This window comes from Methermicoccus shengliensis DSM 18856 (assembly GCF_000711905.1).
GTDB classification, from domain to species: Archaea; Halobacteriota; Methanosarcinia; order DSM-18856; family Methermicoccaceae; genus Methermicoccus; species Methermicoccus shengliensis.
Genome location: NZ_JONQ01000011.1, coordinates 114,254 through 161,594, shown reverse-complemented (window position 1 = coordinate 161,594; position 47,341 = coordinate 114,254). Strand labels below are relative to the sequence as shown.

At 50.4% G+C, this 47,341-nt stretch carries 54 protein-coding genes and 2 tRNA genes (1 of these 56 only partly in view); 40 read left to right on the top strand and 16 right to left on the bottom strand.

The window, feature by feature from the left end; genetic code table 11:
- Window positions 1-61: 61 nt before the first annotated feature.
- Window positions 62-316 (top strand): antitoxin VapB family protein, encoded by a 255-nt coding sequence (locus tag BP07_RS04725; RefSeq protein ID WP_042686331.1) that lies wholly within the window; start codon window positions 62-64, stop codon window positions 314-316.
- On the top strand, window positions 297-698 hold the full coding sequence (locus tag BP07_RS08375; RefSeq protein ID WP_052353252.1) for a type II toxin-antitoxin system VapC family toxin: 402 nt from the start codon (window positions 297-299) through the stop codon (window positions 696-698). The genes BP07_RS04725 and BP07_RS08375 overlap by 20 nt, the downstream gene beginning before the upstream one ends.
- A 114-nt stretch (window positions 699-812) precedes the next feature.
- Here the strand turns inward: BP07_RS08375 and BP07_RS04715 are convergent, their stop codons facing one another.
- The 3 genes from BP07_RS04715 to BP07_RS04705 are packed head-to-tail and all read right to left on the bottom strand — an operon-like array spanning window position 813 to window position 7,307.
- Entirely contained in the window at window positions 813-1,751 is a 939-nt protein-coding gene (locus tag BP07_RS04715) for a nucleoside recognition domain-containing protein (protein ID WP_042686329.1), read from the bottom strand.
- Between the two features lies 1 nt (window position 1,752).
- Window positions 1,753-5,328 (bottom strand): cobaltochelatase subunit CobN, encoded by a 3,576-nt coding sequence (locus tag BP07_RS04710; protein ID WP_042686327.1) that lies wholly within the window; start codon window positions 5,326-5,328, stop codon window positions 1,753-1,755.
- Complete coding sequence (locus BP07_RS04705) at window positions 5,325-7,307, bottom strand: putative cobaltochelatase (RefSeq protein WP_042686408.1); 1,983 nt, start codon at window positions 7,305-7,307, stop codon at window positions 5,325-5,327. Before BP07_RS04705 ends, BP07_RS04710 begins: the two co-directional genes overlap by 4 nt.
- 50 nt (window positions 7,308-7,357) lie before the next feature.
- Between BP07_RS04705 and BP07_RS04700 the strand changes: the two genes are divergently transcribed.
- Genes BP07_RS04700 through BP07_RS08370 form a run of 4 tightly spaced genes read left to right on the top strand, consistent with a single transcriptional unit; the run spans window position 7,358 to window position 11,667 of the window.
- Window positions 7,358-8,503 (top strand): radical SAM protein, encoded by a 1,146-nt coding sequence (locus BP07_RS04700; RefSeq protein ID WP_084174114.1) that lies wholly within the window; start codon window positions 7,358-7,360, stop codon window positions 8,501-8,503.
- The gene (locus BP07_RS04695; protein WP_042686322.1) at window positions 8,496-9,545 is read left to right on the top strand and encodes a hypothetical protein; all 1,050 of its coding nucleotides are present in this window, start codon (window positions 8,496-8,498) and stop codon (window positions 9,543-9,545) included. The genes BP07_RS04700 and BP07_RS04695 overlap by 8 nt, the downstream gene beginning before the upstream one ends.
- A 2-nt stretch (window positions 9,546-9,547) precedes the next feature.
- The gene (locus BP07_RS04690; protein ID WP_042686317.1) at window positions 9,548-10,339 is read left to right on the top strand and encodes a hypothetical protein; all 792 of its coding nucleotides are present in this window, start codon (window positions 9,548-9,550) and stop codon (window positions 10,337-10,339) included.
- Window positions 10,340-10,350: 11 nt separating this feature from the next.
- Window positions 10,351-11,667: a PD40 domain-containing protein gene (locus tag BP07_RS08370; RefSeq protein WP_052353251.1), complete on the top strand. Its 1,317-nt coding sequence runs from the start codon at window positions 10,351-10,353 to the stop codon at window positions 11,665-11,667.
- 38 nt (window positions 11,668-11,705) lie between these two features.
- Here BP07_RS08370 and BP07_RS08590 read toward each other — a convergent pair whose 3' ends face one another.
- Both BP07_RS08590 and BP07_RS04675 read right to left on the bottom strand, forming a co-directional pair.
- Entirely contained in the window at window positions 11,706-12,170 is a 465-nt protein-coding gene (locus BP07_RS08590) for a PIN domain-containing protein (RefSeq protein ID WP_084174113.1), read from the bottom strand.
- Complete coding sequence (locus tag BP07_RS04675) at window positions 12,158-12,361, bottom strand: antitoxin family protein (RefSeq protein ID WP_042686314.1); 204 nt, start codon at window positions 12,359-12,361, stop codon at window positions 12,158-12,160. The genes BP07_RS08590 and BP07_RS04675 overlap by 13 nt, the downstream gene beginning before the upstream one ends.
- A 155-nt stretch (window positions 12,362-12,516) precedes the next feature.
- Between BP07_RS04675 and BP07_RS08365 the strand changes: the two genes are divergently transcribed.
- The 7 genes from BP07_RS08365 to BP07_RS04640 are packed head-to-tail and all read left to right on the top strand — an operon-like array spanning window position 12,517 to window position 18,719.
- Entirely contained in the window at window positions 12,517-13,530 is a 1,014-nt protein-coding gene (locus BP07_RS08365) for a PGF-pre-PGF domain-containing protein (RefSeq protein WP_052353250.1), read from the top strand.
- A gap of 6 nt (window positions 13,531-13,536) precedes the next feature.
- Entirely contained in the window at window positions 13,537-14,730 is a 1,194-nt protein-coding gene (locus BP07_RS04665; protein ID WP_042686311.1) for an ABC transporter substrate-binding protein, read from the top strand.
- Between the two features lie 3 nt (window positions 14,731-14,733).
- Window positions 14,734-15,018, top strand: a complete 285-nt coding sequence (locus BP07_RS04660; protein WP_042686308.1) for a hypothetical protein — start codon at window positions 14,734-14,736, stop codon at window positions 15,016-15,018.
- The gene (locus BP07_RS04655; protein ID WP_042686304.1) at window positions 14,999-15,733 is read left to right on the top strand and encodes an ABC transporter substrate-binding protein; all 735 of its coding nucleotides are present in this window, start codon (window positions 14,999-15,001) and stop codon (window positions 15,731-15,733) included. Before BP07_RS04660 ends, BP07_RS04655 begins: the two co-directional genes overlap by 20 nt.
- A 15-nt stretch (window positions 15,734-15,748) precedes the next feature.
- Entirely contained in the window at window positions 15,749-16,804 is a 1,056-nt protein-coding gene (locus BP07_RS04650; protein ID WP_157203082.1) for a radical SAM protein, read from the top strand.
- Window positions 16,805-16,833: 29 nt separating this feature from the next.
- Window positions 16,834-17,955 (top strand): FecCD family ABC transporter permease, encoded by a 1,122-nt coding sequence (locus BP07_RS04645; RefSeq protein ID WP_042686298.1) that lies wholly within the window; start codon window positions 16,834-16,836, stop codon window positions 17,953-17,955.
- Window positions 17,952-18,719: an ABC transporter ATP-binding protein gene (locus BP07_RS04640; protein ID WP_042686296.1), complete on the top strand. Its 768-nt coding sequence runs from the start codon at window positions 17,952-17,954 to the stop codon at window positions 18,717-18,719. The genes BP07_RS04645 and BP07_RS04640 overlap by 4 nt, the downstream gene beginning before the upstream one ends.
- A gap of 78 nt (window positions 18,720-18,797) precedes the next feature.
- On the opposite strand, the gene BP07_RS04635 is transcribed toward BP07_RS04640, so the two are convergent.
- Both BP07_RS04635 and BP07_RS04630 read right to left on the bottom strand, forming a co-directional pair.
- Window positions 18,798-19,184, bottom strand: coding sequence for a type II toxin-antitoxin system VapC family toxin (locus tag BP07_RS04635; RefSeq protein ID WP_042686294.1), 387 nt, complete (start codon window positions 19,182-19,184; stop codon window positions 18,798-18,800).
- Window positions 19,181-19,411, bottom strand: a complete 231-nt coding sequence (locus BP07_RS04630; protein WP_042686292.1) for a hypothetical protein — start codon at window positions 19,409-19,411, stop codon at window positions 19,181-19,183. Before BP07_RS04630 ends, BP07_RS04635 begins: the two co-directional genes overlap by 4 nt.
- Before the next feature lie 278 nt (window positions 19,412-19,689).
- Here BP07_RS04630 and BP07_RS08775 point away from each other — a divergent pair, with 278 nt between their 5' ends.
- From BP07_RS08775 to BP07_RS04600, 7 genes are all read left to right on the top strand, one after another.
- Window positions 19,690-19,851, top strand: coding sequence for a hypothetical protein (locus tag BP07_RS08775; protein WP_157203081.1), 162 nt, complete (start codon window positions 19,690-19,692; stop codon window positions 19,849-19,851).
- On the top strand, window positions 19,848-20,069 hold the full coding sequence (locus BP07_RS04625; RefSeq protein ID WP_042686289.1) for a DUF2283 domain-containing protein: 222 nt from the start codon (window positions 19,848-19,850) through the stop codon (window positions 20,067-20,069). Before BP07_RS08775 ends, BP07_RS04625 begins: the two co-directional genes overlap by 4 nt.
- Before the next feature lie 267 nt (window positions 20,070-20,336).
- Complete coding sequence (locus BP07_RS04620) at window positions 20,337-20,582, top strand: FeoA family protein (RefSeq protein ID WP_245597047.1); 246 nt, start codon at window positions 20,337-20,339, stop codon at window positions 20,580-20,582.
- On the top strand, window positions 20,579-20,866 hold the full coding sequence (locus tag BP07_RS04615) for a FeoA family protein (protein ID WP_052353249.1): 288 nt from the start codon (window positions 20,579-20,581) through the stop codon (window positions 20,864-20,866). Before BP07_RS04620 ends, BP07_RS04615 begins: the two co-directional genes overlap by 4 nt.
- On the top strand, window positions 20,863-22,662 hold the full coding sequence (gene feoB / locus BP07_RS04610) for a ferrous iron transport protein B (protein WP_042686284.1): 1,800 nt from the start codon (window positions 20,863-20,865) through the stop codon (window positions 22,660-22,662). The genes BP07_RS04615 and feoB overlap by 4 nt, the downstream gene beginning before the upstream one ends.
- A gap of 9 nt (window positions 22,663-22,671) precedes the next feature.
- The gene (locus tag BP07_RS04605; protein WP_042686281.1) at window positions 22,672-23,076 is read left to right on the top strand and encodes a hypothetical protein; all 405 of its coding nucleotides are present in this window, start codon (window positions 22,672-22,674) and stop codon (window positions 23,074-23,076) included.
- A gap of 49 nt (window positions 23,077-23,125) precedes the next feature.
- Window positions 23,126-23,413 (top strand): DUF134 domain-containing protein, encoded by a 288-nt coding sequence (locus tag BP07_RS04600; RefSeq protein WP_042686396.1) that lies wholly within the window; start codon window positions 23,126-23,128, stop codon window positions 23,411-23,413.
- Between the two features lies 1 nt (window position 23,414).
- On the opposite strand, the gene BP07_RS04595 is transcribed toward BP07_RS04600, so the two are convergent.
- From BP07_RS04595 to BP07_RS04575, 5 genes are read right to left on the bottom strand one after another with little or no spacing between them, the layout of a single operon-like run.
- Window positions 23,415-23,765: a NifB/NifX family molybdenum-iron cluster-binding protein gene (locus BP07_RS04595; RefSeq protein ID WP_042686278.1), complete on the bottom strand. Its 351-nt coding sequence runs from the start codon at window positions 23,763-23,765 to the stop codon at window positions 23,415-23,417.
- 4 nt (window positions 23,766-23,769) lie between these two features.
- The gene (locus BP07_RS04590; RefSeq protein WP_042686275.1) at window positions 23,770-24,621 is read right to left on the bottom strand and encodes an ATP-binding protein; all 852 of its coding nucleotides are present in this window, start codon (window positions 24,619-24,621) and stop codon (window positions 23,770-23,772) included.
- Window positions 24,618-25,481 carry a nucleotide-binding protein gene (locus BP07_RS04585; protein WP_042686273.1) on the bottom strand — a complete coding sequence of 288 codons (864 nt, stop codon included), beginning with the start codon at window positions 25,479-25,481 and terminating at the stop codon, window positions 24,618-24,620. Before BP07_RS04585 ends, BP07_RS04590 begins: the two co-directional genes overlap by 4 nt.
- Before the next feature lie 19 nt (window positions 25,482-25,500).
- Window positions 25,501-25,821: a DUF5320 domain-containing protein gene (locus BP07_RS09010; protein ID WP_157203080.1), complete on the bottom strand. Its 321-nt coding sequence runs from the start codon at window positions 25,819-25,821 to the stop codon at window positions 25,501-25,503.
- Window positions 25,822-25,827: 6 nt separating this feature from the next.
- Window positions 25,828-26,163, bottom strand: coding sequence for a NifB/NifX family molybdenum-iron cluster-binding protein (locus BP07_RS04575; RefSeq protein WP_157203079.1), 336 nt, complete (start codon window positions 26,161-26,163; stop codon window positions 25,828-25,830).
- Window positions 26,164-26,241: 78 nt separating this feature from the next.
- Between BP07_RS04575 and BP07_RS04570 the strand changes: the two genes are divergently transcribed.
- Together BP07_RS04570 and BP07_RS04565 are read left to right on the top strand one after the other, a co-directional pair.
- On the top strand, window positions 26,242-26,970 hold the full coding sequence (locus BP07_RS04570) for a Rossmann-like domain-containing protein (RefSeq protein WP_042686268.1): 729 nt from the start codon (window positions 26,242-26,244) through the stop codon (window positions 26,968-26,970).
- A 244-nt stretch (window positions 26,971-27,214) separates the two neighbouring features.
- Window positions 27,215-28,333, top strand: coding sequence for a citrate/2-methylcitrate synthase (locus tag BP07_RS04565; protein WP_042686265.1), 1,119 nt, complete (start codon window positions 27,215-27,217; stop codon window positions 28,331-28,333).
- On the opposite strand, the gene acnA is transcribed toward BP07_RS04565, so the two are convergent.
- From acnA to BP07_RS04550, 3 genes are all read right to left on the bottom strand, one after another.
- Window positions 28,334-31,018 carry an aconitate hydratase AcnA gene (gene acnA, locus BP07_RS04560; RefSeq protein ID WP_042686263.1) on the bottom strand — a complete coding sequence of 895 codons (2,685 nt, stop codon included), beginning with the start codon at window positions 31,016-31,018 and terminating at the stop codon, window positions 28,334-28,336. It lies immediately after the preceding gene.
- 80 nt (window positions 31,019-31,098) lie between these two features.
- Window positions 31,099-32,055: a hydantoinase/oxoprolinase family protein gene (locus BP07_RS04555; protein ID WP_169736244.1), complete on the bottom strand. Its 957-nt coding sequence runs from the start codon at window positions 32,053-32,055 to the stop codon at window positions 31,099-31,101.
- Between the two features lie 16 nt (window positions 32,056-32,071).
- Window positions 32,072-32,143 (bottom strand) — tRNA-Arg (locus BP07_RS04550).
- 82 nt (window positions 32,144-32,225) lie between these two features.
- Between BP07_RS04550 and BP07_RS04545 the strand changes: the two genes are divergently transcribed.
- The 18 genes from BP07_RS04545 to BP07_RS04465 all read left to right on the top strand — a co-directional run bounded on the left by BP07_RS04545 (window position 32,226) and on the right by BP07_RS04465 (window position 46,605).
- Complete coding sequence (locus BP07_RS04545; protein ID WP_084174110.1) at window positions 32,226-33,005, top strand: sugar phosphate isomerase/epimerase family protein; 780 nt, start codon at window positions 32,226-32,228, stop codon at window positions 33,003-33,005.
- Window position 33,006: 1 nt separating this feature from the next.
- Complete coding sequence (ahbB, locus tag BP07_RS04540) at window positions 33,007-33,465, top strand: siroheme decarboxylase subunit beta (RefSeq protein WP_042686258.1); 459 nt, start codon at window positions 33,007-33,009, stop codon at window positions 33,463-33,465.
- Window positions 33,462-34,139 (top strand): precorrin-2 dehydrogenase/sirohydrochlorin ferrochelatase family protein, encoded by a 678-nt coding sequence (locus tag BP07_RS04535; RefSeq protein ID WP_042686256.1) that lies wholly within the window; start codon window positions 33,462-33,464, stop codon window positions 34,137-34,139. The genes ahbB and BP07_RS04535 overlap by 4 nt, the downstream gene beginning before the upstream one ends.
- Window positions 34,132-35,406 (top strand): glutamyl-tRNA reductase, encoded by a 1,275-nt coding sequence (hemA, locus tag BP07_RS04530; RefSeq protein WP_042686255.1) that lies wholly within the window; start codon window positions 34,132-34,134, stop codon window positions 35,404-35,406. Before BP07_RS04535 ends, hemA begins: the two co-directional genes overlap by 8 nt.
- 28 nt (window positions 35,407-35,434) lie before the next feature.
- Window positions 35,435-35,509 (top strand) — tRNA-Pro (locus BP07_RS04525).
- A gap of 220 nt (window positions 35,510-35,729) precedes the next feature.
- Entirely contained in the window at window positions 35,730-38,207 is a 2,478-nt protein-coding gene (locus tag BP07_RS08585; protein ID WP_084174109.1) for a DNA methyltransferase, read from the top strand.
- A complete protein-coding gene (locus BP07_RS04510; RefSeq protein WP_042686250.1) occupies window positions 38,204-38,527 on the top strand; it encodes a nucleotidyltransferase domain-containing protein in 324 nt (107 codons plus the stop codon). Before BP07_RS08585 ends, BP07_RS04510 begins: the two co-directional genes overlap by 4 nt.
- Window positions 38,524-38,949, top strand: a complete 426-nt coding sequence (locus tag BP07_RS04505) for a HEPN domain-containing protein (protein ID WP_042686248.1) — start codon at window positions 38,524-38,526, stop codon at window positions 38,947-38,949. The genes BP07_RS04510 and BP07_RS04505 overlap by 4 nt, the downstream gene beginning before the upstream one ends.
- The gene (locus tag BP07_RS04500) at window positions 38,939-39,754 is read left to right on the top strand and encodes a hypothetical protein (protein ID WP_042686246.1); all 816 of its coding nucleotides are present in this window, start codon (window positions 38,939-38,941) and stop codon (window positions 39,752-39,754) included. Before BP07_RS04505 ends, BP07_RS04500 begins: the two co-directional genes overlap by 11 nt.
- Entirely contained in the window at window positions 39,751-40,257 is a 507-nt protein-coding gene (locus tag BP07_RS08360; protein ID WP_052353247.1) for an AAA family ATPase, read from the top strand. Before BP07_RS04500 ends, BP07_RS08360 begins: the two co-directional genes overlap by 4 nt.
- Window positions 40,248-40,955: a hypothetical protein gene (locus tag BP07_RS08355; RefSeq protein ID WP_052353246.1), complete on the top strand. Its 708-nt coding sequence runs from the start codon at window positions 40,248-40,250 to the stop codon at window positions 40,953-40,955. Before BP07_RS08360 ends, BP07_RS08355 begins: the two co-directional genes overlap by 10 nt.
- 6 nt (window positions 40,956-40,961) lie before the next feature.
- Entirely contained in the window at window positions 40,962-43,538 is a 2,577-nt protein-coding gene (locus BP07_RS04490; protein ID WP_042686242.1) for a DEAD/DEAH box helicase, read from the top strand.
- 226 nt (window positions 43,539-43,764) lie between these two features.
- Window positions 43,765-44,040: a hypothetical protein gene (locus BP07_RS08770; protein ID WP_157203078.1), complete on the top strand. Its 276-nt coding sequence runs from the start codon at window positions 43,765-43,767 to the stop codon at window positions 44,038-44,040.
- 196 nt (window positions 44,041-44,236) lie between these two features.
- A complete protein-coding gene (locus tag BP07_RS04485) occupies window positions 44,237-44,449 on the top strand; it encodes a DUF2281 domain-containing protein (RefSeq protein WP_042686240.1) in 213 nt (70 codons plus the stop codon).
- On the top strand, window positions 44,449-44,826 hold the full coding sequence (locus BP07_RS04480) for a type II toxin-antitoxin system VapC family toxin (RefSeq protein WP_042686237.1): 378 nt from the start codon (window positions 44,449-44,451) through the stop codon (window positions 44,824-44,826). The genes BP07_RS04485 and BP07_RS04480 overlap by 1 nt, the downstream gene beginning before the upstream one ends.
- A 429-nt stretch (window positions 44,827-45,255) precedes the next feature.
- Window positions 45,256-45,669, top strand: a complete 414-nt coding sequence (locus BP07_RS04475; protein WP_157203077.1) for a hypothetical protein — start codon at window positions 45,256-45,258, stop codon at window positions 45,667-45,669.
- Window positions 45,670-45,671: 2 nt separating this feature from the next.
- Window positions 45,672-46,103 (top strand): RDD family protein, encoded by a 432-nt coding sequence (locus BP07_RS08350; protein WP_052353245.1) that lies wholly within the window; start codon window positions 45,672-45,674, stop codon window positions 46,101-46,103.
- Between the two features lie 193 nt (window positions 46,104-46,296).
- Window positions 46,297-46,605 (top strand): nucleotidyltransferase family protein, encoded by a 309-nt coding sequence (locus BP07_RS04465; RefSeq protein WP_042686232.1) that lies wholly within the window; start codon window positions 46,297-46,299, stop codon window positions 46,603-46,605.
- A 313-nt stretch (window positions 46,606-46,918) separates the two neighbouring features.
- Here BP07_RS04465 and hisD read toward each other — a convergent pair whose 3' ends face one another.
- Window positions 46,919-47,341: the 3' portion of a histidinol dehydrogenase gene (hisD, locus tag BP07_RS04460; protein ID WP_052353244.1), read on the bottom strand. The gene runs 864 nt beyond the window's last position; the window shows 423 of its 1,287 coding nt (coding positions 865-1,287); its start codon lies off the right edge, out of view; the stop codon is at window positions 46,919-46,921.

The window sequence follows — 47,341 nt, the reverse complement described above, 5'->3', positions numbered from 1 at the left end:
AAGGGTTAATCTAATGCACACACCAAAACCCTAAAATACATACACACACAGATACGCCCCCATGGCAACAAAGACCATCAGCCTCTCAGAGGATGCCTACGAGATTCTGAAGGCTAAAAAGAGAGAGGGTGAAAGCTTTTCAGACGTCATCAGGCGAGAGCTGGGCGGAAAGAGGAGCACCAAGGCAAGGGAGGTTATAGACTTAGTGCTGAGCTATCCCTTGGAAGTTAGAGAGAGCCTTGCAGAGAGTGTGGAGGAGGGAAGAAGGCTCAGAGAAAACGCAAGACCGAGGACTGATGGCAATGGCGTGCTTTGATACCACCTTCCTCATCGACCTCTCAAGGTTGAAAAAGCAGCATTCTGACTTTTTTGATACGTTGATGGATGAGCACACACTAAAGACCAGTGCCATCTCTGTGGCTGAACTCCTGTGGGGTGCATACAACAAGGGTAGCGCTGAAGAGATTGAGTTTACAAAGAGCCTCCTAAGCAAGTTTGAGATTCTCCCCTTTGATGCCAGAGCAGCGGACATCTATGCCAGCATCTCCACGTCTCTAAGGCAGAAGGGCATCTCACTCAAGGCTTTTGATGAGCTGATTGCTGCCACAGCCATACGCTTCAATGAGCCGCTCATCACCCGTGATAGGGAATTTAAGAGGGTGCCAGGGCTTGAGGTGATAGAGTATGAGCTAAAATGAGCTGTTGATTCTGTTCTGTTAATCTTCTCAAAAATGAGAAAGGATAAATAGCTCTGACACCCATTAACCCTCATGTGCTGGGGGACGAGATAGTTTGAAAGGACTGCGAACAGCCTACAGCAGCACAAGCACCAGCAGTATGCACACCACCTTCGCACCCATGCTGCACGCATAGTTCACTGCAGTGAGCTTCAGCCCAAGCCTTCCAAAAAGAGATACGTTGAATGGCATTGAGTATCGGATGTTGATCATCGTGATTACCACCATGCTCCCGAAAAGAAGCGTCAGGATTGCCTGCCTGTCCGTGATGACACCGCCCGAGAGCAGCGAGGCAACAACGCCGTAGCCAGCAGAAAAGTGCAGGAACTGGGCGACCACTGCCGCCACACACTCTCCTGGAAGCTGCAGTGCCGACATCACCGGAGAGAACAGAATCCCCACCCGGTCCATGGCGCCAACCACATCGAGCGCTCTCACGAGCACGAGGGTGATGATGAGGATGGGAAGCACAGACCTCAGCACGGGGAGTGACCTCCTGATTCCCAGGGCCACCACCTTATGGGGGTCGGAGACGGGCTCTGATAAAGGGAGTGGGCAATCAAAAGCTATACCATGTGTGGCTTTCTGGGTGAGGCACACCCTCGCATAAAACAGTGCTCCGAGGCTCTGAAGGAGGGCGGCAAACAGGTTGAGCGCGATGTATATTGCCCCAACGGGGCCCAGCAGAACGATGGCAACTGGTGCCTGCACACGAAGGAAGGACTCACCAGCCACCACGGGAAAGGTGCTCATCACCACACTGCATATCACCTGCCCGTCTGTGAGCCTGCCATTCCTGTACAGGGCAGAGAGTGCGGACTTTCCAGCCGTCGAGCTGATGGTCGTGGTGATGATGGCGAGCACCGCCTCCGCGGGCAGCCGAGACGCCCTGCACAGTGGGGCGGTGATGAACGTAAGACGGGAGAGCACGTTGGTCGCCAGGAGTACGTTGGCGAGCACGACCCCGGCCACCACGAGCAGAATCGTCCTTACAAGAAACAGCACATAGTCCATGCTACTTCCACGCTATGTCTCTCACCTTCTCCTTCCATGCGCCCACGTCGTCCCTGGTGAGGATGGTGATGTTCCCTCCCTGATAGTCTCCCCCGGGCCCCAGCCTTTCTTCCATTATGCCCTCCATGGATAGGTAAAGCTCTCTCAACCGCTCCAGCGTGTCCTCATCTGCACTCCACAGTCCCCTCTCTGCGGCCTCTATCAGCCTTCTCTCCATCTCCTCGAGGGCGAAGGGGTTGGTCTGTTCGAACCACTCCCTCATGGGCTCGGATGCCACGAACGTTTTGAATATCTCGTCGTACACCCACTTCTCCACGATGCCAGCGGTGGCGCTCCATCCATACACGTGCGTTATTCGCTTGGAGATGTCCTGTGCTCCCTTGTATCCATGCCTCTTCATCGACTCTATCCACGCGGGGTTGAGCAGCCTCGTCCTGACCACCCGCTCAAGCTCCTCCTTCATGGTGCGAACCCTTGGCTGATTGGGGTCTCTCGTGTCCCCGAACATGGGAACTGCGCTCTTGCCAGATACCCGCTTGGCTGCGGCAGTGAAGCCTCCGGCGTACGAGAAGTTGCAGCAGCAGTCGAGGATGTCGAACTCGTCGGACTCCTTCTTGAGATATGTGACGTCCACGCTCTTCAGCAGAGATGCGAGCTGTGCGTGGCTCGGCTTGCCCTGTGCCTCTTTCCCGTAGGCGTATCCGCTCCAGTCTATGAACACCTCCCCAAGCTCCTCCTCCTTTCTCCATGCGGAGGAGTACACTGCATAGTTCACCCCAGCGCCGTATGCACCAGCCTTGGTGCCAAACACCCTGCAGGAGGCGTCCTCCATCGGGCACCCCTCCTCCACGAGGGAGAGGGTGTGCTTTCTCACGTAGTTCCTCTCCGGGTCCTCATCGAGCATTGCCACCCTGCGAGCGGCCTCGTCCAGCAGCTCCACGATGTGCCTGCACGAGTCCCTCAGGATGCCACTGATTCTCACGGTGCAGTCCACTCTCGGTCTTTTTAGCTCTTCGAGGGGTATCACCTCGATGCCCTTCACCTTTCCGTTTGCATCCCACACCGGCATGCACCCCATCGTGTAGAGGATCTGGCACACCTCCTCACCGTCTGCCCTGTACACGTCCGTGCTCCAGAGCACGAACCCCACGTTCTCCGGATACCTTCCGTGCTCCTCCATATAGCGCTGTATGAGCCTCTCTGCGAGCGATTTTCCCACGAGCCATGCGGCCCTCGTGGGAACCCTCGTCACGTCCACCCCGTAGAGGTTTCTCCCGGTCGGAAGCACATCAAAGCACCCCCTCGTGAGCGAGCCCGCAAGACCGGGCTCTATGTACCTTCCAGAGAGCCCATCCAGAATGCCGCTCACCTCCCTCTCGGTGCTCTCCTCGATACGGAGGCCAAGGAAGCTGGCGAACTCGAGCACGCCCTTTACATCCGAGCCCTCTGCTATTCTCTCTGCTGGCTCTCCACCGAGAACCCTCTCAATGGCATCGAGCGCCCTCGATTCTGCGTCTCCTGCATCGCCGCCTCCGCCTGCAACGCACCGGTGGATGGAGGGGACGGAGGTATCGTATCTCAGCATCGAGCATATCATGTGTGCCATCTGCTCTCCTGTGAGGGGTTCACCAATCACGTGCAACCCCTCCCTCACCTGTGTCTCCTCCATGAGGGTGAGCACATCGTGGAGGTGCTCTATCAGCCCCTCCTCTCTGTACAGCCCGAGCCGCTTTGCGATCTCCACTATCTGATGGTGGAGCGTGTGTGCCCTTGCCCCCTCCCGCAGCTCCGTCGCCCTCTTATATTCCGTGAGAAGCTGCTCGAGCTTTTCGTAGTCGTCGTACAGCTCACATTTTGCGAGGACGGGGGGGAGGTGGTCGATGGTGGTGGAGTATCCCCTTCTCTTTGCGATTGTGCCCTCCATGGGGTTTATCGCCGTGTATATGTAGAGGTTGGGAAGGGTGCCGATTGCGATCTGTGGATAGCACTCAGGGGAGAGCCCAACGCCCTTGCCCGGCAGAAACTCGAGAGAGCCGTGTGTTCCGACGTGAATCACGGCATCTGCTCCAAATTCCCTCTCCAGCCACCGATAAAATGCGAGGTACTGGTGTGGTGGAGGGCACGATGGGTCGTGCAGTATCTTGCACACACTTCCGTCGCACCTCGCCCCCATACAGCCCCTCTTTGGCTGAACGCACACCACCACATTGCCAAACCTCAACCCGGGAATCACGATTTTGTCATCGTGCAGGCACAGCCCCTCCCTCCTCACGGGGTCGCCCCACACATCGAGCATCTCCTGCTGCACCTTGTGGGGCAGTTCCTTGAACCATCTCTCGTACGTCCTCATGTCCAGAAGCGCAACTGCTCCCCCACCCCTCACGATTTCCGAGGCAGTTGTCCATCTGAACTCCGACACTGCCCTCCTCTGCATTATCATCTGGGCGAGAGCCTCTCCGTTCTCTGGTACACCCTCCACACAGTATCCCTCTCGCTTCATCCTGTGGAGAACGTTGACCACGCTCTGAAAGCTGTCGAGACCGGCGGCAGCACCCACAGTTGCCTCCGCCCCCTTGCAGGGCGCGTTGTGGAGAACGATTGCGATTTTCTTCTCTGAATTGGGCTTTCTTGCGAGCTCGACCCATTTCTCGCACCGTGCTGCCAGGTATTCCACTTGCTCTCGAACTGGTGTGTGTTTATTGTACACTCCACCCGTGGCGCTGCTCTGTGGGCGCACGCCCGCAATGAATACTGGCTCGATGGTTCCACTCACCTCTGGAAGGGCGACCGACACCGTGATACTCATCGGCTCGATGCCATCTCCCTTTCTCCACTCCTCTTCGGTGAGGGCATACGACCTTATGGCCTGAAGCACGGGAAACTGGGTGGAGGGCTTGCTGTCAAAGAGGAAGTAGGACTGGCAGTTGATGAGCACGTCCACATCAGCGAAGTATTGTTCGATGATGCTTGTGGAGGAGGCATCCATCATGCTGGCCCCTATGAAGCCGTAGGAGTAGACGGCAACCACTCCCAGGCCCCTTCTCTCCAGCGCCTCTATAAGGGCATCGTACACCTCGGTGTCGCCGTCGAGGTATGCACTTCGATAGAACAGAACGCCCACCTTACCTTTCTCACCCGTGGAGCGATGATATACGCCGTCCCATGGCATTTCCGTTGGGGGTGGCACCTCTATATCGAGCGCCCCCACGTGGGAGACGATGAATAGCAGCAGGTTCTTGATGTTCTCGTAGCCACCGTACAGGTAGTATTCCCTTGCCCTTTCCACGAACCCTCTCTCCACGTTGGAGAGGTCTGCCTCCTGGTCAATGGAGAACACGGGCACCTTTAGCCCTCTGACGAGGGACTCGATCAGCTCATAGTTTTTGTGTCTTGGCGAGACGTACAGGAACACGGCATCTGCGTTCTTGAGGTGGTGGGCAACATCGTCCGGCTGGGTGTCGGGGAGATAGCTCGCCCACACGGTGAGGTCGATACCGTTCGACCTGATCTCCTCCAGCGCCCTTTCAACGACACTGATGACCGTTCCGTTGTAGCCCACGAGAAACGCGACCTTCATCTCTCGAGCCCCCACGTGTCCACGTACTTAGAGACGATTTCGTACAGGGCATCTGCAGAGAGGTCATCCAGCCGGTAGTACTGCCCTCCCGAGTGCTCGGCTATGTCCATGCAGTATCCGAGCCCAAAGGAGCCGCACTCGGTATCTATCACGAGCGTGTGGATCCCCGTCTCGCAGAGGTGCTCAGCGAGGGCGGCTATCTCCTCCCTTGTGTTTCCACCCATGGACACGTTTGCCCTCCCGTCCGAGATCAGCACGAGCAGGGGAACTGCATCCCTGTCTTTGCGCCGGACAGCCTCGAGTACCCTCACGCCGGTCTCGAGTCCAGATGCGAGAGGAGTCTTTCCACCCGTCGGAAGCTCCTTCAGGCAGCTCAGCGCGAGCTCTACGCTGGACGTCATGGGGAGCAGCACCTCTGCCCCATTTCCTCTGAATGCCACCATAGCTACCCTGTCCCTTCTGACGTACGCGTCCGTGAGCATGGAGAGCACCGCTCCTTTCACGCTCTCCATTCTCCTCATCGCACCCATGGAACCAGAAGCGTCCACCACAAAGCAACACGCCACGGACGTGTTCTTCCTCCTTATCTTCCGTCTGATGTCCTCCTCTTTTATCACGATGGCAAGGCTGGAGCCGTGCCTCGACCTCTGATGAACCGCCGCTTCCCGGATGGTGGCGTCGAGGGCAACGTCCCTCCACCCCTTCGAGACCTCGTAGCCCGCGTACCTTCCTCTCTTCTCTGAGAGGGTCTGCGTGCTTCTTCCCGCCCTCTCCCTGCGCACTCCATCCCTCTTCCTCTCTATGTGCACGCGTTTCGTCTGCGCCCTCTCTCCCACGTCGAACACCACCTCGCCCGTGCCCTCACCTCCTGCGGTGCCATCCCTCTGCTCTGGGGAGTGGTCGGAAGGGGGATGCTCCTCCTGGTGCTCCTCTCTTTGGTGCTCTCCTTCACTCATCTTTGAGAGCGCATCCTCTATCTTCTCCTCTCCGAGGCTGGGGGGCTCGAATGGCTTCCTCCGCATCCTGTGGGGCAGTGCGAGGGACATTGCCTCCTTTACGTCCTCATACTCCACCTCGCGCCTCCCATCGAGGGCTGCAATTGCCTTTGCACACCTCATCACGGTTATCTCAGCCCGGTGGGAGACTATGCCGAGCTCCACACATACACTGGCCACCAGTCCCACGAGCTCGTCCGAGATCGTGACCCCTGGGAGAAGCTGGCGACCCCTCACGATTTTTTCTCTGATTTCCTCCTGCTTTCCCCTGAATTTTCTCGAGAACGTTTCTGGGTCGTTCTCGAACTCTTCCACCACCCGCACAATCTCTGCCCTCGTGTTTACATCGTCAATGCCCGATACCTCCACCTGCAGCCCAAACCTGTCCAGAAGCTGTGGTCTGAGCTCCCCCTCTTCCGGGTTCATCGTTCCAACGAGAATAAAGCGGGAGGGATGGGAGACCGAGATGCCCTCGCGCTCCACGATGTTCACCCCCATGGCTGCCGCATCCAGCAGCACATCTGCCACGTGGTCGTCCAGGAGGTTCACTTCATCCACGTAGAGTATGTTTCTGTTCGCCTCCGCGAGAATTCCGGGTTCGAGAGCCCTGATGCCCTCTTTAATTGCTCGTTCGATGTTCAGCGTGCCCACCACTCTGTCCTCAGTGGCACCGAGCGGAAGACTCACGACCCTCATCCTCCTCCGAACGCTCTCCAGCACCTCCCCCCTCTCCACCTTCGAGTGACACACATCACACATGAGCGAGGGATCGTGCGGGTCGCACCCAAAGGGACAGCCCTTCACGACCTCTATCTCTGGCAGGAGCTCGGCGAGGGCTCGCACAGCCGTCGACTTTGCAGTCCCCTTTTCCCCTCTTATGAGCACCCCACCGATCGAGGGGTTTACAGCGTTCAGCACCAGCGCCCGCTTCATCCTTTCCTGCCCTACGATTGCCGTGAAGGGCAGGATATTTCTTGGAGGCATGGGAGGGAATGCGAAGCCTGCGGTTATAAATGTTATCATCTCAATATTAAATAGCACTTGTTGCTACGAATACCAAAAACTTTATTACAAGTGAAAGAGAAACTTGCAGAGAGGGCGGTATAATACCAGAGAACTTCCTTGACCTACATATTGTAGATTTCTGCCAATTGAATTGTGGACATTGCTATCTGAAGAAGGGAGACAGTGTTATGCCCCTTGACATGATAAAAAATATATGTATCGATTTTCTCAAAACAAGATTGCCTTTGCATAGGACTGAAATAGTTCTTAGTGGGGGAGACCCATTACTACATCCAAACTTTGCAGAAATCTGTGAACTTGTGAGGAAGTTAAATGGCAATATTAGATTAAGCACCAACGGAATTTTGATTCCAAAGTATATTCATGTTTTCAGAAAACAGGATGGTGTTCAGGTCAGTGTTGATGGAAACGAAGAAGTCCACGATTATATTCGTGGAGAAGGAAGCTATCAAAAAACAGTCAAAGCTTTGCATTTGCTGGATGAAAATGGAATAAATCACAGCATTGGATTCACTTTAAATAGACTAAATTTAGAATGCATTGACCACATTATAGATTTGTGCATTGAGACTGGATGTCGAATGCTTAACCTGAATTTATACCAGCCAATACGCAATAGTCTTAAGCTTGAACCTGTCACCTTCAAAAAATGGCTGAAAGTTAGGGAATATGCAATAAAAAAGGCTGAAAAAGAAGGAATATACATTCCAAAGCTTTGTATAGAGAGAGGTTGTATTGCCGGAGTTTTGGGATTATCTGTATTACCAAGTCAGACGATTAAATTTGAAATACAGAAGGAACTACTGAATATGGAAAATAATTGGGATGCATATTGGATAATCCATACTTGGATGCCTACTATCAATAGCCCCCCTTCACCAGAGGGAATGACAGGGACTGAGAGGGAGGAATATGGTATAGAAGAAATTCCAGCAAATAAGATAAAAGAGCGTGCTGCTGAACTCGGTCTATCACCTGCAAGGGTTAAAGAACTACTGGAATTAGGAGAACCACTATACGTTGCCAATGGAGGTGTAATAATCAAGAAACATCCTATTAGAGTATTCAGAACAGATCTTGCATCCTTTAAAGATGTGAGTCCTGGAATCCGGCGAGCCCTTCGTGAGATAAATAAGAGGGTAAGAAATGAATAGCAAATTTCTAACTCTCATACTTGCTATATTTTTCGTTTCAGTAGTTGTTTGCTTCGTCGAAGAAAAAGAACTGGGACATCCACAGGAAAACACGGTTGAGATCGAGAGCCCAGAAAATCAGTTAAAACACTTGAAAAACATCCAAATGGAAGCTGATATGGTGATTGTGGGGGATGAGAAGGTACGAGAATTGGTTAATGGAAAAGAGCATTTAAAGATGCTTGAGATAATCTACAATGATAGCTATGTAGAGGACTTTTACCGGGTAGGATTTCAGTATACAGAGGTGGAAGGATGCGAAGGATATAAAATTTTGGGGGGCAAAATTTACAAATTCAGTGTAGACTTGAGCAATAAAACGGTGCTGTCGGTTGAAGAAGTGGAAAATCAAACCCTGAAAATTAGGGATGAAAGATTTGGAGAGGGTGCAACCGTACATTCCTTAGTGTCAATGAATACTCCCTCTGGCACCTGGCATTCTCTATCAAATCTGTGGATGTACGACTTTAGTATTGAGGGAAAAGGGGATATAAGAGCCGAATCAGGTTCATCCATAAAGCAAGAGTGTCTTAAGCACAGTATAGTGGTTAGAGAAGTTTACAATAAAGATAACTTCGGGTTTATGATCTTTCTCGGCCCTGAAAGCAGGAAGGTGTGGTGTAATGCCGAGCAACCGCGCTTCGAGTGTAGGAATGGTAGAGAGTCAATAGAGTGTGAGATCGTATATCAGGAAAAAAGAGTGTGGGATAGAGTCAAACCAAGTAACCTACCATCGCGCGTTGGCTTTTCTTACCCTTGGTTAGTATATGTGAAGCCGAACCAAACCATCGCATTTGATTTGACCGTGAAACTTTACGGTGTTGAAAATGGAAACACGCATGAAGTAACCCACGACTGGCGTGTCATTCTCACTTCTCCTCCATCTCCCTCCCAAATGTCATCGGCTGAGATGAAGGAGTATGGCATAGAGAAAACATACAATTGTAATTACTATGCTCATAACCCAATTATAATCGTTAAAAAAGGTGGTGAGGTGATCTAACCATGGGCTGGGGAGACTGGGGAGACTGGAGTGATGTGCCACAGACTGAACATAGCGCCACAGGGAAGGTGGAATTTGTTTATCACCCATCCGCTCCTGAATTCAGCAGGTTAGAAGTAATATCTTTAGATCCGGATAACCTTACCATCAAGACCATCGACGACGAAACCTGGAACATCATCGGGAAATTCAAAATCGACCTCACAAGGGGGCATCCCACGGAGAGTGAAGAAATAACCTTCAAAATATGGTTTATAGCAGGAAATAGTACCTCTCAAACAGAACCTGAATCTGCAAGCATCCTGGAAGCAAGAATATCAAATGTGAATCCCTCAATCAGTGGTCTGCTTGAAATAAGCGAGAGAAAAATCATATATCCATATACGCTGCGCGATCTTCTTTTCCAGTATGATCCAGAATATACTCTAATGAGGACGGGGATTTGGCCACTCTCGAGCGGAACCGTATTCAGGCTCAGGATACCCATATGGTGGTATAAATGCTACCCTGTTACAGAGATAGAATTCGTATTACACTTTGAGGCGACTGTTACGTACAGTTATTCACAGACCAATGCTTTTTCCAGGGTTTGGGCATACTCGACGGGGGAGGAAATCGTTCAATTAGCCCTGCTTCTCCAGCACCAGTCGAATCTCCTGTACGACATGGTCACGGCAAGCAACTGGTGGGACATTGTTGGCGTGGTTCTTGACTTGAAGGATGTTGTGGGGGACGCTGTGGAGAGTGGGTCAGGGTATGGCGATGTGTACTTGCAGAGAGAGCCTGTAGGATAGAGGGGGGTAAGATGAGGCAAAAAGTGCTTGTATTGGCCATAGCTTTCTTGATTATGTCGATACCTCTGATAGGGATGGCTTCTGGTACGACTGAGAATATCACCCAGCTCACACACCAGGGGGTCAATTACTATCCTGCATGGAGTCCAGACGGAAAAAGGATTGCTTTCGTATCCTCATCTTCTGATCGCGACAGTATTTGGGTGATGGATGATGACGGCAGTAACAAAAGCCGACTTTTTACCGCTAATAAAGGAGAGATGATCAGCGACATATGTTGGAGCCCGGATGGTGGAAAGATCGCTTTTACACGTTGGTCCGATGGTAATACAGATGTATGGGTGATAAACAGCGATGGTAGTAACGCTGTTCGACTAACCAATACTCCTGCAATGGAGTTCTTTTCTTCCTGGAGCCCGGATGGAAGAAGGATTGTTTTCAGGTCGTATCTACGACGTGATCACACCACAACGATATGGGTGATTAATAGTGATGGGGGCAATAAGCTTCAACTTGCTACCAGCCCCGGGCATGTAAGAGGGGTAGCATGGAGTCCTTCCGGAGACAGAATCGCTTTTGTTTCTGAATGCTCCGGAAATAAAGACATCTGGGTAATGAACCCTGATGGAAGCAATAAAACTAGGCTGACCACATATGAAGGGGATGATATAAATCCTCGCTGGCAGCCTGGTGGAGATAAAATAGCCTTTCTTTCGAATCGTTCTGGTAACTTTGATGTGTGGATAATGAACTCAGACGGGTCTGGAAAGACGCAGTTAACGTCTACTGAGGGAAATGAGCGGGACATCTCATGGTCCCCGGATGGTAGAAAGATGGCGTTTGTAGCGGCAAGCGCTCTTAACATCTCGGATGTTTCAACCTACATCAACTTTTCATCCTCACTCTGCGTGATGAACGTCGATGGAAGCGGTAAGAGAGGACTGTGTTCTGGTAAAGGTTTTTGGAGCTTTTCTCCAGAGTGGTCTCCCGATGGAAGAAAAATAGCTTTCCATTCCCTTCTCAAAGGAGAGAATTCCCATATCTGGATGGTGAACAGTGATGGAACAGAACAATTAGAGATTACTGATGGTAAAGCAAGCGATATAACTCCACGCTGGTCCCCGGATGGGAGAGAAATAGTCTTCGTCTCGGATAGGTCTGGCAACCTTGATATTTGGGTGATAACCCTTGAGGAGGGTGTAGCTACCACACCAACTCCAGCATCCATTCTAGGTGCAGCAGGAGAGGTTCCAGGATTTGATGGGATAATTGCAGTTTTGGTATTGCTTATTATGTGTGCTGTGAGGTTGAAGATGAAGAGGTGTTGAACTATTATTGGTTACGGGTCGAAATATAAAAAGATACTTCACGCTTGCTTGCTGGATTGCTTTGAATTATTATTGACGATCTCTAAATCCACCCTCCTGAAGTCATCGTCAAAGGTTGCCACTTTGGTTATGCCGTGGTGCCTGCAGGTGGCTGCGATGAGGGCATCGTTTGGCAATAAGTGATATTCTCTGACGATTCGTAGAAGTTCCTTTAAATCATTTGGAGTGAGAATAATCTCAATTCCGTATTCACTTAAAAATGATTCCAAGCTGTTAAGAAAACTATCTGCTTCCTTACTAATGCCTTCTTTTGAGATTATTTCCCTTAATTTGAAGCCTCTTACTCCGTAAATCAAAGATAGCCCAACATAAATTATCTCTTCAACAACATTAATTGCTAAAACAGGATCCTCTGTTCTTTCAAGCAATAGTTTTGCCTCTTCTGTCTTTTCCGATTGTATTAAAAAAGAGATCACAACGTTTGCATCTATCAATACTGCCATGCTTCATCTTCCAATTCCAATATCTCTCTCAATTTCACACTTCTATTGAGCTTTATAGATCCTGCATATTTCTCCAAAATTCCTCTTCTATCCTCTATCTTTATCTTTATCCTCTCTCCTTCCCTCAGCTCCACCGGCTCCAATGGTTTGAACACTCCATCCTCATACACCACCTCGATCGTCTTTGGCATCTTAGGCACCTTCCTGTTGATGTGGGTTTCGAGATATAAAAAGGTACTTCAATGTATTTCTTGTCGTATTTTATTCTGTAGAAATAGCACTTGTTGCTACGAATACCAAAAACTTTATTACATACAATCACAATGACTACCGTTCGTGATGGAAGATGAGACGGCTCATGCTGATACTGATTGCGCTCCTTGTGATGCTACCATCCATGGCATCGGCAGCGGACGTTGTAAGGGACACTCCTGCAGTGGTTTCTCCTGGTGCCGAGTTCAACGTTACGTTGACGATTTCAGGCATACAGGTCGGAGGTGTGGTGGAGACACTGCCTGCTGGCTTTACCTTTGTGAGCACTGATTATCCATGGTACAACATCTCTGGGCAAAAGGTGGCATTTGCCATAGTCAACAGCACGAGGATAGTGTACACTGTGAAGGCGCCATCTGGCGGCAGTGGGGCATTCACGGGCCTCTATGAAGACTTGCTGGACGAGTCCAATGGAAGCATAGCATCCACAACGGTTACTGTTAAAACCTCTTCTTCTGGCTCTGAAGCTGTGGAGAGCTCGGTCGTGCCCACCATCTCTGTGCCAGTGCCCAGCATTGGAGCAGGGGAAAGGAAGAGCATAAGCCTGCCCTCAGAGGCACGAGGCGATCACGTATGCTTCACCTCGCTCGACATAGCTGCTAGGGACGAGGTGCATCCAGAGGTGATGAAGGTAGAGGTATACGACGTGGCTCCTGCTGGAGTGGAAGCTCCGCGATACCAGAAGGTGCTCGGTTATCTCCGCATCACCACGGGCTTGGAGGATGCGGTTGAAAGCGTTCACATTCACTTCAAGGTGAAGACCTCCTCCATTCAGCATCCGGAGAACGTTGTTCTGCTGAGGTGGGATGGGGCGTGGACACCACTCGATACATCGTATGTGGGGGAGGAGAATGGATACTATGTGTTTGAGGCCAAATCTCCCGGTCTTTCGCTCTACGCGGTGGCGGAGACCGCGGGTAGTTCGGTAGAGTCTTCCAGAACCTCCACGGAATCCGTTTCCTCCAATGCGACGGCCACTACATCCGGGGAGACCGCCGGAGCTGGAGCGGAAAAGACGCCTGGCTTTGGTGCCCTTCTTGCGGTGCTCTGCATAACGGGTATAGCCCTGAGCCATCGGAGGAGGTGAGGCAGGATGAGGAGCGTTCTCTTCGTGCTCGTTCTCGTGCTCTGTCTGTCCATGCCAGCATATGCGCTCGAAATCCCTGGAGACCTCAACCACGATAAGGTGGTATCACAGGATGAGCTCGTGAGCGACATTCTGGCGTATCTCAGTGCCGCATACCTTGGAGGCGACGTGCAGCACCTCAACCTCACGCAGCTCAGAGAGGCGGCTCACATCCACATGTACTATCCGAGAACGATCGTGGACTCTGCCAACAGGACGGTGACCATATACAGGCCGATAAAGAGAGCGGTCGTGTTCAACAGCGAGACCGTGGAGACCTTGCGCTCGCTCCACGCAGATGACAGGATAGTGGGTGTGGGCAAGTACACAATTCAGAACACGCTGCTCTTTTCGGAGTTCACACACCTTCCAAACGTTGGCTCCGTGTGGTCTCCAAACTATGAGCAGGTGCTGGCGTGCCACCCAGATACGGTGTTTCTCTATGGCACCATCTCGGTTTCAAAGTGCGATGCGATACAGAACAAGCTGATCGAGCTCGACCCGGACATCACGGTGATTCGCATGGACTGCTACATGCCGGGAAGCTACGTGGATGAGGTAAGAAAGCTGGGATACCTCCTCGAAAAGGAGGACGAGGCGAGCAGGCTCATCGAATTCTATCAGGCCGCTCTAAACCCAATATATGAAGGGGTGAGGGACATTCCCGAGGAGAACAGGACAAAAGTGTACATCGAGTGCTGGCGAAGCTACCATACGGCTGGGAACGGCAGTGGATGGGACGAGAAGGTCGAGCTTGCGGGCGGCAACAACATATTCCACGATCTCTCTGACTATCCGGATGTGGATGCAGAGTCCGTGGCACTTCGGGATCCACAGGTGATAATCAGAATCGCAAAGACTGAGGGAGGTTATGATGCACACGACTCGAGCGAGCTTCGAGCCCTGAGGGACGAGATATTGAGGCGTCCCGAATTGGGGAACGTTAGTGCCGTGAAGAACGGAAAGATTTACGTGATAAGCAACGACATCTTCGGGGGCGTGAGGCACTTTATAGGCATGCAGTACGTTGCGAAGTGGCTGTATCCCGACCGCTTTGGTGATTTAGACCCGCAGGCTGTGCATCGCCAGTATCTAACAGAGTTTCAGGGACTGAACGCCACTCTGGCTGACAACGGCGTGTTTGTGAGTCCGGAGGTGTGAGGAATGAAGAAACTATTCTGTATACTGGTAGTACTCCTTGCATGCCCATTGGCAGTTATGCCAGCTGCAGCACAGCAATGTGGAATACCAGCAGATGCCAATTCTGATGGTAATCTAACACAGGAAGAGCTTGCAAGTGCAATCGTTTCGTATATGCTTGGTGGTGGAGACCTCAAGCTGGAAGACTTAAGGGATGCTGCATTTATCTATGCATACTGGACGCCAGAGACAGCAGGCAATTTTACTTTAACGGTCTTCGGCAATGCAAATGGAGATACTCGAGCTTAATCCGGATGTCGTGATTGCACTTGCCTCTCCAGCGCCCATTGAGCCAGTTGAAAAATTGGGGGAGGTCGGCATCACAGCAGTTTGTGTAGACACTATCGATTTCGATAAACGCGCTAATGTCATAATGCTATTGGGATACGTGCTTGGAGAGAAGGAGAGGGCTCGAGAGTACGTTGAATGGAGAGAGGAGAAGCTGGGCATTATCAGAGAGCGTTTAAAGGACGTGGCTGAAGAGGACAAGCCTAAAACACTCTTTAAAGACACGGGCTTTAGAGGCGTTTTTGGCAAAGACTACGTAATGAGCAAGACCTTGGAGATGGCAGGTATGAAGAATATCTGCCCTGGAAGAAGGATGGAGTTTGATCCAGAGTGGGTCATCGCAAATAACCCAGATATTATTCTTTTAGGGGATTGGGAAAGCGAATACGTGGGCTACAAAATAAATAACTCTGCCAGGGCATCCGAAGATGTAAAAGAGGAAACAGAGGTGCCAGGGTTTGAGAATATTACAGCGGTGAAAAATGGGGATGTGTATGAGGTAGATTACATGTTGCTCGGCACGAGAGGTGACATTGGAGTATTCTACCTCGCCAAGGTAGCCTATCCTGAGAAGTTTAAGGATATTGACCCGGTGGAGATACATAGAGAGTATTTCGAAAATTGGCTTCGCGTGGATTATCAGGGGATTTTCCTTTATCCGCATACTTGGAAGTAAACAAGGGTGATTGGTGTGAGAGAAAAGATGGACTTTGAGGGGATATTGAGGAGAGCAAAAAAGGAAGAGATAACAAGAGAGGAGGCTTTGTACCTCTTCCAAAAGACCCAGTCATGGGACAGGGCTCTACAGCTATTTGAAACAGCCAGTAAAGTCAGAGACGAGGAGGCTGGAGGGGTATGCAAGCTGATGGGCTTTATATGCTGTATTACGCACTGTACCGTAGACCCTGTATGTAAGTACTGCTTCAGATGGGCTTCAGAAAAGTCCTTCGCGCCTGAAGCAGTTTTGAACTCCGAAGAGCTGGCCAGTGCAGTATCTGCGATAGAGGAAAGAGGTATCAAGCGGGTTGAGCTTGGTGGAGGGACTCTCCAGGGAGAGGAGGGAAGAGCTACAACCCTCAGTGCTGTTGAGGTTGCAAGAAAGGCGAGCAACTTGGAGCTTTGGATAAACAATGGCCCATCATTCAGAGAGGACGATGTTTTCAAGTTTAAGGAATTAGGTGTTAAAGGAATCGCCTGCAACTTTGAAACGATCAATGAAAATGTATTCAGAGACCTCAGACCGGGTGACAGCTTCGAACATCGGAAAAAGATTGTAGAAGCAACGGAAAAGGCCGAACTTGGAATTGATAACACCCTGATGATAGGCTTAGGCGAGCAATGGGATCAGAACCATCCATATTCGGATTGGGTGGATTTCCTGTTTTACTTTAAGCGGTTTAATAACTTTGAAATCTTAGAAGCCCATCCATTTCGACCCATAAAAGGATCTCCTACGCAGGATTATCCCCCGGGCTCTTCTTTTGAGGCGGCAAAAGCCAAGGCGATAGGGAGACTGATTTTCAGGGATATTGATATTGCTGGTGCCGACGATACGATTGGGTTAATGGCAGGTGCCAATCTGATAATGCACTGCTTACCAGTCGTCAGAAAAACGAGGATGAGTATGCGGCCTGGTGGAGGAGAATATGTTAAAATGGAAGAAATCAGCGATACACTGGTATTGGTTGATAATTTACCGATTGTCACCAGGACACCTGTAGAACTTGGGTTGGAAATAGAATTATAGTGGCCATTTTGAAAAGGGTGTCAAACTAAATGCCATCAGAAACCATAACTAAAAAAATAGAATTGAAAGACCAACATACAAAGTTCATGGGGAGGAAAATATTGTTCATATTTTTCCTCCTCATCTTGGTGCTCATCATCGCTGGCATATCCGCAACGCTCGGCTCTTACCCCATATCGGTCTCTGAGGTCTATTCAATAATCTTCCGTGGTATTCCTAAGATTCTTCAAAATGCTGACTTTATCATCTCTCATGGCATTAATGAATTTTTCCGTACGTATTTTACAACTCAGGAGGTCGTCGTCTGGAACTTGAGGCTACCTCGCATCCTGATGGGTATCGTCGCTGGTGCTGGGCTCGCCGTGGCGGGAACGGTGATGCAGGGAATACTCAGAAATCCACTCGCAAGCCCCTATACCCTCGGTATAGCATCAGCCGCAGCATTTGGTGCATCTCTGGCGATAGTGCTTGGCGCAGGCTTTGTTGGGGAGAGGTATATAATAATAACGAACGCCTTCGTGTTCGCCTTATTTGCTTCATTCCTCGTCTATGGCCTGGCAAGATATAAGGAAGCAACACCTGAGACGATGATACTCGCTGGAATCGCCATGATGTATCTCTTCTCTGCGATGACGTCGCTGCTGCAGTACCTCGGCAGTGCAGAGGAGGTACAGGAGGTGGTGTTCTGGATGTTCGGAAACTTGGAGGGGAGGGCATCTTGGGCGAATGTAATTATCATTTCTCTCGTGCTGGTAGCTTGTGTTCCTTACCTTCTCTGGAAGTCGTGGGACCTCAATGCGATGGGTGCTGGTGATGAGAGTGCAAAGAGCCTGGGGGTGGAGGTCGAGCGAGTGCGCATCATCTGCATGCTCGTGGCATCGCTGATAACTGCGACCATCATATGCTTCACCGGCACGATCGGCTTCATAGGGCTGGTGTGCCCCCATATGACGAGAATGGTCATAGGTGGAGATCATCGTTTTCTCCTTCCTGCTTCTGGCGTCTTAGGAGCAGCTGTTCTCCTTGGAGCAGACGCGGTGGCAAGGACTGTGGCGGCTCCCCAGATCGTTCCCGTTGGCATCATGACGTCCTTTCTTGGCGTTCCCCTGTTTGTGTACCTTCTGCTGCGAAAGGGGAGGAGATACTGGTGAGGCTCAAGGTGCGGGGCATTACGTTCGGCTATACGAGCACGCCGACCCTCGATGATATAGCGATGGAGGTGGACACCTCGGAGATACTGAGCATCGTGGGTCCCAATGGTGCGGGCAAGACCACACTGCTGAGGTGCATAGACCGGATTGTGAGCCCACAGAGGGGGTGCATACTGCTGGATGGAAGGGACGTGAGGAAGATGGATAGAAGAGAGGTCGCAAGACAGCTCGCATATGTGCCCCAGACCGCACCCCACGCATTTCCACACACGGTGTTCGATAGTGTGCTCCTGGGAAGAAGGCCACACGTGCAGTGGCACACCACCGATGAGGACATCGAGAAGGTGATAGAGGTGATACAGAGGCTCAACATCGAGCACCTCGCGCTGCGGGAGTTCAACGAGCTCTCTGGGGGGGAGAGGCAGAAGGTGATGATTGCGAGGGCTCTCGTGCAGGAGCCAGAAGTCCTTCTGCTCGACGAGCCCAACTCAAACCTCGACATCAGACACCAGCTCGAGCTTATGGAGATTATCCGTAAGCTCGCCAACGAGGAGGGCATGGCGGTGGTGGTTGCGATTCACGACCTGAACCTTGCAGCGAGGTACTCTGACAGGATAGTAATCATGAAAGGGGGCAGAATCGTCGGTGCTGGAAGCCCCCGAGAGGTGCTCACAGAGGAGAAAATAAGGGAGGTGTATGGGGTCGAGGCGAGGGTGCTCGATGTGGATGGCAATCCCCACGTGATTGTGTGCGGGGTGGCGTGAGGGCTACCTATGCCCATTTTCTACTTCACCACCCTCACCCACTCATGCTGTTCTATCATCCATCTATCATCCATAGCTCTATAGCTCTTTGCTTTTCAAAACCCTGATATACTTTTCCGCAGTCCTGTAAAGCTTATCATCATCTGTAACAAAAGTCAAATTGTTTTTAACGGCGAGATGGAGATAAGAAGCGTCGTAGAACGTTAAACCCTCATCCACAGCTATTTTCAGAACCTCTCTGGGATCGCCCACCTCAAGCTTTTTCAGATTTTCGAGAATTTCGTACAGTACATCCAGAGCTATTATGCCCTCTTCTATGCTGATTTTTCTTCTTTGATAAGCCTGCTTCCAGATTGCATTTCCAATTTCGTAAATTGCCAGGGTGGAGGTGTAGCCTTCGAGCTTTTCCACCTCTCCTCTGCTGCAGAGGTTTATTATGGCTGAAGCGTCAAAGAGCATGGTCATCTCTCCTCTCTGCTCTCCCTTACAGCCTCAATCCACCCCTCCTCGCCGACTTTCTTCAGTATCTCTTCAGCCTCTTTAAGCCTTGATTTGAGAATTTCCATTTTCTTTTTCCGAATGCTCTCCTCTATGGCTTTTCTTATGACTTCCGAAGGTTTAATTCCGAGTCTATCCATCTCATCTTTCAGCTCTCTTTTGATTCTTGCTGAGACAGTAACGTAGTCTGCCATGATTTTGTATTACATAGATGAACTAATAAAGTTTATTACAAAATTTTATTACATTAAATCGACCTTCGAGCTGCCTGAGCCAGAGGTTAAATTTATGAGAGACTTTCAGAAGTTTATAAAAAAGAGTGGCTTTCTGTGAAGTTGGGGCTAAAGATTTTAAAAATAAAATAAGAGAGATTTGAGGGAAAGGTGAATCAAATGGAAATCGAGTTTACAAACCACGCAAAAGATAGGTTTCTAATCTTAGGCATAATTTCAAAATAGACAGAGAAACTGTGGTGAAAGCTGTTAAAGAACCAGATAAGATTGATGCTGGTAGAAAAGGTCGATTGATTGCCCAAAGGGCAATAGATGAGGAGCATTTATTAAGGGTCATATACGAAAAAGATAACAGGATAGTAATAAGTTACATTCTATCCGGCGAGGAGTGGCAGATATGAAGATAAAATATGACAGAGAAGTGGATATACTCATGATAGAACTTTCAGATGAAAAGATTGATTACGCTGAGGAGGCTGGACCTATGATAACCCATTTTACAAAGGATAATAAGCCAGTATTGATAGAAATTCTTGATGCAAGTGATTTTCTTGCTGAGCTGACAAAAATATCAAAAAATATCTATGAAAACTACAGGCAAAGAGGCAGTAGATGTTAAAGCGTAGATAGGGTGTTTAATATCTTTTCTGAAATGATAAGTTCTAGTCTCAATCGCTCTTACCCACTCATGCTGCTTTATCTTCTCGATCTACTCCCAGAACCCCCATCTTAAATAGGAAGTCCTCTTCAGAGATTCTATTCAAGCCTTTTTAAGAACGATGCGGTCTCGTATCTCCCATGCTCTCATGTGCACCACCCAAAGCACAAGCTTTATATACTAAGTTAGGTATCCCTAAGAAATATTTAGGTATGCCTAATTCAAGTGATGCACATGGAAATTACTCTGGATGAGCTGAGTGCTGGACAGTCGGGCAGGATAACGAGGCTCGAGGGAGAGCCCGAGCTGAGGATGAGGCTGATGGACATGGGGCTCGTTAGGGGAACCGAGGTGCGCGTGGTCAGGGTCGCCCCCCTTGGAGACCCAGTGGAATTTGAGCTGAGGGGCTATCGGCTCACCCTCAGGGGAGAGGATGCGAGGTGCGTATGGATAGACGTAGGTGAGAGGCTATGAGGTCAGAGAGGGGAAGAAGGCGCATGGGGAGGCGCAGAGGGCACTGTCGAGGTGCCATTGCGCTGTGCGATGGACGGGCTGGAAGCGAGTGCGTGGTCGTGGATATAGAGGGCGATGAGGCCATCCGAAGAAGGCTCTATGAGATGGGCTTTACTCCCTCCTCGGTTGTGAGGGTTATCGCCTCCCTTGGAGAGGGGTCGGTGCTCGTGGAGGTCAGGGGCTCGAGGGTGGGGCTGAGCGGCTCGATAGCCACCAGCGTGCGTGTTAGGAGCGTGGCAGAATGAGGCCAAGGGTGGCGCTCATCGGCAACCCAAATGTGGGCAAGACCGTGGTGTTCAACGCCCTCACTGGTGCGAGGCAGAGGGTGGGCAACTGGCCGGGTGTGACCGTGGAGAGAAAGGAGGGTCGCTCTTTCGTGGACGGCAAAGAGCTCGATGTCATCGACCTTCCGGGCGTGTACACCATGATCACCCGCTCCATCGACGAGCGAATAGCCCGGGAGTTCATTCTGGAGGGAAATCCAGATGTGGTGGTGGACATCGTGGACGCCTCGAACCTCGAGCGCAACCTGTACCTCACCCTCCAGCTGCTCGAGGTGGGTGCGAACGTGGTCGTGGCGCTCAACAAGATGGATGTGGCGAGGGCGAGGGGGCTTGAGATAGATTCCGATGCGCTCTCGAGGATGCTGGGCGTTCCCGTAGTGGAGATGGTCGCCACGAGGGGCGAGGGCATCGAGCGGCTAAAGAGGGCGGTGCTCGAGCTGGCTCGGGATAAATACGGACAAGAGGCACACAAAGCCGAGCTTGTGCTCGGTGGCGATGATGTGTACGAGCTTGCCCACAGGCGGTACGAGCTGATAGGCGAGATACTGAGCCAGTGCGTTCGCCAGAGGGACAAGGGGAAGTGGAGCACCACCGAGATGCTCGACCGCGTGCTTCTGCACAGGTATCTCGGCATCCCCATCTTCCTCGTGCTGATGTGGGGGATGTTTCAGTTCGCCTTTGGCGTGGCGACCCCGTTCATGGACGCCATCGACCTGTTCTTCACGTCCCTCGGCAGTGTGCTCGCTGCGCACATCGCGAACGAGCACCTTCGCTCCCTGCTCGTGGACGGCATCATCGGTGGTCTGGGGTTCATACTGGTGTTCGTGCCCAACATCTTTCTGCTGTTCTTTGCCATCTCGCTGATGGAGGACAGCGGATACATAGCCCGTGCTGCGTTCGTGATGGACAGGGCGATGAGGAGGCTCGGGCTGCACGGCAAGTCCTTTATTCCGATGCTCATGGGGTTTGGATGCAACGTGCCCGCCATCATGGCGACGAGAACAATCGAGTCCGACAGGGACAGGATAATCACGATACTGGTGTTGCCGCTCATGTCGTGCAGTGCTCGGCTTCCAGTGTACGTGCTGCTGGCTGGCGCATTCTTTGCGCACATGGCGGGGACGGTGATATTCTCGCTCTACATCCTCGGCATCGTGCTCGCGGTGCTCATGGCACTGGTGTTCAGAAAGGTGCTCTTTCGGGGAGAGCCATCTCCCTTCATACTCGAGCTTCCGTCATACCAGACGCCCACGCTCAGAAGTGCGGTGCTGAAGATGTGGGAGAGGGGGAAGCTGTTCATCACGAAGGCAGGGACTGTGCTGCTCCTTGGGGCGCTCGTGATGTGGTTTGCCTCTACCCATCCATGGGGCTGTTCAATCGAGGAGTCGTATGCCGCCATGGTGGGCCACGCCCTCGCATTCGTGTTCGCCCCACTGGGCTTTGACTGGAGGGGCGGGGTCGCCCTGCTCATGGGCATACTGGCAAAGGAGGTCGTGGTCGGCACGTTTGCGGTGCTGTACGGCGTGGACGAGGGCACGCTCGCCCAGACGCTGAGCACCGCGATGACGCCCCTCACCGCATACGCCTTCATGGTGTTCACCCTCATCTACCTGCCATGCATCGCCACGGTCGGTGTGATAAAGCGCGAGCTCGGCTCGTGGAGGTGGGCACTCTTTGCCACCCTCTGGCCCATGGGGCTCGCCTATCTCTCGGCGCTCGTGGTGGTTGGGGCAGGTCATCTTCTGGGGTTTGAGTGAGGTGAGAGGATGGGTGGAAGGATGATGGCTCTGTATGCGGGTTTGCTGGGGCTGATATATGTGGCGGTTGGTGTGCTCGAGATTGTGGGCGGGCTCGCCGTGGGATGGATTCCACACGATACGTTTGGGGGGCTGGTGATGCTCGTCGTGGGAAGTGTGTACCTCTGTGGCGTGCGCGAGCTCGCACTGGGGAAAGAGGAGGGCATATCCTTCGTGCTGGTGGGGGTGATGCTCTCGTGGGTGTTCGGTGTCCTGTATCTGCTGATGATGGGTGCGAGCCTTCTGGATGCGCTCGTGGTGGGGGAGAGAGCGCTGCTGGATGTGAGACCCGAGGTAATCCTCCCCCTGCTCACACTTCCAGCGATACACCACCTCAGGGGGCTCTGGAGGGGATGGGAAACACGCTCACCATGAGCCTCTTCATGGGCTCGCCCTTATATAGTGGCTCGACCAACGTGTGCTCATGCGAAGAAGGGGCAGGCCCAGATGTCCGAGAAGGATTGGAATGCACCCCCACACGACGCTGTTCAAGCCCGCTGGCACACCCTCGTACACGCTCGAGTTCGTGGAGCTCTCGCTGGACGAGCTCGAGACTCTGAGACTCGTTGACCTGCTGGGGATGGAGCAGGAGGAGGCAGCACGTCAGATGGGCATCACGCGAAAGAGCCTGTGGATTGACCTCAAGCGGGCGAGAAAAAAGGTGGCAGAGGCCCTCACTCAGGGCAAGGGCATCCGCATTCAATGCGAGTAGCTCACTCGTGATGACAGTGGTGTCCGTGCTCGCATGCATTGCCGCCCGTGCTCAGCCGTCCCTCGAGGAATGCATCGAGCACGTCCTCCACCCTGCCCGATACCCCCACGATGGGCTCTATCCCGAGCGATGTGAACAGCGATATCGCCTTGGGGCCCATGCCCCCTGATATCACCACGTCCACCCCCTGCTCCTTGAGCCAGCGGGGGAGAAAGTTCGGTCTGTGCTCTGGGCTCTCTACCCGCCACATCCTCACCACTCCACTCTCGTCCACATCGACGAGCGTGTACGTGGCGCAGTGCCCAAAGTGTGGGGACACGTATGCTCCATCGGTTGCTATGCCTATTCTCATATCATCACCTCTCTCTCAAAGTTCTCTCAAAGTATCTCCAGATGTCCTTTGCCTGCTCGATGAGGTGTCTTTGTATGGCATCCACACAGTGCCCACGGGCATATGCCTCGAACAGGCTCTTCTCGTATGGCACCCTGCCCACCACGTCTATGCCCCTCTCCACGCAGAACGCCTCTATCTTGCTCTCTATCGCATCGTTGAGACCACACTTGTTGATGCACACCGCCCCCTTTACGTGAAGCTGGTCTGCGAGCGCGAGCACCCTCTTCATGTCGGAGAGCGCGGAGAGCGTGGGCTCGCACACCACGAGGGCGAGCTGCACCCCAGTGAGCGTGGATATCGTGGGGCACGACGAGCCGGGGGGACCATCGATGAGCACCGTGCCGCCATCCGCCATCTCGAGTGCCCTCTTCCTCACGGTGGCGACCAGCCTGCCAGAGGCACTCTCGCCCGGCTTCAGCATGGCATACACCAGCCCTCCCCAGCGTGTGCTGGATAGCACCACCGTTCCAGACATCCGCCTTTCGAGATGAATGGCATCGCTGGGGCACACGAGAGCACACATGCCGCACCCCTCGCACTTTATGGGGTCGATGGAGAGGGCATCGGTAATCGCCCCAAACCTGCATGCATCGGCGCACATGCCACACCGCGTGCATGTATCTTCAATCACCGCCACATCGAGCCCATAGAAGGGCTCCTCGTCCACTGGCTGTGCATCGAGCATCATGTGAAGGTTTGGAGCCTCCACGTCGCAGTCTGCCATCACCACATCTTTTGCACACAGGGCGAGGGCGGTGGTGAGCATCGTCTTTCCCGTTCCCCCCTTGCCGCTTATCACTGCGAGCTGTCTCATGCGCTCACCTCCCGTTCAATGCGAGAGAGCAGGGACTCAAACCGCTCCCTCCAGCGCGGGATGTGTGCGAGCGGAATGCCAGCAGAGCACAGCCTCGCAATCCCGTCGTCGTATGGAATCTCCATGAGCACGGGGACGCTGGCACACAGCCTCTCTGGCGCATCGTGGTCGATGCACTTGTTGATGCACTTGTTGATGCACTTGTTGAGCACCACCCCAGAGGGCACGTCGAGCAGCGATACCAGCTCGAGCGAGAGGGCGAGGTCGTGAATGCCCCCTTTCGTGGGCTCTGCCACGAGCACACAGAAGTCCACGTCCTCGAGGGCGTGCACCACGGGACACGAGGTGCCCGGAGGGCAGTCCAGCACTGCCAGCTCTGGGCTCGCATCATCGAGCATGAGCTTCATCCTCTCGATTACGGGCACCGCCCTTGGCTCGCCCACATCGAGCCTTCCAGAGAGCACCGTGAGCCCTGCTCGTGGGCTCGTGCGGGATATTGTGCCCACATTCCTCTTTTCGAGGCGAACCGCTCCCGTGGGGCACGCAATCTGGCACGCACCGCACGATATGCACAGCTCTGGAAAGGTGAGCACCCTGTGGGAGAGCACCGCTATTGCCCCGAACATGCACGCATCTGCGCACATGCCACACCGCGTGCACGCCTCATCGCTGACCCGTGGAACCTCCACGCTCACGCGCTCAGTCACCTCATCCTCGCATTTGCATGGGTAGAAGAGGTGGGCATTCGGGGCGTCCACATCACAGTCCACCAGCCACACCTCTTCTGCCACCTCTGCGAGGCTCACGGCGACCATCGTCTTGCCAGTGCCTCCCTTGCCACTGGCAACTGCTATCTTCATTGCTCACGCCTGTAGGGCTTTAGCGCCATCCTCTTCTCCACGCCATTCCGAGACCTCCGAGCCACCGGCACCGGCGACCGAGGCCACGTCCCCATCCAAGGCCCATGGGGAGTGGCCACGTGTACGTCCCTTCTTCTTTCATGCGGGACACTTCCTCCCGCATTGCCTTTATCCGTTCTTTATACTCTTCTGGAGCCTCCTCTTCCATTTTCTCGAGTCGCTTCTCGACCACTTCGAGCCTCTTTTTCGGGTCCACGCCCGTGAGACACAGGCCCAGCCCCCTTCCAGTCATGGGGCCAAGACCAAGCGGTCCAGTTCTGTCCAGTCCCGGCATATCCATCACCTCCTATTCGACTTCATCGAGCCCGCCAGAGAGCAGGGCATGAACGGCATCCCTTGCACTCCCTCGTGCCCTGTACACCCGTATGCCTGCGGCACGCAGCACCTTCAGGGCGTTTGGTCCCACCTCACCGCTGATGAGCGCCTGTGCCCCAGCGTCGGCAAGTGCCTTTGCAGCCCTCACGCCCGCCGACCTCTCATCGATGTGGGGATTTTCCCACACCTCCTCCTCATTCGCATCGGTGTCCACCAGCCCCATGTAGCGTGCCCTTCCGAACCTGTGGTCAACCTGCGCGTCCATGCTGGGTGCACACAGGGTGATTGCTATCCTCAACGCCACCACCCATATATACGCATATGTGCAATAATAAAAGACTTTCGGTTCGAAAGCGATTTCTATACGGGGGTGCAATGCTGTGGCATGGGCATACTCGATGCGCTCGTGCAGAAATGTCTCGATGAGGCTGGAGCGTACGTGCTCGAGGACGTGAGGGTGGGGCTCGGATACACGTGCGCAGTGGTGTCGGATGGCAGAGGCAGGTATGCTGGGCTTGCCGCCACGCTGCTCCACGAGGTAGCCCCAACGTGCGTGCACCACGGGAGGGCTGGGAGGCTCGCCGGTGCACCTCTCGATGAGGTGCTCGCCCACAGGCCCAGGACCCTCGTAGAGAGGGCAGTGGCACTTGCGTGCTGCAATGCGGTGCTCAACCGAGACGTGGTGGCACGTGAGGGGCTCGAGCTCGAGCTTGCGGGAAGGGATGTGGGCATGGTGGGTTACTTTGCCCCCCTCGTGCGCGAGCTCAATGGGGTGGTGCGCTCCCTGACAATCGTGGAGCGGAATGAGGTACTGGTGGGTGGAGAGGTGAGGAGGGAGCTTTCCGCCATTGAGGGATGCGATGTGGTGCTGGTGTCCTCCTCCACGCTGGTGAACGGCACGGTGGATGAGGTGCTCTCCGTGTGTGGGGGTGAGGTGGTGATGCTGGGCCCCTCCACACCCTTCACGTTCTCGGTGTTTCCAGAAAAGGTGGTGGCGCTCGCTGGAAGGCAAGTGGTGGACATCGATGGGATGCTGAAGGTGGTCTCGGAGGCTGGCGGCACCCCCCAGCTCTCGCGCTACACCAAAAAGCTCACGCTGCTGAGAGGCGATTAGGAGCTCGTAGTTTGGCGATGAGCTCGTGCATGGGGATGCCGTAGCCCACGGAAAGGGGGACGTCGTCGAGTTTTGGGAGGTATTACACCAATTTGTGATTTTTTTCTTAATGTTATACAACCATTGTTAAGTTTAGTTTTTACTGACATCTATCCAAGTCAGTGAATTCTTTTTACTGACATGGCTCCCATGCCCACGATAAATATATATTGATTAGGGAAGATGCTCTACGGGGGGCGAATGGATGGAAGATATAAAAAAGGGATTGGAGAGCGTTATTGCGCTGGAAACGAGCATCTCCTACATAGATGGAATAAATGGTATACTGGAATACAGGGGATACAACATAAATGACCTATCGGAGATGCCGTATGATGCCGTCTCATACCTGCTCATACATGGAGAGCTCCCGGATGAGGATGAGCTCGAGGCCTTTTCTGGCCAGCTGAGGGCCGAGAGGGAGATAGATGAGGACACGATAGAGTTCATGAGGATGTGCCCCTATGGAGTCGAGGCCATGGACGCTCTGCGCACGGCGGTCTCCTACCTCTCCCACCACGACCCCGACATGTCCGACTGCTCGCTCGATGCTAACCTGCGCAAGGGCATCAGGCTGATAGCGAAGTTCCCCACCATCGTTGCGGCATACTACAGGATAACAAATGGCCAAGAGCCCATCGCCCCCCATCCCTCCCTGCCGCATGGGGCAAACTTCCTGTACATGCTCAGAGGAGAGGAGCCGAGTGAGCTGGAGGCAAGGCTGATGGAGCTGGACTTCATCCTCAGCGCAGAGCATGAGCTGAACGCCTCCACGTTCTCTGTTCGGGTGGCGGTATCCACCCTCTCCGATATCCACTCCGCCGTGATAGCGGGCTTGAGCACGCTCAAGGGGCCGCTTCACGGAGGTGCTCGGCTCGCCGTCATGAGGATGCTCGAGGAGGTTGGCTCACCAGAGAGGGCAGAGGAGTATGTGCTGAGCCTCATCGCAGAGGGGCAAAGGGTGATGGGGTTCGGACACAGGGTGTACAAGACGTACGACCCGAGGGCAAGGATATACAAGCGGCTCGCCAGAGAGATAGCGGATGAGAGGGGTGATACGAGGTGGTTCAGGATTGCCGAGAGCATCGAGGAGGCAGTCCAGCGTGAGCTCGTGGAGAAGCAGGGCAAGCCCCTTTGTCCCAACGTGGACTTCTACTCGGCGGTGGTGTACAAGTATCTGCACATCCCACCAGAGTTCGCCACCTCTCTTTTTGCCATCGGAAGAATCTCTGGATGGGTCGCCCACTGCATCGAGCAGTATGCAGACAACAGAGTGATACGTCCGAGGGCAAAGTATGTGGGAAAGCACCACCCCTCACGGTGATTATCTCATCATGTTCCGCAGCACCGTGGGCAGTATACCTCCGTTGCGGTAGTACTCCACCTCTACTGGGGTGTCCAGCCTCGCCACGACGCTGAACCTCTTCTCGGCTCCGTCCTCGCTCCTTGCCACCACGGTGAGCTCTCCCCCGGGCTGAATGTCGTGTATGCCGAGGATGTCGTACACCTCCCTTCCCGTGAGGCCCAGTTCCTCCGCACCCTCCCCCTCCTTGAACTGCAGGGGCAGCACCCCCATTCCCACGAGGTTGCCACGGTGGATGCGCTCGAAGGACTGGGCAATCACCGCCTTGACGCCCAGAAGCTGGGTACCCTTGGCAGCCCAGTCACGAGAGCTTCCCGTGCCGTACTCCTTTCCAGCGATGACGATGAGCGGTATTCCCTCTCTCCGATAGCGCATTGCGGCATCGTATATCGTCATCACCTCCCCGCTGGGCAGGTGCACCGTCCATCCCCCTTCCCTCGAGACCAGCCCGTTTTTGAGCCGTATGTTGGCAAAGGTGCCCCGCATCATCACCTCGTGGTTTCCTCTGCGTGCCCCAAAGGAGTTGAACTCGTAAGGCGCCACGCCATGTGCAATCAGGTACCTGCCCGCAGGCCCATCTGGGGGAATCGCCCCGGCAGGGGATATGTGGTCCGTGGTGATGCTGTCTCCCAGAAGGGCGAGCACCCGTGCGCCCCTTATGTCGCCTCTCTCGGGAGGCTCGAGCGCGAAGTCCTCGAAGAATGGAGGCTCCCTGATGTACGTGGAGGATGGGTCCCACTGGTAGAGCTTGCCACTTGGGGACGTGAGCTTTTGCCAGAGCTCAGAGCCCTCGAACACCTTGGAGTACTGCCTTTCGAACAGCTCCGGGGCAAGGGTGCTGCTCACGAGCTGCTCGACCTCTTCTTTGGTGGGCCAGATGTCCCTCAGGTACACGGGTCTGCCATTGGGGTCGTATCCCAGCGGTTCTGTGGTGAGGTCGATGTCCACCGTGCCAGCGATGGCATACGCCACCACCAGCGGCGGGGATGCGAGGTAGTTTGCCTTGACGAGGGGGCTAATCCTGCCCTCGAAGTTGCGGTTTCCACTGAGCACCGCAGCCACCACGAGGTCGTGCTCCCTTATTGCCTCCGCCACCTTCTCAGAGAGCGGACCACTGTTGCCTATGCACGTCGTGCACCCGTACCCCACGGTGTGGAAGCCCAGTGCCTCGAGATAGGCGATGAGCCCAGATGCCTCGAGATACTCGCTGACCACGCGTGAGCCCGGGGCGAGGCTGGTCTTCACATGGGGGCTCACTCTGAGCCCCAGCTCCACCGCCTTCTTTGCCAGAAGCCCTGCCGCCATCATCACCGATGGGTTTGAGGTGTTGGTACACGAGGTGATGGCGGCAATGACCACCGAGCCATGGGTGATTGGCACCTTCATAGAGCCCATGTCCAGCTCCACCCTCCCACATGGCTCTGAACGTACGTCCCTGCCGAATGTGCTCTTCATCGCCTCGTGAAAGCTGAGCTTCATCCTGCGAAGGGGTATGCGGTCCTGCGGTCGTCTGGGTCCGGCAACGCACGGCTCCACGGTGTCCATGTCCAGCCTTAGTGTATGGGTGTAGCGGGGTGCCTCATCATCGAGCAGCAGCCCCTGCATCGTGAGGTACTGCCTCACCAGCTCCACGTGCTCTCTGCTCCTTCCCGTTTCCAGAAGGTATTGCAGCGTTTTTTCGTCCACAGGACAGAACCCCATGGTGGCGCCGTACTCTGGCGCCATGTTGGCAATCGTTGCCCTGTCTGGAAGGCTTAAACTTCTGAGTCCAGGTCCATAGAACTCCACGAACTTGCCCACCACCCCATGCCTTCTCAGCATCTCCGTGATGGTGAGCACGAGGTCGGTGGCAGTCACCCCCTCGGGCAGGCTTCCGCACAGCCTCACGCCCACCACCTCTGGCACTGGCATGTAGTAGGGCTGGCCAAGCATCACGGCCTCGGCCTCTATTCCTCCCACGCCCCATCCCAGAACTCCGAGCCCGTTGACCATGGTGGTGTGGGAGTCTGTGCCCACGAGGCTGTCTGGAAATGCAACACGCTCTCCGTTTTTCTCCCGAAGCTGCACCACCGATGCCAGATGCTCGAGGTTTACCTGATGCACTATCCCTCTGCCGGGGGGAACGACCCGAAGGTTGTCGAACGCCTGCTGAGCCCAGCGCAGGAGGGCATAGCGCTCGCGGTTGCGCTCAAACTCCCTCTGTTCGTTGCACTCAATGGCGTACGACGTCCCGTGGCAGTCCACCTGAAGGGAGTGGTCAATCACGAGGTCTGCGGGTATCAGGGGATTGATCTTGGAGGGGTCGTGCCCGAGCCTGTGCATCGCCGACCTCATCGCAGCGAGGTCAACCACTGCAGGCACCCCCGTGAAGTCCTGCAGCAGCACTCTCGCGGGTATGAAGGGAATCTCACGCTGGGGCACCCTCTTCGGACTCCATCTCGCAAGCGAGTACACATCCTGCTCGGTGATGAGATGTCCATCCACCTGTCGTAGCACCGCCTCGAGCAGCACCCTGATGGAGTAGGGAAGACGGGATATGTCCCCAGCCCCCACCTCCTCGAGCACATCGAGCCGATAGACCACCACAGAGCCCATACTCGTGTCGATGACGTCCTTGGCACCAAAGGGATCGTTCTCCGCACTCATCACCTTCACCACACGATATCGGAATGTGGACGGCGTTATTCCGTTCCCTTATATAACGGTCATGGACAGCAGACAGCAGCTCATCTGAGCCATCTTTTCAGCAGCACGCCCGTGGCATACGCTGGAAGCACGTGGGACACACTTCCGTAGTGTGCAGAGCAAAGATGACACTCAATCCCGAGCTGCTGTGCAGCCTCGGAGATAAGGGGCTCCCCAATGCCACACGCCACGACCTCAGATGCTGGATGGCGCTTTAGCACATCTCTCATGGCTGCCATGAGCTCTGCAAGCTGTGCCTTTTTTATCTGAAGTGCCATGTCCACGATTGCGTCCTCTCCGAGCTCGTCGGCGTCCGCACACACGCACCTCGCCAGCCTATGCATGCACTCCTCTCGTGATGTGCCCCTGCCATCTGCGGTGCTCCACACCCCAACATCACATCCGAGCACGGTGTGCACATCACCCATGGTGGCAAACGTCTCCTTGGCGAGCGGGACACTCACCCCGTCCAGCTGCACGGCACGTACGAGGGCACACACGCTGGTGCGGACCATCCCCGTGTACACCAGCTCCCCCGCAGCCAGCCGCTCAAGGTCAGTGGTGTGTGCCCTCACCCGTCCCTCGATGATGGGGATGATGTCCGTGGTGGTGCTGCCCATATCCACCAGCAGGCAGCTCGGATGGCTCTCTGCCACCAGCATCGCAGACGCCATCCAGTTGGCGGCGGCAAACGAGAGCGGTGATGCCACCACCCTCTCGATGCCGTAAAACCCTCCATCGAGGGAGAGAAAGTACACCTCATCGAGCACGCTGGCACACGCACGGGCAATCGCCACCACGCCCTCTCTCCTGCTGGAAAAGCAGTCTGCAAGCTCCCCTGTCATCACCACCCCTGCGGGCACGCCCTCAGCTGCCCTTCTTATCCCCTCAAGAGCACCCTCGAGGTCTGCATCTTGCCAGAGGGGGAGGTGGATGATGTCCCATGCGCCATCTGGTGTGGCGAACTTGGTGTTTGCACCCCCCACATCTATGCCCACACACATACACATGCTACGGACTCGCCGCGATTCGAACACGGGTCTGCGGGTCCGAAGCCCGCCAGGATATCCACTACCCCACGAGTCCGCCCTCTCTTGTGTGTATTGGGTATTTAATCTTAGTGATGGGCCCCCCAAGAAAACCTTTTTACCCCTGTGTCGAATAGCGTATGGGCGATTGCATGGACACATCGAGGATAGGCTTCTCGTGCATCTCATCACTGGCAGACCCCTCCGCGTGGGTGTACGGGCTGGAGGAGCTGGGCTTTTCTGCATGGGAGTACGTGGCAGATGGCGATGATGCCCTCATCCCACAGAGGTTATCCCTCCTTCGGGATGTGAGGGACACCACCTCACTCACAATAACGGTGCACGCCCCCTTTTCTGACCTGAACATGGCGAGCCTCATACACCGAATATGGGAAGACAGCGTGGAAGCCATCATGGAGACCATGAGGCTCACAGCCGAGCTTTCCGAGATGATCACGGTGCACCCGGGCCATCTTTCCCCATACGCCATGGGAAGGGTGGACCTCGCAAAGCAGAGGCTGATAGAGGCTCTCGAGCGGCTGAGTGGGGCAGCAGAGGAATATGGGTTCACGTTGGGGGTCGAGAACATGCCGGAGTTCAAGTACGTGTTCTGTCGTACGAGGGACGAGGTGGAGGAGGTGATAGAGGCAGTCGATAGCCCGCACCTTGGCATCACGCTCGATGTGGGGCATGCCAACACAACAGGAACGCTCGATGACTTTCTGAGGAGCGAGCACATCGTGCACGCCCACATCCACGACAACATGAAGGATCACGACAGCCATCTCACAATTGGAGAGGGCAGCATTGAATGGGGGGCGGTGATGGACAGCCTGCTCGGGAGAAACATCACGATGATAATAGAGGCACGCACGCTGGAGAGTGGTGCAGCCTCACTGGAGTTTTTGAGGTCGCTCTGAGATGGATGCGAAGGACGTAGAGCTTTTGAGGGCTGCCCAGCAGGGGCTTTTGGTGTGCAGCAGGCCATACAGGGTCATAGGAGAGCAGGTGGGGCTCTCTGAGGAGGAGGTGCTGGAGAGGCTAAGGAGGCTCAAGGAAAGGGGATACATCAGGAGGGTGGCGGCATCCATCGCCCACTACAACATAGGTATGATGGCAAATGCGCTGTGTGCGTGGTGTGTCGAGGATGACAGGGTGGAGGAGGTGGGAAGGAAGCTCGCCTCCTTCAGGGAGGTCACCCACTGCTACCAGCGGGAGCGGGCGGATGGGTGGAGGTACAACGTGTACACCATGGTGCACGCCCGCACGAGGGAGGAGTGCCTCGCCATCGTGTCCTCTCTTGCCCGCAAGGTGAACGTCGAGGACTATGTGGTGCTGTTTTCCACGAGGGAGCTCAAAAAGACGGGGGTCAGGCTATGAAAAGCTCGTTGATGCCCCTTTTGCTCAACCTCGAGAGCAGGAGGGTGGTGGTGTTCGGAGGGGGCAATGTGGGGCATCGAAAGGCATCGCTCTTTTCGAGGTACTGCCATGTGGATGTGGTATCGCGCAGCTTTGTGTCCCAGCTGAAAGAGCTCGAGAATAGCCGTGAGACGGTGCGGCTCATCGAGGTGGGCGAGCTGGACGAGGACACCATCATCGAGCATGCGAGAGGAGCGTTTATCGTGGTGGCAGCCACAGACAATGAGGAGCTGAATGAAAAGATAGCACACATCGCCCACGAGAATGGAGCGCTGGTGAACAGCGTGCACGATGTGCTCGACGTGGTGGTGCCCTCAATCGTGGAGGGTGAGGGTGTGGTGCTCGCCATCTCCACGAGGGGTGCCTCGCCTGCGATGTCCAAGTTCATAAGGCAGAGACTGGAAGGAGCGCTCGAGGCATCCCTCTCTCCAGAGTACCTCCTCATGGTGCGGCTCCAGAGTGAGCTTCGAGAGCACCTGAAGCGCGTCGTGGGCGACCAGCAAAAGAGGGCGCGTCTGCTGTGGAGCGTGCTCGAAAGCGAGGAGGTGTGGGAGAGTCTCGCATCTTCGTATGAGGAAGGGTTTAAAAGGGCGTTGATGCACATAGAGATGCAGCTGGAGGGGCGTGATGAGTGAGCTTTCGGCACTCGTGGTGACTCACGAGAGGGCGAGTGTGGACGAGATAGAGAGCTGCTTCGAGGGGGATGTGGAGCAGCTGCTGAGAGAGCTGTTCTCTGACGAGCGTGTGCACGAGTGTATGGTGCTCCAGACGTGCAACCGCTTTGAGGTGTATGTGGTCTCCCCGGTTGCCTCCAAGGTGCTGCTCGAGCTCGCCAAGCGGCTCAACGTTCCCCTGAGGCTTGTGGACATCCTGAGCTCTGAGGAGTGCATGCTCCACCTGCTCAGGGTGGCGGCAGGACTCGAGTCCATGGTGGTGGGCGAGGACCAGATACTGGGTCAGCTCAAGGACATGTACCTTCTTGCCAAGCGCGCTGGCACCACGGGAAGGGTGCTGGACACCGCCGTGAGCAAGGCCATACAGGTGGGAAAGCGGGTGCGCAGCGAGACCAGAATAAGCAAGGGCTCGGTGTCCATAGGCTCGGTGGCCGTCGATTTGGCAGAGGAGGAACTTGGAACCCTGAAGGGCAAGAAGGTGATGATTATCGGGGCTGGGGAGATGGGCACCATCGTCGCCCGCACGCTCTCTCACAAGCATATCTCGAAGCTGTACGTGGCCAACAGGACGTTCTCCAGGTCCCAGAGGCTTGCGGAGGAGCTTGGGGGGATTGCGGTGCCCTATGAGGAGCTGGAGAGCTATCTGCATGCGGTGGACGTGGTCATCAGCGCAACTTCCGCCCCACACGTCATCCTGAGGCGGGACAGGATAGAGCGAGCGCTAAACGGCAAGCGGGAGCTGCTCATCATAGACATTGCAAACCCGAGGGACGTGGAGGAGAGCGTGGGGCACATAGATGGGGTCAGGCTGTACAACATCGACAACCTGAGGGGCATAAGCCAGCGCAACCTCCAGCTTCGCATCGGCGAGGCGGTAAAGGCAGAGAGAATCGTGAATGAGGAGCTGGCGCACCTGTACAGGATGTACAAGAGGCAGCGGGCAGACCACATAATCAAGAGTCTGTACTCCGAACTCGAGCACATCAAGCTCAAAGAGCGGGAGAAGGTGCTCAACAGGCTGGGCGCGTACCACACCTTGGGCGATGTGGAGCGCGAAATCATAGATGACCTCCTGCGCTCCCTTGTGAACAAGATTCTCTCCGAGCCCACAAAGCGGCTGAGGGAGGCAGCCGAAAGGGGAGATGCTGAGCTCATGGAGGCGGCTGCAAGGCTGTTTGGCCTTCATCCCCCAAGGCAGGGCGAGGGTGGGCGAGGAGATAATTTTTAATATGTGCGCTGCCGTATGGTCGGAGGGCGGGACAGTAGGGTAGCCTGGACGATCCTCGAGCGTTTGGGACGCTTGGACCGCGGTTCAAATCCGCGCTGTCCCATACTTTAACTCTTCATTGGGTCCTGGTCTTCGAAATCGAATTACGTCAAAAGAGGTTGTCGGTCACACCAGAACACAGCTTTGCCACTCTTAGAGGGTGTGGTAGATTTAAGATATACGCAAGAGCTTTTAGGTATGGCAGTAAAACAACGGAAATATATAGTGAGTAATAGGGATATGGGGAAAAGAACGAGTTAAGTGAAATCGGGGGCGCATGGCTGATGGAGACAGAAAAGGAGAATAAGGAGAGCCTTAGGGGAAAAATAAAATATCAAATCCAGATAATGAGGGATTATATGACAAACAAAAAATATGTAGAACTGCTCTGGCATGGGAAATACGATGAGATAGAACTTGGCAACAAAATGCCCATTGAAAGACCAAATCTTCCATTTCAGGTAGTTGAAACTATAAACAAACCAAGAATCAAAGGAGGTTATACAAAACCTCTTTTTCCCGAGGACGAATGGCCCGAGAACTATCCAAAGGACTGGAAGAATCTGCTTATCTGGGGCGATAACAAACTTGTTATGTCCTCACTTTTGAAACAGGGCTGGGCTGGAAAGATAAACCTCATTTACATAGACCCGCCGTTTTTCACTGGTGCTGATTTCACGATAAGAACAAAGGTGGGAGATGAGCAGGTAGAGAAGGCACCGTCCATCATTGAGGAGAGGGCTTATAAGGATACATGGAGCGGTGGCATTGCTTCTTATCTCAAATATATGTATGAGCGGCTGGTTTTGATGAGGGAACTTCTGGCTGAAAATGGTAGTATATATGTGCATTGCTTTCATCCAGAGACGCCAATATTGATGGGGGATTTCACCCTTAAGAATATCCAAGATGTACAAGCAGGAGACTTAGTTGTATCAGATACCAATAGAGTAAACAAAGTTGTGAGAAAATATAGAAGACCTTATAAAGGAAAGTTGTTGGAAATCAGATATATGGGTAATGTTATCCCCCTGAAGGTTACACCTGAGCATAAGTTTTTTGCCATAAAGAAAGTGTGGAGAAAGAAAATCAGAAATAAATTTAAAAATGGAATAAGCAATAATCTTCATAGTGAGTTTATAGAAAAAATTAGAGCAGATCAATTGGAAATAGGAGACTATCTTATCATACCTATAAATGGTGAAATTACTAAGGGAAAATCTTTTATAGAGACCAAAAAATTTATTAGTGAATCTGATACACGCTCCAAAAGCATTCCAGAGAAAATTCAAATTGATGCAAAATTCATGCGATGGATTGGGTATTATCTTGCTGAAGGTATGATAGATTATTCTGCTACTACTGGTAATCCATCTGGTGTAAATTTTACAACGGGATTAAATGAAATTCATTTGCATGAAGAAATAATCACCTTGACTAAAGAGATATTTAAATTGGATGTTATAAAGGTACCTCTTCCTAAATATGGAGGAATGAGGTTAAGGATATGTAGTAATCCTTTAGGTAAACTTATTGAAATTTTATGTGGAACTGGAGCAGGTAAAAAAAGGTTACATCCCCTTTTCATGACACTGCCGCCTAAATTCCAATATGAGATATTTGATGCGTGGGCTAAAGGTGATGGTTGGAATTACAAAGGACCAAGAAATGAGAATTCTACAATTGTTGGAACAGTTTCAAAAGAATTAGCATTGCAAATGTTTATAATTTTATTACGAAATCATAAAGGTCCAAGATTAGAGATAAGTAGAAATCCCAATGTACTAAAAGATAATCATCATCTTCCTTATAGAATAGTATTGCCTCTTGGTGAAAGGAATAGCCCACGGCACTGGATAGAAGGTAGATATCTCGCTGTTCCAATTACCTCTATAAGGAAATTTGACTATGAGGGAGATGTATTCAATTTAGAGGTGGAAAACGACCACAGTTATTGTGCTGATTTTGTAAAAGTAAGCAATTGTGATTGGCATGTGGGGCATTATGTAAAGGTTTTGATGGATGAGATTTTTGGGTATGAGAATTTCAGGAATGAGATAATTTCCAGACGAGGTCAAACTAAAAATTTACAATATCAGTTTGAGAAGTTCAAGACAATGAATGTCTTTAATGATTATATCCTCTGGTATTCAAAAACTCCCGATGCGACATTTAACCCACCCTTAAGAAAAGCTTTAGATTATCAACGGGAAGGTCGTTGGCAAAGTATGTGGAATAATGCAGATAGACCTACAATGAGGTATGAGTTATTAGGTGTTAAGATTAAATCTGGACAATGGAAATGGTCGAAAGAAAGAGCATATAAGGCTGTAGAGAATTATAAAAAATTTTTAGAAATAAGTAAAAAAACGGGCGAATCTTTAGAAGAATACTGGGAAAGAACTGGAAGAAAACTCGAATTTGTTTGGCGTTTTGGGAAGGGAAAACCTGTTTATTGGGTTCCTCCTCAAGAAGAAGTAATATGTGACAATAATTGGTTGGATATTAAGGGATACGAATATACACAAAATTTTAAAACTCAAAAATCTGAGGTGTTGCTAAAAAGGATAATTTTAATGGCTTCCAACCCCGGCGATATTGTTGCAGACTTCTTCTGTGGCTCAGGAACAACTTTAGCAGTGGCAGAGAAACTTGGTAGAAGATGGATAGGATGTGATTTATCCAAATTTGCCATTCAGGTAACGAGGAAAAGGCTTCTGGACATTCACAACTCAAAGGATCTGATGGAGGAAGAAAAATGATTAAAGAGAAGATAAAGAATGCAATAGATAGAGTTATCAAACGGTCTGGATTTAGCCTTAACAGCATTATTATTTTTGGCTCAAGGGCAAGAGGTGATTTTAATGCCGATAGTGATTATGACATTCTCATTATTCTCAATGAAGACCTCTCTATTGAAGACAGGAGAAGACTTACGGTAAAGATTTCCGCTGAATTGCACAAAGAGATGAAATTTACTGCTTTTGATATTATTGTTAAATCATTAAAAAAGTTTGAGGAAGAGAAGGATGTGGTCAACACTATCTCAAACGAGGCGTTTCTGGAAGGTGTAAAGATATGAAGAAGGGATACATTCTAAGATGGTTTAAGAAGGCAGAAAGTGATTTAAAGGTGGCTGAGCATATGTTAGAGGTTGAAGAGCCACCAACCGATGCAATATGTTTTCACTGCCAGCAAGCAGTGGAAAAATACTTCAAGGCATATTTAACCTCTAAAAATATTCGTGTGAAGAAAACCCACGACCTGGAAGCACTTTTAAATTTATGCATTGAACAGGACAAAGAGTTTGAAAATTTAAATAAGGGAAAAATATCCAGCCTGAGTTTCTTTGCAGTTGATGTTAGGTATCCCGATGAATTTTATATGCCGTCCATAAATGAAGCTAAAGAATACGTTGAACTTACTAAAAAAGTGAAATTATTTGTCATGAAAAGGCTAAACATAAGAGAATCTGATATAAGGGAGAGTAAAAATGGGGCGTAAACTCTATGGCAAGCCTGCAAGACCTTTTGAAGTATGGAACATAGGAAACTATGAGACGATATACTGGAGGGACAGAGAGGATGAATACCTCGCCTTTATGCTGAAACTCTATCAGGCTCAGCCGTTGCATGGGTTTAGGTATCTACACGGAAGAAAAGGCGAAAGAATTGTGCATGTGGGTCCGTTAAATGCACCAGTAACAATGGAAGAGGTTGAAAAAGTTGTTCTGGAATGCAGGGCAAACAACTTCAACAAAGCAGACATCCTTGGCTGGGAGTGGAGCTATGAGGTTAATGAACTTGGAAAGGAACTGGCAAAGAAAAACGGTGTTGATTTGAAACTGATTCAGATTCCATCTGTGAACGAGATAAAATCCGCCCTTGTGGGTTTTGATTTGCAACTTTTGAAAATACCTGATCAGGTTGTGGAAAAAGAGCTCGCTCCTCATATCAAATTCCCTGAAGTGGCGTATTTAGAAATAGAAACAGAGGTTAAGGGAAGAGAAGTTGCTCTCAAAATAACAGATTTCCAGCTTCCACCTACAGCAGAACTTGCAGAGATTGCGGATAGGATAAAAGACTCTCGAGAACTCATAGATTACTGGGCGATAGATTGGGACTACAAGGGAGATACATTTCATAATCAGTGGCAGAGTTTCAGGAAGAAGAAGGAGCCGAAGGTTGAGTATGAAGCAAGGCACAGATATGATGAGCCAGGGGAATACACCATAATGGTTAAGGTGATAGATGTATTTGGGACAGATACAAATAAAGTTATAAAAGTAAAAATAGGAGGCGATTTATGAAAGATATGAAAGAAAGTCCATTTACGCCCGGCAATCCCGTGCCTGTGGAACTATTTGTTGGCAGAGTTAATCAGATTAAAGAAATCTTAAAGTATGCCGAACAAAGCACTCATGGAAGACTGGAAAATGTTTTTTTGGTAGGTGAAAGAGGCATAGGCAAGAGCTCTTTAGCGGCATTTTTAAAATATATGGCAATCACACAAGAAGATTTGTTAGGAGTATATCTTTCATCGGGGGGAATCAATGAGTTAGAAGAACTAATCCGACGTATAATTGAACAAGTATTAAGAGAGGTAAATAAAGAAAGTGATTTAAAAGACAAATTCGTTTCATTTTTCAAAGACAAGTCAAAATATATTCAGCAAGTGGGACTTTTTGGGATTTCTCTAAGTTTCAATCCGCCTAAGAATGAATTGGAATACATGGTGAGGAACTTTCCAGAAACAATCAAAGAATTATGGGATAAAATAAAAGATAAAAAAGAGGGATCTTTTTGGTCTTAGATGACATCAATGGATTGAGTCGAAGTAAGGAATTTGCAAATTGGTACAAGAGTTTTGTAGATAATGTTACCATAAAATATCCAAAAGAGTTCTCTGTAATTATTTTAGCAATTGGTTTACCAGAGGTAAGAGATTCTCTTGCTAACACTCAGCCATCTCTTATGAGAGTTTTTAGAATAATAAATATAGATAAACTTGAAAACAAAGAAGTAGAAGAATTCTTCAATAGAGCTTTTGATAGTGTAGGAATAGAAGTAAACCAAAAAGCAATGGAACTGATGGTGGAATTTTCTAGCGGATTGCCTATTTTAATGCATGAAATAGGAGATGCAGTTTTCTGGAAAGATGAAGATGGAATAATAGATGAGAATGATGCTTATAGAGGAATTCTTGATGCCGCCAATAGAATTGGGACAAAATATCTTGATCCCAAGGTATATAGGGCAATCCGCAGTGAGCGATACAGGTCAATTTTGAGGAAATTAGGAGAGAAACCTCTTTTATCTTTTAAAAAAAGAGAAATTGAAAGCAGACTTAATGCAAATGAGAAAAAAGTATTTAATAATTTTCTGAGAAAAATGAGAGAGTTAGGGGTCATTACACCCAATATAGAAGGTGGAAGAGGTGCTTACAAGTTTGCAAATATGCTATATCCTGTCTATATCTGGATGGAAAGTCAACGATTTAATAGAGGTTAAGAAAAAATGAAACCAACTGACATATTAAAACCCACAGAAAGAAGGCCAAGCAAAGCATACTTAGTTAATGAACTAAGAAAAGCGGTCTATAAATGGCGTGAGGATGGTTATCCAGGAGTAACTAAAACCACAAGAAGACTTTTACAGTTCTGGTTTGAAGAGGATCATGTGATGGAAAAAGAGCCTTTCCAGTTCTGGTTCTGTCAGAGGGAGGCAATCGAGACCTTAATTTATGTATATGAGGTGATGAAGAAAAGAAATTTCATCGATATAGCAAGAGATTTTGGAGCTGGCCCTATTCAGGCTTATGACCCTTCCTATGATCAGTATCCATTATATGCATTTAAGATGGCAACGGGTTCAGGAAAGACATTTATTATGGCCCTTGCGATAGTCTGGTCATATTTCAATCATAAATTTGAAAACAAAGAAGATTACGCCTCTAAATTCCTGCTCATTGCAGGAGAGAAGAATGTTATCTACGATAGATTGAGGAGAGACTTTGAGGATGAAGAAATCTTCAAAAAATGGCCATTCATCCCGCCGGAATGGGAGGAAGAGTTTGACCTTCAGGTTATTTTAAAAGAAGACCCTATCCATGTTATACCTGAAAATGTGTTATTTTTAACAAACATCCAGCAATTGGAGGAAAGGAAAAACAAAAAAGAGGAAGTAAAGGAATATGTGGATGATGTGCTTGCTCTGGAAGAAGTGAAAAAACAAGATATTTATCAAGAGAACAGAATTAGAGAAGTCTTAACAAAGTGTCCAAATATTATGATTTTAAAGGATGAGGCTCATCATATTTATAGTTTTGAAAAGGCATGGAAGAAAATCCTGCTTAATCTCCATAAAAATCTCGCTTCTCGATATGGTAAGGGCATAAATATGGAACTTGACTTTTCAGCAACTCCTAAAACAGAGACAGGAGCTTTGTTCCCATGGATTATAGTGGATTTCTCTCTTAAAGAGGCCATCGAGATGAACATTGTTAAATTGCCACTTAAGGGAATTGTTAAAAATGCAGAGGAAATAGCATCCAAAAAAGCAGTAGAGAGATACAGGGCGTGGATAGATGCAGGAATAAGGCGGTGGAGAGAATACAGGAAGGCTTTAAAGCCGCTGTCAAAAACGCCAGTTTTATTTATCCAATGTACAAGCAACAAAGAATCTGATGAAGTTTTTGATTATGTGAACTCCATTCCAGATTTAAAGGGCAAAGTTTTGCTCATCCACACAGATAGCACGGGAAACATCCAGAAAAAAGACCTTAAACCTGTAAGAAAAGCCGCAAAGCTCATAGATGAGCCAGAAAAAATATCAACTGACCCTGAACTAAAAGAACTATTTCCCCATGGTATTGAAGCTATTGTCAGCACCATGATGTTAAATGAAGGCTGGGATGTTAGAAATGTGAATGTAATTGTGGGGCTAAGACCCTACGGCTCAAAAAGAAAGGTTTTGCCTGAGCAGGTTATTGGAAGGGGATTAAGAAAGATGTTTACTGATGAACCTGCCGATATTGAGCATTCAATAAATATCCTTGAGGTTATTGGTCCTGTGGGTTTAACGGAAATACTGGAAGACCTAGAGGCGGAAGAGGGTATAAAGTTTGCGGAGTTTGATACGGACAAATCGTTAAATTTAACCACCATATTTGTTGATGAAAACAAGTTGGATAAGGACATAGAGATACCTATATTGAGTTCGAGAATTGTAATCAGGGAATTTGATTTGAGTGAGGTTGATATAGATGCCCTTCCCTCTCTAAAAATATCACTTGAGAATAAAGTTCTTGAGATGGAGTATGTGGCTGTTGATATGCTTGAAGGTGTGGAGAGAATAAAAAGGAAATGGGATTTGCCTGTTCCAAAGGACTCAAAGAGCGTAATAGCATATTATACTGATTTGATACTCAAAGAGCTAAAAATTGGAGGGGCGTTTGCAAGTTTTTATCCACTGGTAAAAAAGTATGTTCAGGAGAAGCTATTTGATGTGAAAGTAGATATAACTGATCCAAGGGTTCTTTATAATTTGAGTAGGACTGAGGTTCAGGAGAAACTGGTAAAACTTTTTGTTGAAGCATTCAAAGAGATGACATTTACAGAGAGAGAGCCAGAAAAGATGGATTTAATTAAACTTTCAGATACGCCCCCATTTGTTTGGTCAAAACAGGTTTATCCTGCCGATAAATGCATATTTAATTATATTCCATGTGATAATAACTTTGAGGTTGATATCGCTAAATTTTTGGATAGAGCTGAGGATGTGGAGGCATTCAGCAAAATTGTTCCTAAGATTGGATTCTTTGTTGAGTACCGAGATTCAAAAGGAAACCTCAGACTTTACTACCCTGATTTTGTTGTAAAGACAAAAGCAGGAGAAAAGATAATAATTGAAACGAAAGGCAGAGTTGATGTAGATGTGGAACACAAGGATAAAAGAATAAAAATATGGTGCGAAGATGCTTCTAACTTAACAGGTGAAAAGTGGATGTTTATTAGGGTAAATCAAGAGTCATTTGAAAAACACAAGTTTAAAAACATAGAAATGATTTCAACTTTAACCGTGGATGATGAATAGGGGGTTCCCCCATGAAAAGAAGATATGGAGAGGGGAAAAGCCATACGCCTCTCGGAAGTCTTCGGCTTCCTTGCCCCTACGGGGTCACTTAACAGCGGGTATGCAGTTCGCTATTGCTCACCATTACGGGCTTCGCATATCCGCAAACGTTATACGCAATCGGCTTCGGGACGCCTGAAAGAAAAACATTTAAATGTAAGAAATTAGGAAGAGGGGCGAGGATAAAATGGAAAATAAAAGACAAGACATGAATAGGTTGGTATTTATAATGTCAAATATATTGACGTTTTTGGGTATTGTTTTATTGTCTACAGCGTTAACGATTAGAGCGCTTCTGACTGGGGGCCCCTCTCATTTTTTATTTGAGGCATTTGTAAAAACAGGCATTTGGGGGCCTGAAGCTTATACACCAAACTTAAGTGGGGTGTATGTTATTAGTGTTCTTTGTATCGTTGTTGGGTTAGTATTAAGTGTAGTTTTCTACAAAAAGGGTAGTAAATAAAAGAGAAATCAAAGATTTTCCCAAATTCCCTACGTTTAGCTTCGGAAACTTCGTTAAGGGGCATCCTAAAACTAGCAAAGGTGGATGTAGATGATTTTGCAGAATATTTATAATTACAACACTTCAGATGCGCTCGGAACGTTAGGCGATATCCTTAAAACGGAAATAGATAAATATAGCAAAGGGAGGGTAAACCATGTATGAAAATGAAATCAATCTGAAAATGCGAGAGCTTCCTGAAGATTTGAGGAGAGAGGTTTTAGATTATATAGAGTTCCTGCTAAAGAAGTATAAGAACAAAGAAAACGAGGCAAGGAAGTTTAAGTTTGACTGGGAGGGGGGCTTATCAGAAATACGGGAGAAATTTACTTCCGTTGAGTTGCAACACAAGGCTCTGGAGTTGCGATAATGTTTTTAGTGGATACAAATGTATTTTTAGAAATCCTCTTGAGACAGGACAAAAAAGAAGATTGTAAGAGGTTTCTGGACAGTAATATCGGGAATCTCAACATAACAGATTTTTCTTTGCACTCCATTGGTGTAATCCTGTTCAGATATGACAAAGAGGAGATTTTCCAGAAGTTTGTTGGAGATGTCTTGCCTAATACCAGACTTCTCTCATTGCCGATGGAACTGTATGGAGAAGTTGTAAACGTCAGCAAAAGCCTGAATTTAGATTTTGATGATGGTTATCAGTATAGCGTGGCTAAATATTACGGATTGAAAGTGGTTACAATGGACAGGGATTTCGAGAGGATCAAGGATCTGGAAATTTTATTTTTATAGGACGTCGCCCAACAGGTGCACATCTGACTTCGTTAGCACTCCGTCCAAATTCCTCGCTTCGCTTGGAACTTTGGATATGCCCCCGATACGTTAAGTGAAATGCTCACTCATCGCCAAAAATATTTAAGTTAAGAGCTGAATAGATAATCAGGTGGCGTCAACTACCACCCTCTAAGGGACGGTGGCTTGCAGGCGAATCATCATGCAGAGCATTCATCCCTGCATCAGGCTGGTTGACAGCAGCCCTGCCAAGGGGAGCCAGCTCTCAGGGAAACATAGAGTCTCATTCCCACACAGCCGTTTCTCCCCGTAGGGAGTGCTATGGGATCGACTCCTTAAGGATTATATACATTCATGGCTTAAAAATCTAACAGAGGTGAGTAGGCAATTCCTCCCCACGATGGATGGGGCCTCCAGCGGGCGTGTGAGATGAAATGGGAAACACTAATGGCGTATGAGGAAGACATAAAGAGCAGGAGCTTCTGGGACTGGATAAAGGCACATACATCTTTTATGAAACCTTTGCATAGATATGATGGAGTTTTAGAGTTGACTGAGCAGAAGTTGGCATTTACTGGAAGGGATGTGAAAGAGAAAAAGGAGTTCAAGTTAGAAGTTGAAATTGGGAACATTACGGATATCCACTTTGGATTTGATGATGTATTTACAGGATGGGAGGATAGAGCTGCTCCGTGGAATAAACCTCTGAGAGTGAGGTATAAATCCAAAGAGGTAGAGAAAACAATCTATCTCTTTGCGAATTTTCATCACAAATACGGAATGAGGACTTCCGACAATAAAGAAGTTTTTGAAAAATTAAAATCACTCTTGAAAAGGGAATAAATATGAAGGAAATGGAATATCAGGGGATTCTGATAAGAGCACTTGCTTATATCATCGACAATGTAATTCTATTTGCTTTATTTGCCCTATTTCACTTTTTAGTATTTGGTACATGGGTAAGGCATATTCCTGATTTGAATGTAATGTTTGTCATCCATCCTGTCTGTTTGTCCTTCTTGGCAGTCTATTTCATCTATTTTATAGCACTTGAAGGAACAATTGGAGCTACCATCGGGAAATTGGTGTGCAAAATCAGAGTAAAGAAGGAAAACTGGGATGCTTGTGGAATTTGGGAGGCATTTGTTAGGAATATACTTCGAATTGTCGATGGACTTGTTTTTTATTTAGTGGGTATAATTCTGATAGCAACATCTGATAAAAAGCAGAGATTAGGAGATAAAATAGCCAAAACCGTTGTTCTAAGGAGTGATTGAGATGAGAAAAAGGGCGGGCTCGCAACTCCTCGCCACTTTGTGGCTCGATTTAGCCGAGACTCCGATAACATGGGTAAAAGGTTTTGCTACGCTTTGCCCAAAGTGCCTTCGGCAACTTCTTTCATCTGCGTAAAGTTAAGTGAAATGCTCGCTCATCGCCAAAAATATTTAAGTTAAGAGCTGATTACGTGGTATGAAGATGGGGAAATCGTTAGATGAAATAAAGGAACTTCTTAAAAAACATGAAAAAGAGTTAAAAGAGAAATTCGGAGTTGAAGAGATCGGTGTGTTTGGCTCCTATGTAAGAGGGGAGCAGAAAAAAGACAGCGATATTGACATCCTCGTTGAATTTTATCCACAGGCGGAGATGGATTTAATAAAATTTGTTGAACTTGAAGAATATTTATCTGAGTTATTGGGAATAAAAGTTGATCTGGTAATGAAATCCGCTCTTAAACCACGTATAGGGAAACAGATATTGAAAGAGGTAGTTTATATATGAAAAGATTCGGAGTAGATACAAAAGTTGTGTGGGATACTGTTATAAAGAGAATTCCAGAAGTCGAACCACTGTTTGAGAGGATGTTAGAGGAGTTGGAGGAGAAATAAATTTGAGCTGGCGAGATTTGACTTTGCGGCACTTCGTGCCTTGCCCCTAACGGGGCCACTTAACAGTGGATAAAAGGCTTCGCCTCCGCCCAAATTTGCTATCGCAAACTTCATAATCTCCCGAACGTAATATGCGACTCCCTTACAACAGTCCTATCTTTTTCTGTGCCTTGAGCTTTGAGAACACCCCTTTCGTTTGTAGCATTCTACCTCTCCACCCTCCTCTCCACCGAGTGTGCATGGGCATATAGCCCCTCCACCCTCGCGAGGGTGCACACCACATCGCTCACTGCCTTTAATCCTTCCCGTGTTAGGTGCTGGACGCACGAGAGCTTCATGAAGTGGTGCGTGCCAAGCGCCGAGTACATCCTCGCATACCCGGCGGTGGGCAGCACGTGGTTGGTGCCGCTGGCGTAGTCCCCCACCGCCACGGGGGTGTATCTCCCAAGAAATATCGAGCCAGCACTGCGTATGTGCTTCAGCACCGCCTCGGGGTCCTCTGTCATGATTTCGAGGTGCTCTGGGGCAAATTCGTTGGAAAACGCGATGCATTCCTCAATGGAGGATGCCACGATTGCCCTCGCGTGTGATAGCGCCTGCTCTATGATGGCAGAGCGTGGCTCCTCTCG

Bases quoted from the DNA above. Each gene is read 5' to 3' on its own strand.
- BP07_RS04630 (WP_042686292.1), bottom strand. From the start codon at position 19,411: ATGGCAGACTACGTTACTGTCTCAGCAAGAATCAAAAGAGAGCTGAAA.
- BP07_RS04615 (WP_052353249.1), top strand. From the start codon at position 20,579: ATGAGGTCAGAGAGGGGAAGAAGGCGCATGGGGAGGCGCAGAGGGCAC.
- BP07_RS04605 (WP_042686281.1), top strand. From the start codon at position 22,672: ATGGGTGGAAGGATGATGGCTCTGTATGCGGGTTTGCTGGGGCTGATA.
- BP07_RS08375 (WP_052353252.1), top strand. From the start codon at position 297: ATGGCAATGGCGTGCTTTGATACCACCTTCCTCATCGACCTCTCAAGG.
- BP07_RS04595 (WP_042686278.1), bottom strand. From the start codon at position 23,765: ATGAGAATAGGCATAGCAACCGATGGAGCATACGTGTCCCCACACTTT.
- BP07_RS04505 (WP_042686248.1), top strand. From the start codon at position 38,524: ATGAAGAAGGGATACATTCTAAGATGGTTTAAGAAGGCAGAAAGTGAT.
- BP07_RS08585 (WP_084174109.1), top strand. From the start codon at position 35,730: ATGGAGACAGAAAAGGAGAATAAGGAGAGCCTTAGGGGAAAAATAAAA.
- BP07_RS04465 (WP_042686232.1), top strand. From the start codon at position 46,297: ATGAAGATGGGGAAATCGTTAGATGAAATAAAGGAACTTCTTAAAAAA.
- BP07_RS08770 (WP_157203078.1), top strand. From the start codon at position 43,765: ATGGAAAATAAAAGACAAGACATGAATAGGTTGGTATTTATAATGTCA.
- BP07_RS04490 (WP_042686242.1), top strand. From the start codon at position 40,962: ATGAAACCAACTGACATATTAAAACCCACAGAAAGAAGGCCAAGCAAA.
- BP07_RS04715 (WP_042686329.1), bottom strand. From the start codon at position 1,751: ATGGACTATGTGCTGTTTCTTGTAAGGACGATTCTGCTCGTGGTGGCC.
- BP07_RS08370 (WP_052353251.1), top strand. From the start codon at position 10,351: ATGAGGCAAAAAGTGCTTGTATTGGCCATAGCTTTCTTGATTATGTCG.
- BP07_RS04725 (WP_042686331.1), top strand. From the start codon at position 62: ATGGCAACAAAGACCATCAGCCTCTCAGAGGATGCCTACGAGATTCTG.
- BP07_RS04705 (WP_042686408.1), bottom strand. From the start codon at position 7,307: ATGCCTCCAAGAAATATCCTGCCCTTCACGGCAATCGTAGGGCAGGAA.
- BP07_RS04690 (WP_042686317.1), top strand. From the start codon at position 9,548: ATGGGCTGGGGAGACTGGGGAGACTGGAGTGATGTGCCACAGACTGAA.
- BP07_RS04545 (WP_084174110.1), top strand. From the start codon at position 32,226: ATGGGCGATTGCATGGACACATCGAGGATAGGCTTCTCGTGCATCTCA.
- BP07_RS04535 (WP_042686256.1), top strand. From the start codon at position 33,462: ATGAAAAGCTCGTTGATGCCCCTTTTGCTCAACCTCGAGAGCAGGAGG.
- BP07_RS04600 (WP_042686396.1), top strand. From the start codon at position 23,126: ATGCGAAGAAGGGGCAGGCCCAGATGTCCGAGAAGGATTGGAATGCAC.
- BP07_RS04655 (WP_042686304.1), top strand. From the start codon at position 14,999: ATGGAGATACTCGAGCTTAATCCGGATGTCGTGATTGCACTTGCCTCT.
- BP07_RS04620 (WP_245597047.1), top strand. From the start codon at position 20,337: ATGCACATGGAAATTACTCTGGATGAGCTGAGTGCTGGACAGTCGGGC.
- BP07_RS08365 (WP_052353250.1), top strand. From the start codon at position 12,517: ATGAGACGGCTCATGCTGATACTGATTGCGCTCCTTGTGATGCTACCA.
- BP07_RS04645 (WP_042686298.1), top strand. From the start codon at position 16,834: ATGCCATCAGAAACCATAACTAAAAAAATAGAATTGAAAGACCAACAT.
- BP07_RS04590 (WP_042686275.1), bottom strand. From the start codon at position 24,621: ATGAGACAGCTCGCAGTGATAAGCGGCAAGGGGGGAACGGGAAAGACG.
- hemA (WP_042686255.1), top strand. From the start codon at position 34,132: ATGAGTGAGCTTTCGGCACTCGTGGTGACTCACGAGAGGGCGAGTGTG.
- BP07_RS08350 (WP_052353245.1), top strand. From the start codon at position 45,672: ATGAAGGAAATGGAATATCAGGGGATTCTGATAAGAGCACTTGCTTAT.
- ahbB (WP_042686258.1), top strand. From the start codon at position 33,007: ATGGATGCGAAGGACGTAGAGCTTTTGAGGGCTGCCCAGCAGGGGCTT.
- BP07_RS09010 (WP_157203080.1), bottom strand. From the start codon at position 25,821: ATGGATATGCCGGGACTGGACAGAACTGGACCGCTTGGTCTTGGCCCC.
- BP07_RS04565 (WP_042686265.1), top strand. From the start codon at position 27,215: ATGGAAGATATAAAAAAGGGATTGGAGAGCGTTATTGCGCTGGAAACG.
- feoB (WP_042686284.1), top strand. From the start codon at position 20,863: ATGAGGCCAAGGGTGGCGCTCATCGGCAACCCAAATGTGGGCAAGACC.
- BP07_RS04625 (WP_042686289.1), top strand. From the start codon at position 19,848: ATGAAGATAAAATATGACAGAGAAGTGGATATACTCATGATAGAACTT.
- BP07_RS04570 (WP_042686268.1), top strand. From the start codon at position 26,242: ATGGGCATACTCGATGCGCTCGTGCAGAAATGTCTCGATGAGGCTGGA.
- BP07_RS08590 (WP_084174113.1), bottom strand. From the start codon at position 12,170: ATGGCAGTATTGATAGATGCAAACGTTGTGATCTCTTTTTTAATACAA.
- acnA (WP_042686263.1), bottom strand. From the start codon at position 31,018: ATGAGTGCGGAGAACGATCCCTTTGGTGCCAAGGACGTCATCGACACG.
- BP07_RS04500 (WP_042686246.1), top strand. From the start codon at position 38,939: ATGGGGCGTAAACTCTATGGCAAGCCTGCAAGACCTTTTGAAGTATGG.
- BP07_RS04675 (WP_042686314.1), bottom strand. From the start codon at position 12,361: ATGCCAAAGACGATCGAGGTGGTGTATGAGGATGGAGTGTTCAAACCA.
- BP07_RS04635 (WP_042686294.1), bottom strand. From the start codon at position 19,184: ATGACCATGCTCTTTGACGCTTCAGCCATAATAAACCTCTGCAGCAGA.
- BP07_RS04510 (WP_042686250.1), top strand. From the start codon at position 38,204: ATGATTAAAGAGAAGATAAAGAATGCAATAGATAGAGTTATCAAACGG.
- BP07_RS04665 (WP_042686311.1), top strand. From the start codon at position 13,537: ATGAGGAGCGTTCTCTTCGTGCTCGTTCTCGTGCTCTGTCTGTCCATG.
- BP07_RS04660 (WP_042686308.1), top strand. From the start codon at position 14,734: ATGAAGAAACTATTCTGTATACTGGTAGTACTCCTTGCATGCCCATTG.
- BP07_RS04480 (WP_042686237.1), top strand. From the start codon at position 44,449: ATGTTTTTAGTGGATACAAATGTATTTTTAGAAATCCTCTTGAGACAG.
- BP07_RS08360 (WP_052353247.1), top strand. From the start codon at position 39,751: ATGAAAGATATGAAAGAAAGTCCATTTACGCCCGGCAATCCCGTGCCT.
- BP07_RS04695 (WP_042686322.1), top strand. From the start codon at position 8,496: ATGAATAGCAAATTTCTAACTCTCATACTTGCTATATTTTTCGTTTCA.
- BP07_RS04585 (WP_042686273.1), bottom strand. From the start codon at position 25,481: ATGAAGATAGCAGTTGCCAGTGGCAAGGGAGGCACTGGCAAGACGATG.
- BP07_RS04485 (WP_042686240.1), top strand. From the start codon at position 44,237: ATGTATGAAAATGAAATCAATCTGAAAATGCGAGAGCTTCCTGAAGAT.
- BP07_RS04710 (WP_042686327.1), bottom strand. From the start codon at position 5,328: ATGAAGGTCGCGTTTCTCGTGGGCTACAACGGAACGGTCATCAGTGTC.
- BP07_RS04475 (WP_157203077.1), top strand. From the start codon at position 45,256: ATGAAATGGGAAACACTAATGGCGTATGAGGAAGACATAAAGAGCAGG.